General features: G+C 64.4%; 36 protein-coding genes (1 of these 36 cut by a window edge). 15 read left to right on the top strand and 21 right to left on the bottom strand.

The features are described 5' to 3' along the window. Positions 1 to 213: 213 nt before the first annotated feature. Both AC07VY_RS16910 and AC07VY_RS16905 read right to left on the bottom strand, forming a co-directional pair. On the bottom strand, positions 214 to 582 hold the full coding sequence (locus AC07VY_RS16910) for a phosphomannose isomerase type II C-terminal cupin domain (protein ID WP_495098451.1): 369 nt from the start codon (positions 580 to 582) through the stop codon (positions 214 to 216). Positions 583 to 824: 242 nt separating this feature from the next. Then, positions 825 to 1,556 (bottom strand): response regulator, encoded by a 732-nt coding sequence (locus AC07VY_RS16905; protein ID WP_495075972.1) that lies wholly within the window; start codon positions 1,554 to 1,556, stop codon positions 825 to 827. 72 nt (positions 1,557 to 1,628) lie between these two features. On the opposite strand from AC07VY_RS16905, the gene AC07VY_RS16900 reads away from it, so the two are divergent. Next, positions 1,629 to 3,698 carry an ATP-binding protein gene (locus AC07VY_RS16900; protein WP_495098450.1) on the top strand — a complete coding sequence of 690 codons (2,070 nt, stop codon included), beginning with the start codon at positions 1,629 to 1,631 and terminating at the stop codon, positions 3,696 to 3,698. Positions 3,699 to 3,774: 76 nt separating this feature from the next. Here the strand turns inward: AC07VY_RS16900 and AC07VY_RS16895 are convergent, their stop codons facing one another. Then, on the bottom strand, positions 3,775 to 4,095 hold the full coding sequence (locus tag AC07VY_RS16895; RefSeq protein WP_495075974.1) for a hypothetical protein: 321 nt from the start codon (positions 4,093 to 4,095) through the stop codon (positions 3,775 to 3,777). Between the two features lie 321 nt (positions 4,096 to 4,416). On the opposite strand from AC07VY_RS16895, the gene AC07VY_RS16890 reads away from it, so the two are divergent. The 3 genes from AC07VY_RS16890 (at position 4,417) to AC07VY_RS16880 (ending at position 5,837) form a co-directional block, all read left to right on the top strand. After that, positions 4,417 to 4,728 carry a BON domain-containing protein gene (locus tag AC07VY_RS16890; protein WP_495075975.1) on the top strand — a complete coding sequence of 104 codons (312 nt, stop codon included), beginning with the start codon at positions 4,417 to 4,419 and terminating at the stop codon, positions 4,726 to 4,728. A gap of 40 nt (positions 4,729 to 4,768) precedes the next feature. Further along, entirely contained in the window at positions 4,769 to 5,122 is a 354-nt protein-coding gene (locus tag AC07VY_RS16885) for a hypothetical protein (RefSeq protein ID WP_495098449.1), read from the top strand. 244 nt (positions 5,123 to 5,366) lie between these two features. Further along, complete coding sequence (locus tag AC07VY_RS16880; RefSeq protein ID WP_495075977.1) at positions 5,367 to 5,837, top strand: hypothetical protein; 471 nt, start codon at positions 5,367 to 5,369, stop codon at positions 5,835 to 5,837. Positions 5,838 to 5,934: 97 nt separating this feature from the next. On the opposite strand, the gene AC07VY_RS16875 is transcribed toward AC07VY_RS16880, so the two are convergent. The 4 genes from AC07VY_RS16875 to AC07VY_RS16860 all read right to left on the bottom strand — a co-directional run bounded on the left by AC07VY_RS16875 (position 5,935) and on the right by AC07VY_RS16860 (position 12,192). Beyond that, the gene (locus AC07VY_RS16875; RefSeq protein WP_495098448.1) at positions 5,935 to 7,158 is read right to left on the bottom strand and encodes a M20 aminoacylase family protein; all 1,224 of its coding nucleotides are present in this window, start codon (positions 7,156 to 7,158) and stop codon (positions 5,935 to 5,937) included. A gap of 77 nt (positions 7,159 to 7,235) precedes the next feature. Beyond that, the gene (locus AC07VY_RS16870; protein WP_495098447.1) at positions 7,236 to 10,118 is read right to left on the bottom strand and encodes a C1 family peptidase; all 2,883 of its coding nucleotides are present in this window, start codon (positions 10,116 to 10,118) and stop codon (positions 7,236 to 7,238) included. Positions 10,119 to 10,213: 95 nt separating this feature from the next. Beyond that, entirely contained in the window at positions 10,214 to 11,482 is a 1,269-nt protein-coding gene (locus tag AC07VY_RS16865; RefSeq protein WP_495098446.1) for a c-type cytochrome, read from the bottom strand. Beyond that, positions 11,479 to 12,192 carry a c-type cytochrome gene (locus AC07VY_RS16860; RefSeq protein WP_495098445.1) on the bottom strand — a complete coding sequence of 238 codons (714 nt, stop codon included), beginning with the start codon at positions 12,190 to 12,192 and terminating at the stop codon, positions 11,479 to 11,481. The genes AC07VY_RS16865 and AC07VY_RS16860 overlap by 4 nt, the downstream gene beginning before the upstream one ends. 110 nt (positions 12,193 to 12,302) lie before the next feature. Between AC07VY_RS16860 and AC07VY_RS16855 the strand changes: the two genes are divergently transcribed. Further along, complete coding sequence (locus AC07VY_RS16855) at positions 12,303 to 13,733, top strand: aminotransferase-like domain-containing protein (protein WP_495098444.1); 1,431 nt, start codon at positions 12,303 to 12,305, stop codon at positions 13,731 to 13,733. Positions 13,734 to 13,789: 56 nt separating this feature from the next. On the opposite strand, the gene yicI is transcribed toward AC07VY_RS16855, so the two are convergent. From yicI to AC07VY_RS16830, 5 genes are read right to left on the bottom strand one after another with little or no spacing between them, the layout of a single operon-like run. Then, positions 13,790 to 16,120, bottom strand: a complete 2,331-nt coding sequence (gene yicI / locus AC07VY_RS16850; RefSeq protein WP_495098443.1) for an alpha-xylosidase — start codon at positions 16,118 to 16,120, stop codon at positions 13,790 to 13,792. Positions 16,121 to 16,149: 29 nt separating this feature from the next. Then, complete coding sequence (locus AC07VY_RS16845; protein ID WP_495098442.1) at positions 16,150 to 17,211, bottom strand: ABC transporter ATP-binding protein; 1,062 nt, start codon at positions 17,209 to 17,211, stop codon at positions 16,150 to 16,152. A 7-nt stretch (positions 17,212 to 17,218) separates the two neighbouring features. Beyond that, positions 17,219 to 18,031, bottom strand: a complete 813-nt coding sequence (locus AC07VY_RS16840) for a carbohydrate ABC transporter permease (protein ID WP_495098441.1) — start codon at positions 18,029 to 18,031, stop codon at positions 17,219 to 17,221. A gap of 9 nt (positions 18,032 to 18,040) precedes the next feature. Continuing rightward, positions 18,041 to 18,988 carry a carbohydrate ABC transporter permease gene (locus AC07VY_RS16835; RefSeq protein ID WP_495098440.1) on the bottom strand — a complete coding sequence of 316 codons (948 nt, stop codon included), beginning with the start codon at positions 18,986 to 18,988 and terminating at the stop codon, positions 18,041 to 18,043. 7 nt (positions 18,989 to 18,995) lie between these two features. Beyond that, positions 18,996 to 20,216, bottom strand: coding sequence for an ABC transporter substrate-binding protein (locus AC07VY_RS16830; RefSeq protein WP_495098439.1), 1,221 nt, complete (start codon positions 20,214 to 20,216; stop codon positions 18,996 to 18,998). 326 nt (positions 20,217 to 20,542) lie between these two features. Between AC07VY_RS16830 and AC07VY_RS16825 the strand changes: the two genes are divergently transcribed. Together AC07VY_RS16825 and map are read left to right on the top strand one after the other, a co-directional pair. After that, positions 20,543 to 20,767, top strand: coding sequence for a ParD-like family protein (locus AC07VY_RS16825; RefSeq protein ID WP_495098438.1), 225 nt, complete (start codon positions 20,543 to 20,545; stop codon positions 20,765 to 20,767). After that, positions 20,764 to 21,558: a type I methionyl aminopeptidase gene (gene map / locus AC07VY_RS16820; protein ID WP_495098437.1), complete on the top strand. Its 795-nt coding sequence runs from the start codon at positions 20,764 to 20,766 to the stop codon at positions 21,556 to 21,558. The genes AC07VY_RS16825 and map overlap by 4 nt, the downstream gene beginning before the upstream one ends. Positions 21,559 to 21,567: 9 nt before the next feature. Here the strand turns inward: map and AC07VY_RS16815 are convergent, their stop codons facing one another. The 6 genes from AC07VY_RS16815 to pgeF form a co-directional block, all read right to left on the bottom strand. Further along, positions 21,568 to 22,596, bottom strand: coding sequence for a LacI family DNA-binding transcriptional regulator (locus AC07VY_RS16815; protein ID WP_495075990.1), 1,029 nt, complete (start codon positions 22,594 to 22,596; stop codon positions 21,568 to 21,570). A 174-nt stretch (positions 22,597 to 22,770) separates the two neighbouring features. Beyond that, a complete protein-coding gene (locus tag AC07VY_RS16810) occupies positions 22,771 to 24,972 on the bottom strand; it encodes a patatin-like phospholipase family protein (RefSeq protein WP_495119495.1) in 2,202 nt (733 codons plus the stop codon). 137 nt (positions 24,973 to 25,109) lie between these two features. Then, complete coding sequence (gene phbB, locus AC07VY_RS16805) at positions 25,110 to 25,847, bottom strand: acetoacetyl-CoA reductase (RefSeq protein WP_495098435.1); 738 nt, start codon at positions 25,845 to 25,847, stop codon at positions 25,110 to 25,112. 34 nt (positions 25,848 to 25,881) lie between these two features. Beyond that, positions 25,882 to 27,060, bottom strand: a complete 1,179-nt coding sequence (locus AC07VY_RS16800) for an acetyl-CoA C-acetyltransferase (protein WP_495075993.1) — start codon at positions 27,058 to 27,060, stop codon at positions 25,882 to 25,884. An 80-nt stretch (positions 27,061 to 27,140) separates the two neighbouring features. Continuing rightward, positions 27,141 to 28,859: a class I poly(R)-hydroxyalkanoic acid synthase gene (gene phaC / locus AC07VY_RS16795; protein ID WP_495098434.1), complete on the bottom strand. Its 1,719-nt coding sequence runs from the start codon at positions 28,857 to 28,859 to the stop codon at positions 27,141 to 27,143. Between the two features lie 306 nt (positions 28,860 to 29,165). Continuing rightward, complete coding sequence (gene pgeF / locus AC07VY_RS16790; protein ID WP_495098433.1) at positions 29,166 to 29,963, bottom strand: peptidoglycan editing factor PgeF; 798 nt, start codon at positions 29,961 to 29,963, stop codon at positions 29,166 to 29,168. Between the two features lie 142 nt (positions 29,964 to 30,105). Between pgeF and AC07VY_RS16785 the strand changes: the two genes are divergently transcribed. Beyond that, complete coding sequence (locus AC07VY_RS16785) at positions 30,106 to 31,236, top strand: Gfo/Idh/MocA family protein (RefSeq protein ID WP_495098432.1); 1,131 nt, start codon at positions 30,106 to 30,108, stop codon at positions 31,234 to 31,236. Here AC07VY_RS16785 and AC07VY_RS16780 read toward each other — a convergent pair. The 3 genes from AC07VY_RS16780 to AC07VY_RS16770 are packed head-to-tail and all read right to left on the bottom strand — an operon-like array spanning position 31,233 to position 33,798. After that, entirely contained in the window at positions 31,233 to 31,742 is a 510-nt protein-coding gene (locus AC07VY_RS16780; protein WP_495098431.1) for a flavin reductase family protein, read from the bottom strand. The two genes, AC07VY_RS16785 and AC07VY_RS16780, sit on opposite strands and share 4 nt — an antisense overlap. Then, a complete protein-coding gene (locus AC07VY_RS16775; protein WP_495098430.1) occupies positions 31,739 to 32,641 on the bottom strand; it encodes an aldo/keto reductase in 903 nt (300 codons plus the stop codon). The genes AC07VY_RS16780 and AC07VY_RS16775 overlap by 4 nt, the downstream gene beginning before the upstream one ends. Next, on the bottom strand, positions 32,641 to 33,798 hold the full coding sequence (locus tag AC07VY_RS16770) for an LLM class flavin-dependent oxidoreductase (protein WP_495119494.1): 1,158 nt from the start codon (positions 33,796 to 33,798) through the stop codon (positions 32,641 to 32,643). The genes AC07VY_RS16775 and AC07VY_RS16770 overlap by 1 nt, the downstream gene beginning before the upstream one ends. A 76-nt stretch (positions 33,799 to 33,874) precedes the next feature. On the opposite strand from AC07VY_RS16770, the gene AC07VY_RS16765 reads away from it, so the two are divergent. From AC07VY_RS16765 to AC07VY_RS16735, 7 genes are all read left to right on the top strand, one after another. Further along, positions 33,875 to 34,603, top strand: a complete 729-nt coding sequence (locus tag AC07VY_RS16765; RefSeq protein WP_495098429.1) for a GntR family transcriptional regulator — start codon at positions 33,875 to 33,877, stop codon at positions 34,601 to 34,603. Positions 34,604 to 34,793: 190 nt separating this feature from the next. Continuing rightward, positions 34,794 to 35,480, top strand: a complete 687-nt coding sequence (locus AC07VY_RS16760) for a response regulator transcription factor (RefSeq protein WP_495098428.1) — start codon at positions 34,794 to 34,796, stop codon at positions 35,478 to 35,480. After that, complete coding sequence (locus tag AC07VY_RS16755) at positions 35,477 to 36,514, top strand: sensor histidine kinase (RefSeq protein WP_495098427.1); 1,038 nt, start codon at positions 35,477 to 35,479, stop codon at positions 36,512 to 36,514. Before AC07VY_RS16760 ends, AC07VY_RS16755 begins: the two co-directional genes overlap by 4 nt. Then, on the top strand, positions 36,507 to 37,571 hold the full coding sequence (locus tag AC07VY_RS16750; RefSeq protein WP_495098426.1) for an ABC transporter ATP-binding protein: 1,065 nt from the start codon (positions 36,507 to 36,509) through the stop codon (positions 37,569 to 37,571). The genes AC07VY_RS16755 and AC07VY_RS16750 overlap by 8 nt, the downstream gene beginning before the upstream one ends. Before the next feature lie 82 nt (positions 37,572 to 37,653). After that, complete coding sequence (locus tag AC07VY_RS16745; protein ID WP_495098425.1) at positions 37,654 to 38,676, top strand: ABC transporter substrate-binding protein; 1,023 nt, start codon at positions 37,654 to 37,656, stop codon at positions 38,674 to 38,676. A 79-nt stretch (positions 38,677 to 38,755) separates the two neighbouring features. Continuing rightward, positions 38,756 to 40,960 carry an ABC transporter permease gene (locus tag AC07VY_RS16740; RefSeq protein ID WP_495098424.1) on the top strand — a complete coding sequence of 735 codons (2,205 nt, stop codon included), beginning with the start codon at positions 38,756 to 38,758 and terminating at the stop codon, positions 40,958 to 40,960. A gap of 56 nt (positions 40,961 to 41,016) precedes the next feature. Next, on the top strand, positions 41,017 to 41,498 hold the 5' end (the start) of the coding sequence (locus tag AC07VY_RS16735; RefSeq protein WP_495098423.1) for an ABC transporter ATP-binding protein. The gene runs 565 nt beyond the window's last position; the window shows 482 of its 1,047 coding nt (coding positions 1-482); its start codon is at positions 41,017 to 41,019; the stop codon falls past the right edge of the window.

Below are 41,498 nucleotides of genomic sequence, written 5' to 3'. Positions count from 1 at the left end.
GAACGCCCAAGTGGCCGAAATCGGACCCTGGTAGATGCATGGGCCTATTTTGAAGAGGCTTGTTCAGCGTTGCCTTAACCCTGCATTCTCAAGGCAAGCGCAGCGAAGCCCCCTCCAGAGAACCCGCGGAACCGGCTTCGCCGGGCCGCTGGGTTCGCCCCCTGCAAGGGGGTTGGCGTAGCGACACGAAGTGCGCGCAGCCTGGGGGTGAGCCTAGTCCCTTCCGTAATCGTCCTGCAAGCGCACGATGTCGTCCTCACCCAGGTAGCTGCCGTACTGCACTTCCATGATTTCCACCGGGCCTGTGGTCTTGTTGGCCAGGCGGTGTACTTCGCCGATGGCAATGTCCACATGCTGACCGGGGCTGAGTTCCAGCACCTTGTCGCCCACCGTGACGATGGCGGTGCCAATCACTACCACCCAGTGCTCGGCGCGCTGGTGGTGCTTCTGCAGGCTCAGCTGCTGACCGGGGTGCACGCCGATGCGCTTGACCTTGTGGCCAGGAGCCTCGTGCATGTTTTCATACCAGCCCCAGGGGCGCTCGGTACGTTCAATGGAAACGGTGCGTGTAGAAGTATTCATGGGTATGGCGATGCTCTCTGCACTGTGTAAAGTAAAGCTGGCAAGCACTAGATAGTAACCCGTAGTTGTCGCCTACCCCATCGCATCCGGCAGCCTGAAACACCAAGCACAAAAACAAGCGCTAACGCAATAAATTCCTGCACATACAGCTATCTATTCAATAGCAAATAGCACCAAGAATTACCCGCTACGGGTAGCAAACTAATACACCCTGTAACACCTTCCCCGGCAGCACAGCGGCTTCAGTACAGGGTCTCGACCTCGCTGGCCAGCAGATAGCCCGCACCCCGCTCCGTCACGATGAGCTGCGGGTTGGCGGCGTCCAGCTCCACCTTGATGCGCAGGCGGCGGATTTGCACATCGATGGTCCGGTCATACACCTCGGCCTCGTGCAGGCGCGACATGGACAGCAGCTGGTCGCGCGACAGCACACGTTGCGGTGCACGGCACAGCGCGGACAGTAGGCTGAATTCGCCATTCGACAGCTCCACCGAATCCCCGCCCGGTGCCACCAGGCGCCGGGTGCGCAGGTTCAGCTCCCAGCCGGCAAAGCGGAATGCGCGGCGGCTGTTGTCGCGTTCCGGCAGAGTGGCTTGCACCTGGTAACGGCGCAGCACCGCACGCACCCGCGCTAGTAGCTCGCGCGGGCTGAAGGGCTTGGTCACGTAGTCGTCGGCCCCCAGCTCCAGCCCCATGACGCGGTCGGCCTCCTCGGCGCGGCCGGTCAGCAGGATGATGGGAATGGTGGCGCGCTCGCGCAGGGTGCGGGCCAGCTGCATGCCGTCTTCGCCTGGCAGCTTCAGATCCAGCAGCACCAGGTCGATGGCCTCGCGGTCTACCATCTCGAACAGCTCTCGACCCGAGGCACCGGCACTGACACGCAAATCGTTGTCCCCCAGGTATTCCACCACCAGCTCACGGATGTTGGGATCGTCGTCGATCACTAGAATGTGCGGGGCAGTCGATGTTTGCATAAATCAGTAGATGGAAATCTTTACAGAGTATCCGGGATTATGGCCAGCACCGCCCACAGGAGTTTCCATCAGATGCAAGAGACCGACACCACCCGCAAAGCCATAGCGCCGCGTATCTGGGCCTGGGCACTGGGCCTGGGCTTGCCGCTACTACTGGTGGCGGGCGTCGCACTATGGCATTTGCGCAGCGAAACCATAGACAGCCAGACGCGGGAGTTGAACACCTTGTCGCTAGCCCTGAGCGACGAAATGCACCGCACACTGCAAGGCATCCAAAGCGGCATGCATGCCATGCAGGACGAATTGCGCTACAACCGCATACCGCTAACCGGCACCGATGCCGAAGAGGCGCTGCGCACCCGCACCGAGCTAATGACCATGGTGCGCTCGCTCTGGCTGGTCAGCCACGATGGACGGGTGCTGGCGGCGTCCACCGATATGCCGCTGCCGGAGCAGCCCGATTTTTCTCCGCCCTTGAACAAACTGGATACCGAGACGACCGCAATCGGCCGCTCTCATCCCGAGCAGAACCGCACCACCACGGCCGTCACGCTGGCCGCGCAGTTCACCACTCCGCAGCACCATGGCTGGATTTATGCAGCCCTGCCATCGAATGCCCTGCTGGGCGCTTTCACCGTGGCGTCCCAGGCGCCAGACGCACATATGTCCGTGTTCCGCCAGGATGGCGTGCTGCTGGCTGCATCCTATGTACGGCAATCGTCATTGAGTGAGCAAGAGATTGCCCAGCGCCTGGCCAACCACCAACGCACAGCCGTCCACGAATTCCCGGACGGGCGCAAGTATCTGGTGGCCTTGCGGCGCCTGCCCAACTATGGGCTGGACGTGGTTATCACCCGGGATCTGGACGTCATATTGGCCCCATGGCGCGACACCGTGAAAATCACCCTGGCCAGTATTGTGCTGCTGCTTGCCATCATGGGCATCGCGGTGTTTCTGGTGGAGCGCGCCGACCAACGCCGCATTGCCGCCCAGCAGGCTTTGCAGGCCCAGGTGTCGCGTGCCAGCAAGCTGGAGTCGCTAGGCGTGATGGCCGGCAGCGTAGCGCACGACTTCAACAATGCGCTGGCGGCCATTGTCGGCTTCGGCGAAATGGCGCAGGACGCGGCCGCGCCCGGCAGCGCCCAGGCCCGTCACATCGACAAGGTGTTGCAAGCCGCTTTGCGCGGCAAGTCGCTGGTAGAACGCATCCTGTCATTTGGTCGCGGGGGCGGCTGCACCTCCACCGTGTTCGAACTCGAACCCATCATTGAAGAAGTGCTGACCCTGCTGGCCGCTACGCTGCGCCCGGGCGTGGTGCTGCAGCGCGGCCTGGAAGCACATGGCGCCCTGCTGCGCGGCGACCCAACCCAGGCCTTCGAGGCCGTGATGAACCTGTGCACCAATGCCATCCAGGCCATGCCCCACGGCGGCATGGTCAGTGTGCAGCTGGTGCGCAAGACCGTCACCATGCCCCAGGTGCTGTCCCATACCCAGCTGCCTGCTGGCAACTACCTGGCTTTGACGGTGTCCGACCAGGGTAAGGGCATCAGCCCAGAGGTGATGGAGCGCCTGTTCGAACCCTTCTTCACCACCCGCAGCGCAGACTCCGGCACCGGCCTGGGGCTGGCCGTAGTACATGGCGTAGTGGCGGAATTCAACGGTGCTATCGACGTGAAAAGCAAACCCCTGCAGGGCGCCCGCTTCACGCTGTACCTTCCGGAATGCACCGATGTGCTGGCCAGCGCCACGCCCTTGCTGCCGTCCGCCCCCTGCGGTGCAGGGCAGACGCTGCTGGTGGTGGACGACGAGCCAGGCCTGGTTGCCATGGCCGAAGAAATACTCGGGAACCTGGGCTACCGCACGGTAGGGTTTACCGACCCGATGGCCGCGCTGCAAGCCCTGCGCGACGGGCCGGAACGTTTCTCGGCCGTGATGACCGACGAAGTCATGCCAACGCTGACCGGCATCCAGCTAACCGATGCTGTGCGCCAATTCGCGCCCCAGCTGCCCATCCTGATGGTCAGCGGCTACGGCGGTGCACTGCTGGCCCAGAGAGCCACCGAGGCCGGTGTATCCCGGTTGTTGACCAAACCGCTGCAACGCGCCGATCTGGCCCGCGCCTTGTCGGAGCTGGTGCGCTAACGAAAAAGGGCTTGTCGATCAGCCGGCATGGCTGATCGACAAGCCCTTTTGACGGGGACAATGTCGACGAGGTCGCTTAGTTCGAGTTCACATCGATATCGCGCTGGTCTACCGATGCGACCTTGCCGTCGGCGCTGAAGTCCACCTCAAACAGAGCAGGGTTGGAGCCCAAGACACGGTACTCCCACGTTGGACCCGGTTCATTGCCATAACGAACCACGCGTTCGGGTTGGCCCAGGGCCTGCTGCACCGACGCGGCGTCCATGCCGACCTTGATCTGGGTTTCGTCCTGCTGGCCAACCGTGAAACCCGTGGCGGCCTGAGCGGCTGCCACGCCGAACAGCAAACCTGCGGCCAAAAGTGTGCGGGATGTCCAGGAATTGAATGTGCGTTGCATGATGGTCTACCTCTTATACGGATGGGAAGCTATGCGGGTCTCACGCCATTCCAGCCCTGGAACAACGTGCCTGCAACGCCATGGTGCAAGCATGCTTTCGCACACGCATGACAGCACATCCATTTGCGCGTGACAGATGCAATCGCTTCTGTAAGTAGGTGTTAGCCCTGGGTTAAGCCCAGATAAACGCCAGATGAAGCACAGTGAAGATTACATCTGTCATAGAGCCAGCGGGTCACGTCATCAAGTCGTAGGGGCCTGGCGAGAAGATCATGGAACTGCAGAAGCACCTCAACCTGTGACTGCAGCCAAGGAACCACCATGACCGCCCTACTCCATCGCCGAATCGCAGTGCTCGCCCTCGTTGCGGGTCCGCTGCTCTTGATGACCAGCCTGCCTGCAGCCGCAGGCACCACCGACACAGCACTGGGCTGCGCCGTGGAGTCGGCCCTGTCCGCCAGGATGGGCAATGAAGCCAAGGATCTCAGCGCAACGGTGCACAACAGCGATGTCACGCTGCATGGTTGGACCCAACGCCCGCAGCAGGAGGCAAAGGCCCGTGCCATCGCCAGCCAGGTCGCGGGTGTGGGCAATGTGTATAGCCGCATCCGCGTCTTCTCGTCGCGCGACTAGCAACGCCCGCATCCCACGGACCACCTGAAAGCACAGCGCAATGCAGAACACCGAGCACCCCCTGGACACCCGCCCTGGCACCGATGCCCAATTGATCGTCTGTAACTCCGCAGCAGACAAGTACCAAAGTGCCTTGCAACGCCTGCGCGATTGGTGGCGCCTGCCGGGCACAGGCCATGCGCCAACCAAGCCGACGCTGCGGCTGCATGTAGACGACCTGCAAGGCAAGCGGGTGGCCACCGTGGCCGACGCCGGCCCGCAACTGGTGCTGGACCTTCCCGCCGGCACCTACCAGGTGACGGCCATCTTGGGTGAGGTCTGCCGCGGTTATACGCTGACGCTACGGCCAGGCGACGCATTCAACCTGCAGCTGTGCCACGCGCTGCGAAGCTGAATATCTACCGCCACCAGCATGGCGATGCACAACCCACAGGCTCATGCTGCAGTGCAAAAACAGGGTTAATTCGTAACAAATGGTTAAGTCGCCTTTACGCGCTCAACCCACCGGTTCATCATGCAGACATACCGCCCAATTACGATTTTCCATGTGATACAGCCACATGAATGTGCTGCTGGTGCTCTGCGTTAAAAGCGCGGCCCGCACCAGGAAAACAGTGACCAATATGGGGACAAACACCATGCATCCACAGACATCCGCTACAGAGCCTACCGCTCTGACCACTGCCGCCCAGCTTGCCGCTTCGGACGCCGTCATCGCCGAGCTCGTCGGCCAGGTATTCGAGGCTGCACCCACACCTGAAAAGCGCCGCTTGCTGGCACACCTGATACGCCCGCTGGGCTTGCTGTCATTGGTAGCAGTGGCCAATGGCATCTTCGCCAAGCTACGCTTTCGCGATGGTTGGCAAGACATACAGCCACGGCTGGAAGACGTACAACAAGTGCACACCAGTGATGTTGTCGCGCTGGTGGACCATGTGCAGCAAGTCAGCGTGGAGGCGGTGGACAGCCTGGCCCATCTGCTGAAAACTTCACCTGTCGTAACCGGCTCCGCCGCCGCAGCGGTGCTGATCACCATCTTGTTGCAAAGGGCCAATGCCCGGCGCAGCAAAACGGCGCAAACCGACATCGACGACCTCTACGCGGCTTGAGCCCGACGCCCAAAATACGCACAGAAAATGAGCCTCTAGAGTAGGTTGCGCCTGCGCAGGCAGCTATCCAATCCCTAGCGGAAAATGGGGGGGCAGATCAGGCCAGTGGCATGTACTGCTCGGCCAGGCTGGCGTACAAAGCGCCGCCCAACGGCAAGATGGCGTCGTTGAAGTCATAGCGGCTGTTATGCAGCGCGCAGCTACCCGGCCCGTTTTCCGTGCCCTGGCCTATGCGCATATAGGCACCGGGCTTGACCTGCAGCATGAACGAGAAATCCTCCGAACCCATGCTGGGGTCCAGATCGCGCACCAGTTGGGCAGCGCCCACCAAGTCCTCGGCAACCCGCATTGCAAACAACGCTTCACTGCGCGAATTCACCGTGGGCGGGTACAGCCGCTCATAGTGCACCGAGGCGGTTGCGCCAAAACCCAGAGCGACAGCGCTGCACAGCTCGGTGATACGCCGCTCTATCAGGTCCTGCACGGCTGGGTTGAAGGTGCGCACCGTCCCTACCAGCGTGGCCTTGCCGGGCACCACGCTCATGGCGCCCAGGTCGCCGGCCTGCACCGCACAGATGCTGACCACGCCACTGTCTATAGCCCGGATATTGCGCGATACCACGCTTTGCAGCGCGGTGATGGTGTGCGCAGCCACTAGCACCGGGTCGATATTCTGGTAGGGATGGGCGCCGTGACCGCCACGGCCGGTGATCTCAATGGTCACCCGGTCCGAGGCCGCCATCATCGGGCCCGGATTCAGGCCGATGGAGCCAGGTCGCATATGCGGCCAGTTGTGCATGCCAAATACCGCCTGGACCGGGAAGCGGTCGAACAAGCCATCCTGGATCATGGCCTTGGCGCCCGCGTAACCCTCTTCGCCAGGCTGGAAGATCAACGCCACCGTGCCATCGAAATTGCGCGTTTCCGCCAGGTAACGCGCCGCCCCCACCAGCATGGTGGTGTGGCCGTCATGGCCGCAACCATGCATCAGGCCGGTCTTGGCCGACTTCCAGGCCAGATCGCTCGTTTCGGTCATGGGCAGCGCATCCATGTCGGCTCGCAGGCCCACCATTTTGTCGCTGCCGGCCTTGCCGTTGCGCCCATGGATTACGCCCACCACACCGGTCTTGCCTATGCCGGTATGCACCTCGTCCACACCGCACAACTCCAAAGCCTGCTGGACCCGGGCCGCCGTGTAGACCTCTTCAAAACCCAGCTCGGGATGGGCATGCAGGTCGCGGCGCAAGGCCGTGAGCTCGGGGTGAAACTGGGTGATGTGCGCAAAAGCGCGGCCATTGGCTTGGAGCAAAGAGGTGGGCATATGCGGCGTGAAACAGTGTTCTGCAAGAACGTTCTTAGAACTGTACAAGCTTTACCCTAACCCTTCGCCCTTGTGTGTCAAAAGCCGCGCAGATCGTCCACTGCTTGCAACAGCGGGCCCTGCCGTATCAAACCCAAAGTTTGGCCAACGACGTCCACATCGTTGTCAAAGCCGCCATGGCTGGCCGGCACCTGCTGCAAAGGCGTCTTGCCGTCGGCTTGCAAAGCCGTGGTGACCTTGTCGCGGTCCAGTATCTGCAGGCGCCCATCCCGCTGCAGGCCCGCCTGCGCCACCGCACGCCGCCAGTCCTTGAGCGCATCGCCGGTGCTGGCGCTGCCATCCCAGCCGTTGTAGTCCTCCTGGTAGACGTTCTCCATGCCCAGGATGGGCGTGCGCAAATCCACCTCCAGCGCGTTAGACACAAAGTACAACAGGGACTTGCGATAGATGGACGCCACGTTGTCGTTGCGCTCCACCCGGTCGGACAACACGCTCAGGTGCAGCCGGGCCATCACCGCCGGGTCCATAGCGTAGTGCTTGTTGGCAAAGGCCACGGTGCACGCCGGGGCGTACAGATGGATGGAACTGATGGCGGGCGTGGGCACGCCCCGGCCGGCCAAGGCCGTGAGCATATGGCCCAGGATGATGGAGCCGGCTGAATGGCCCATGAGGTGGATCTCCAATTTGTCGCCCCAGGTGGCCATCAACTTCTGCAGCGCCTTGATCAGCAACTCGCCACCGCGCCCGGCGCCGAAAGCCAGCTCGGCGTTTTCTTTCATCTCGCTCCAGATGGGGCGGGCCAGCGATCGGCCTATGGTCTTCTCGATCGCCAGGTCGGTCTTGTCGGTAATCCAGTCGGCCAGACCACCGGCCAGCGTAGGTTGCTTGTGGAAGGCATCGCTAACGATGTCGCCGATCGACTCGCGCAACCCCGTCTTCCACACCAGAAACAGCGGGTAGCAACCATTGCCCACAAAGTGCCGCCCCATGGCGCGAGCGCGTTGAATAGCGTCGCCCTCGCTGTTCAGGCCGCCGTGGGCGTAGAGCACCAGGCGCTTGACATCGCCACTGGCCGGGCTGCGAAACCATTGGTCCGGCAGATCACACACCTGGTGGCCCAGGGTGCGGCTGAGCTCGTCTTCGGTCAGGTAGCGCTTGACGCGGCCATCGTTGCCCAGCACCACGCTGTGCTGGTAGGCCTGGTCCTCACTCCACCACTGGCTGGTATTGGCATCACCCACCGCGGCGTTGGCCTGCGAGGCCACCACGCTGACACGCCCCACCACCACACCCGGCACACCCATGGCCACCACCCAGGCATCCATGCCATTGGCCAGCCAGTCGGCATAGCCGATCACCCCGAAGCCGCCCATGCCCCAGCCCTTACCCCAGGAGTTCTGCACCACAAAACCCTGGTTGTTGAAGCCCACCAGCGCGAAGGCATGGCCGTTGTCTTCCGACGGCCGTCCGTTGAACGGAATCAGCGGAATATCGGCATGGCCCTTGGGGTTCTTCTTGCGTGCCGGCAGGCTGTGCCAGCCTTCGTGGGTGAAAGCCGATACATACACCGCCCCCACCGCCTGGATCGCCGCCTGCAAGTCGGTGATGGACTTCAGGTCGATGCGGTAGTACACGCCCAGCGTGGTCTGCACCGCCTTCTTCGCATAGCCGTAGCGCGGCTGCTCCTGCGTGTAGGGCCAGTCCTCGGCCATGCATACGCCGTGGTTGAACCAGCCCTTCAACGCGCCGCGGCAGCTGGAGCCGCTATAGTTTTCGCCAGCATATTCGTCGTATCGCCGCGCAAAGTTGTACAGCATGCGCGGGCTGACCGACGTCATCTGGGCCGGGCTATTGGCCTTGCGCCAGCGCAGGTAGTTGACCACGCAGGCCAGGCCGAAACCGGTGCAGGCGCCCTCGCCGCCCTGGTCCAGGATCAGGCCGGCCTGGGTGTAGGCAGGTAAAAAGCGGCGTATGGCGTCGTCGCTGGGGTACGCATCGTCCAAGCCCAGCGGCGGTGGCTGGTAAGGTCGGTCACACAGGTCCGGAGGGTCCTTGCGTACGGTCAGCTGACGCGACACCGGTGCTGCCTTGGCCTTGGTGCTCTTGCTCCGTTTAACCGGCGCGCCCGCCTTGGCCGCCACAGCCTCCACAGGCCAGACCTTGTCGGCCAGCACGAACACATCCTTGAACCGGTCCAGACCGTGCGCGCCGCCGTTGACCAGCTTGCGTGCCACCGCGTAACCACCCGTGGCCAGGGCCTGACGCATAGCATCGGCCTTGTCGGCAATGAAACGGGCCAGCAACAGGGCCGCCACCTCGGGCGCATTCGCCAGGTCCGGGTTGGCAGCCAGGTCAAAGCCCAGGGCCTTGCCATAGTTTTGGTAATTGCTGCGCCCAGTCAGCTGCACAAAACCGCGGCCCTTGAAGCGCGCGCCATCGCCGGGCTGGGTATTGCCCAGCGCCTTGCGTCCGTCGTACAGGCCAAACGGCATGCCGCCGGGCGCGGTATTGAACTGCGACACGAACTCGGAAATCGGCAGAAAGCCCTCGGTCTCTGCACGGATGGTGCCCAGTGCAGCGCAGATGATGGGCCGGTCCGTCAGGCCCAGCGCGCCCAAGGCCGCCACCACATAGGGCAGGTAGCGGGCGATATTGGCGGGCTTGGTCGCTGGAAAGAGCTGGCGTACGGCGTCCGGTGTCAGTGCCAACTCCATCGCCGGGGCCTTGGCCAGACCCAGCTGCAGCTGGCAGTACGGCCCCACCACACCATCGGCCACCAGGCCCACGCCCGACTGCCAGCGCCGGGCCGCAGCCTCCACGTCGGCATCCACCAAGTCGGACGGAGCCCCCTTGGCCAGACTGGGAAAAGCCAGCGCATCGCTGCCCAACACCGCAACCAGCGCCTTGCGCAAGGCTGGAATCTCCGGCCCCTGGTAACCCCGAACCCAAAGCATGCCCATGGTGTGCTCCTCTCGACAGAGGGTGTGTCGGGCATGCATTGTGAACCCGCCACAGCGCAAAGAACATCCCTTATTTGCGGGATGGACCCAGTGCTTCAATGCCCCGGGCTGGCGCGCATGCGGTTCACATCCAGTTCGGTCACGCCCTGCGCCTGGTTGCCCCAGGCGCTGCGGATATGCGTCAGCACAGCGGCAATGTCGCTATCGTCCAGCACCAGCACAAAGGGCGGCATGCCGAAGGGACGCGGGTTGCCGGCAGTAGCGGGGGCAAAGCCGCCGTTCAGCACGGTCTGCACCAGATTCGCCGTGCTGGCCATGGTGACAGCGCGGTTGCCCGCCAGTGCCGGATACGCGCCGGCCACACCCTGGCCTTGCGCACCATGGCATTGGGCGCAGTGCTTGTCGTACAGCTGCGCGCCGCGCTCCAGCATGCGGCCAGGGGTGGGCGACAGGTCGCGCACGGGTGGCGCGGCCGTGGTCTGCGGCAGGGCCTGCAAATAGGTGGCGACCGCACCCAGGTCGGCAGCCGACCAGTACTGCGTGCTCTGCAGCACCACCTCGGCCATGGGGCCTTGCACCAGTGCGCCCGGGACCGTGCCGGTCTGCAACAGGCGCACCACGTCTTCGCGCGGCCAGCCAGCCACGCCGGCCTCATGCGGCGAGGTCAGTGCGGGTGCGTACCAGTTCTGCATGGGGATCAAGCCGCCGGCCAGGTCCAGCTCGCCGCTGCTGGCGCCCAGCGCATTACGCGCCGTGTGGCAGGCGCCGCAATGGCCCAGGCCGCGCACCAGATAAGCACCCCGGTTCCATTCGGCCGACTGCTGCGGCTCGGGCTGCTGCACACCCGGCTGAAAGTACAGCGCCCGCCACACCGCCAGCGCTGGCTGGGTGCTGAAGGGCCAGCGCAGCGCATGCGGCGTGGTGGCCTGCGCGGTGGCCGGCAAACTCTGCAGATAGGCGTACAGCGCGTCGGAGTCGGCGCGTGTCACCGCCGTGTAGCTGGTGTATGGGAAGGCCGGGTACAGCAGCCGCCCGTCCTTGGATCGACCGTTGTGCAGCGAGCGCCAGAAGTCGCTGGCCGACCAGCGGCCTATGCCGGTTGCAGCATCCGGCGTGAGGTTGCTGCTGTAAACCGTGCCAAACGGCGTGTCTATGCCGCGCCCACCAGCATAGGGCGTGCCGCCACGCGTGGTGTGGCAGGCCGCGCAATTGCCCAGGCGCGCCAGGTAGGCACCGCGCTGCAGCAGCTCGGGCGTGACCGTGGGTGCGGCGGATGCATCGTCAGATTCATCGCGCACGTTCAAGGCCCACACCAGGGCGCACAGAGCCAGGGCAACCAGCAGTCCGAAGGTGATCTTCTTCATGGCGCGGGTGCACTTCCGCAAACGATGGTCTTGGCGCCTGGCAAGAGTGCAGGCAAAGCGGCCACCGCGTGGGTATTGGCGGGCAGCGGCTGCGCGGCCAGCCAGGCGGTGACGGCGGACACATCTTCCGGCGGCAGCTTGCGTGCCACATCGGCCATGCAGTCGGGCGCATGGGCGCGGCGCTGGCCGGTGCGCCAGGCGCCCAGCTGGGCATTCAGGTAGTCGCGCGGCAGACCCAGCAGACCGGGGATATTGGGCGCCACGCCGGTCAGCGCAGCGCCGTGGCATTGGGCGCAGGCGGGGACCTGCCGGGCGGTGTCGCCTTGACTGACTAGTTGTTGGCCTCGGCGCAGTTGCTCAACAGGTGCGCTGCTAGGCTGGGGCGCAGGGTATGGCAAGTCCAAGGCTGCAAAGTACTGGGCAATTTCCATCAGATAGGCATCGCTCAGCGGGTCCACCATCTGCGTCATCAGGCCGTAGTGGCGCCGGTTGTCGCGAAAGTTCAGCAGCTGGTGGTACAGATAGCCGGCCGGCTTGCCGGCGATGCGCGGGTAGTAGCCGTCGCTGGCCGCCCGGCCCTCTTTGCCATGGCAGGCCACGCAGGCCAGGGTGCGCTGGGCCATGCTGTCCTCAAACACGGGCGGCGCGGCCAGGCAGGTGCCAGCGGCCCACAGCAAGGGCAAGACAAGGGTGCGCAGAATAATTTTCACAGTGGCGGAATCATGCCGGACTTGCCGCGCCAGGGACAGCAGCAGTTGGCGTTTAAAAAACCATATCAGATGCCAAAAATGCAAAAATCTACGGATCAGTTGGAATCAACATGAAACGTTACGAACAGCTGGCCGAGCTGCTGGCCGCCGACATTCGCTCTGGCCTGCGCGCGCCGGGCAGCCGCATGCCGTCCATCCGCACACTCACTGCGCAGCAGGGCGTCAGCCCGTCCACCGCCTTCCAGGCCTATTACCGCCTGGAAGAAAAAGGCCTGGTGCGGGCGCGTGAGCGCTCCGGCTACTTTGTGACGGCCGCCACCAGCCTGCCGCCCGCACCCACGGCCCGCACCGCCCCGTCGCCCGCGCGGGTTGCCGCCAAGGTGGACATCAGCGAGCTGGTATTTGCGGTGCTGGACGCGGCGCAGCAGCGCGACATCGTGCCGCTGGGTTCGGCCTTCCCCTCGCCCGAGCTGTTTCCGCTCCAACGCCTGGCCCAGTCCTTGACCGCCGGCAACCGCCAGACGCAACCCTGGCAAACCGTGCAGCACCTGCCGCAGGGCAGCGCCCACCTGCGCCAGCAGATTGCGCAGCGCTACCTGGCCCTGGGCATGGTGCAGCCGGCCGAAGAGCTCATCGTGACCAGCGGCGCGCTGGAGGCGCTGAACCTGTGCCTGAGTGCCGTGGCCCAGCCCGGCGACCTGGTGGCGGTGGAGTCGCCCGGCTTCTACGCCAGCCTGCAGGCGCTGGAGCGGCTGAAAATGCGCGCGCTGGAAATCCCGGTGCAACCGCAGCACGGCCTGGACCTGGACGCGCTGGAGCAGGCCCTAAAGCGCCACCCGGTAAAGGCCTGCTGGTTCATGACCAGCTTCCAGAACCCCACCGGTGCCAGCCTGTCTGCGGCGAACAAGCAGCGCCTGGTGGCGCTGCTGGCCAGCCACCAAATTCCGCTGGTAGAAGACGATGTGTACGGCGAGCTGTACTTCGACAGCCGCGCGCCGCTGCCCGCCAAGGCCTATGACCAACACGGCCTGGTGATGCACTGCAGCTCGTTCAGCAAAACCCTGGCGCCCGGCTACCGCGTGGGCTGGGTGGCACCCGGCCGCTTCGGCCAGCGCATACAGCGCCTGAAGCTGATGACCACGCTGGGCGCCAGCCTGCCGGCCCAGGCCGCGCTAGCCGACTATCTGCAGCGCGGCGGCTACGACAAGCACCTGCGCCGGCTGCGCCACACGCTGGAGTCGCAGCACTCCAGCCTGGTCGCCGCCATCGCCCGCCACTTCCCCGCCGATGTGCAGCTATCGCAGCCGGGCGGCGGGTATTTTGTGTGGCTTTCCTTTGCGCCTGGCTTCGACACTCTGGCCCTGCACCAGCAGGCGCTGGCGCAAGGCATAGGCATCGCGCCGGGGCCGATCTTCTCCGCACGACAGGGCCTGCGCCACTGCATACGGCTGAACTACGGCCACCCCTGGGATGCGCGCATGGAAGCCGCCATGGCCACGCTGGGTGCGCTGGCACGCGCGCAAGACATTTATAAGAAATAGGCCGCCAGCGCAGGTAATACCTGCGCAAGCAGCTACTTATTTAATAGCAATCAGCGCTATGCCAGCCGCAGGTCCAGGGTCTGCCCGTCTTCCGGCAGATGCACCCGCAGACCTTGCGCGCTGGCCTCTGCCCGCAGATGCTCCGGCACCTGCTGCAAGGCATGCAGACCGCGCAGCACCAGCACGGCCGACCAGAGCTGGCCCTGCCAGCGCAGGTGCAGGTGCTGGCCGTCGCGGCGCACATACATCTGCAATGCGGCGTTGCCTTGGGCATCGGGCACCCGCACGCAGCTAGTCTGGCCATCGACCAGCTCGAACAGGTGCAACTCCAGGCCATCGCGGTAGTCGTAGTCGGGCCGGTCGTTGCGCGCACCCAGGGCCAGCAGGCTGCCGGGGCGTACGTACAGCGGCAGGCTCAGCATGCCGTGTTGCTCATGGCGCCAGCGGCCGCCGTCCACCACCTCGCCGGTGAACAAGTGGGTCCAGCGGCCCTCGGGCAGGTACACGTCCACCTCGGAATCGCTGCGCAGCACGGGCGCCACCAGCAGCTGGCTACCCAGCAGGTACTGGCGGTCCAGGCTGTGGGTGTTCAGGTCCTGCGGAAACTCCAGCAGCAGCGGCCGCACCATGGGCGTACCGTGGTCGCGGGCCTGCACGGCGGCGTCCCACAGATAGGGCATGAGGCGGCACTTCCACTGCGTGAAGTGGCGCAGCACGTCCACCGCCTCTTCGTCAAACAGCCATGGCACACGGTAGGACTTGCTGCCGTGCAACCGGCTGTGGCTGGACAGCAGGCCGAAGGCGCACCAGCGCTTGTACACGTCGGCCGGCGCGGTGTTCTCGAAGCCGCCGATGTCATGGCTCCAGTAGCCAAAGCCCGACAAGCCCAGCGACAGACCGCCACGCAAGCTCTCGGCCATGGACTCGTAGTTGGAGCTGCAGTCGCCACCCCAGTGCACCGGAAACTGCTGGCCGCCCACCGTAGCAGCGCGGGCAAACAGCACGGCCTCTGTCTCGCCCAGCTTCTCCTGCAGCACACGGTAGACCAGCTGGTTGTAGATGAAGCTGTAGTAGTTGCGCATGCCCTGCGGGTCGGAACCATCGTGGTAGACCACGTCGGTAGGGATGCGCTCGCCAAAGTCGGTCTTGAAGCAGTCCACACCCATGTCGATCAGGCGGCGCAGGTGGTCGGCATACCAGTCGCAGGCGGCGGGGTTGCTGAAGTCCACCAGGGCCTGGCCGGGCTGCCAGCGGTCCCACTGCCAGACGCTGCCATCCGGCCGTCGCAGCAAGTAGCCTTTGGCCATGCCCTCCTGGAACAGCGGCGAGGGCTGGGCGATGTAGGGGTTGATCCAGAGGCAGATCTTCAAACCGCGCTCCTTCAACCGGGCCAGCATGCCCACCGGATCGGGGAAGTTCTCGCGGTTCCATTCAAAGTCGCACCAATGGAAGGCCTTCATCCAGAAGCAGTCGAAATGGAACACATGCAGCGGCAGACCGCGCTCGGCCATGCCGTCGATGAAGTGGTTGACGGTCTCTTCGTTGTAGTCGGTGGTGAAGGATGTCGTCAGCCACAGGCCAAACGACCACTGCGGCGGCAGCGGCGGGCGGCCGGTGAGCTGGGTGTAGCGGTCCAGCACGTCCTTGGGGCCGGGGCCGTCGATGACGAAGTACTCCAGTGCTTCGCCCTCGGTGCTGAACTGCACCTTGGCCACCTTTTCCGAGCCCACCTCGAAGGACACCAGGCGCGGCGTGTTGACGAACACGCCGTAGCCGCGCGAGCTGAGGTAGAACGGAATGTTCTTGTACGACTGCTCGGAGCTGGTGCCGCCATCCTGGTTCCAGATATCCACCACCTGGCCGTTGCGCACAAAGGGTGTGAAGCGCTCGCCCAGGCCGTAGATGTTTTCGCCCACGCCCAGGTCCAGGCGTTCGAACATATACGCACGGCCCGTGGCCTCCTCCAGCGCCTGGCCGCCGCTGCGCAGGCCGCTGCCGGTCAGGCGCTGCGCGCCGTGGAAGAAGTCCAGCGCCCAGGGGCCGCTGCGCGGAATGCGGACCGACAACGTGCCGCTGCTGAGCGTGGCGTGTTCAGGCCCCATCTCCACCTTGGCCGCGCTGCCCTGATCGGCATACAGAGTGAATGCCGGCTTGGCCGGGCCTCCGCCCTGGAAGTGCTCCATGCGCACGCCGATGATGCCGGGGCGCGGCGCAAACAGGCGCAGGGTGAACAGCGCCGTGTCCAGCTGGTAGGCGCGCTGCGACACGTCCTTGGGCGCGGCGTGCACCAGCAGTTCATTGCCGCGCTGCTGCACCTCGTGCACATGCACCGGATACATCACTTGCAGGCCCTTGCGGATGAGCCAGTTACCGTCGTTGATCTTCATAAAGGTGGTTCAGAAATACGGCCTTGCAGTCACAGCGCGGCTTCGGTGGAGTGGTCAAAAACATGGACCTGGGCCGGGTCTATACCCAGCGGCACCCAGTCGCCCGGAACAAAAGAGACCCGGCCGGTCTGGGCCAGCGTGACGCTGCAACCCGCCAGGTCGAAAGTGATGAAGGTCATGCTGCCGGTGGACTCCACCGCATCCACCCGGCCCAGCAGGCTGCTGCCTTGCTGGATGCGCAGATGCTCGGGGCGCAGGCCCACCCACACCGCACGGCCTACGGGGCGTTTGCGGTCCAGCGCCAGCACACGGCCCGCAGCGCCGGTGATGGCCACCTGCAGCCCATCGCCACCCACCACACCCGCTACAAAGTTCATAGCCGGTGAGCCAATGAAGCCCGCCACGAAGCGGTTGCTGGGCTTGTCATACAACTCCAGCGGCGTGCCCACCTGCTCAATGCGGCCGGCACGCATCACCACCACCTGGTCGGCCATGGTCATGGCCTCGATCTGGTCGTGCGTCACATACACCGAGGTGGCTTGCAGGCGCTGGTGCAGCTTGCGGATCTCGCTGCGCATGTGCACGCGCAGGGCCGCGTCCAGGTTGGACAGAGGCTCGTCAAACAAAAACACCTTGGGCTGGCGCACGATGGCCCGGCCCATGGCCACGCGCTGGCGCTGGCCGCCCGACAGTTCACGTGGCATGCGCTGCAGCAGGGTCTGCAGACCCAGGGTGTTGGCCACGCCATCCAGGGCCTTGCCTATCGTCTCCGTCGTGGCCTTCTTCAGCCGCAGCGAATAGCTCATATTGCGCGCCACGTCCATATGCGGGTACAGCGCATACGACTGGAACACCATGGCCACATCGCGCTCGCGCGGCGGCTTGTGGTTGACCACCGCGCCATCGATGCGCAGCGTGCCGGCGGTAATGTCCTCCAGCCCGGCAATGGTGCGCAGCAGTGTGGACTTGCCGCAGCCCGAGGGCCCGACCAGCGCCACAAAGCTGCCGCGCGCAATGTTGAGGTCAATCTCGCGCAGGATGGCGGTGCTGCCAAAGGCCTTCACCAGGCCCTGGATTTCGATGGTATTCATGGAGAACCTACTTGAGTGCGCCAGCCGTCAGGCCGCTGACAATGCGCCGCTGCAGCAGCATGAAGGTGATGAGAATCGGCGTGGTGTAGATGGCCGCGTAGGTCATGATGCCGACCCAGTCGGTCTTGGTGTCGCCCACAAAAGCCGCCAGCGCCACGGTGGTGGTGGTGTACTTGTCGTCCAGGATCAGCGAGCGCGAGAACACGTACTCACCCAGGGTCTGCAGGAAGACCAGGATGCCGGTCACCAGCACGCTGTTGCGCACCAGCGGCAGCACCACGTGGATGAAAGCCTGGCACGGCGTGGCGCCGTCCACCAGGGCGGCTTCACGCAGCTCGCGTGGTACCTGTACAAAGGCCGAGCGCATCAGCACCATGTAGAAAGGCAGGGTCTTGCTGATCTGCGCCAGCGTGACCGACAGGCGCGGAAAGCCCAGCAGACCCAGCTCCTGGAAGGCCGCGAAGATGGGCGTCACCATCAGCGCCGGCGGCAGGGCCTGCAGCACCAGCACGGCGAACAGCGCCGTCTCTATCCAGCGGCTGCGCGCCTGGGCCAGCGCATAGGCCGCGCCGGTGCCCAGCAGCACCGTGGCCGCCGTCACGCCGCTGGCAATCACCAGCGAATTCCACAGATTGCGGCCCATGGCGTAGTCGTGGAATACGCGGGCAATATTCGACTGCGCGGCCTCCGGCCAGAAGGTCGGCGGCAGGCGGAACAGCTCGGGGTTGCTCTTGAACGCCGTGATGAACATCCAGTACAGCGGGAACAGGTACAGCGCGGTCAGTGCCAGCGCCAGGCAGAACAGCAGCTTGCGTCGCATCGCCACCTCTTACACCAGCCGCTCGCGGCGGGTGGCGCGCACATAGACCACCGCCGTGGCCACCACCACGACCAGCATCAGCGAAGCAATCGCACTGCCCGACGCCACCTCAAAGGTCTGGAACGACAGCTGCCACGACCAGTGCTGCGCCAGCTGCGACGCATTCGCCGGGCCACCCTGGGTCAACGCCGCCACCAGGTCGAACTGCTGGATGGTCATGATCACACCCAGCGCAATCACCGCGCCCAGTGTGGAGGCCATCATCGGCAAGGTGATGGAGGTAAAACGCTGCCAGGCATTCGCGCCGTCCAGCTCGGCGGCCTCGTACAGGTCGCGCGGAATCTGCGCCAGCCCGGCCGACAGCAGCAGCATATTGAAAGGCACGCCCAGCCACACATTGGCGATGATGATGGCGTACAGCGCGTAGCGCGCGTCCGACAGCCAGTAGATGGCTTCATGCACCAGGCCCAGCTGCAGCAGCACGTGGTTGAGCACGCCGTAGTCGCCCGCAAACAGCAGCTTCCAGACCACGCCGGCCACCAGGCCGGGCATGATCCAGCCGGCCAGGAACAGACCGCGCATCACCGTGGCGCCCAGAAACGCCTCCTGGAACAGCAGAGCCAGGCCAAAGCCCAGCACCACCTGGAACAGCAGCGACAGCGCGATAAACAGCCCGGTGTTCAGCCACACGCCACGCGCCTCGGGGCGCTGCAGGACGTCGATGTAGTTGTCCAGGCCCACCCAGGGCCGCGACCACCAAGCACCCGGCGCCATGGCATCCACCTCCTGGAAAGACATCAGCAGGTTGTAGAACAGTGGAATGCCGGCAAACACCAGCAGATAGGCCAGGCCCAGCACCAGCAGCCATTGCTCGAAGCTGCCGTAGCTGCGCGGGGGCCGGTGCAGGACGCCATCCCCGCGGCCAGGCCGCAGGAATGGCAGGGATGGCAGGGCCATCGCGCTCTTAGTTTTTGCTGACACGCTGCACCTGGGCCGCTGCGGCGGCCATGGCGGTTTTGGCGTCTGACTGGTGCGTCAACACCTGCTGCATGGCGCCCGAAATCGCCTTGGAAATCTGCGGCCACTCGGGGTTGGGGCCGCGCGGGCGGGCGTACTTCATCTGCTCGGCAAAAGCCTGGTAGGCCTGCGGCCATTTCGGGTCTTTGGACACCGCATCCGAGGTGGCGGGCAGGATGCCGAAGTCATTCCAGTTGCGCCCCTGCTGCGAGATCACGTATTCCAGAAAGCGGAAGGCCGCCTTGGGGTTGGCCGCCGTCTTGGGGATCACATAGCTTTGCTCGCCCAGGGCGGAGGTGCGTGGGCTGTCGGCCTTCTCGCCCGGCAGCAAGGCCACGCGCCACTTGAACTTGGCGTTCTTGTCGATGCCCGGAATCTCCCAGGGACCGGACACCACCATCGCCGCGTTGCCGTTGACAAAGGTGGCGGTGGAGTCAGACTGGCCGCGGTTCAGCGTATCGCGCGAGGCCAACTTTTCGTCCAGCAGCTTTTGCCAGAACTCTACCGCGCGGATGGCGCCGGGGCTGTTCAGCTTGTCCCAGTCGGCGCCGGTGCTCTGGATATAGGGCAGGAACTGGAAGGTGCCCTCCTCGTTGCCGCGCGCCGAGAAGGCAAAGCCGTAGATGTTTTTGGCCGGGTTGTTCAGCTTGGCTGCAGCGTCATGCAGCTCGGCCCAGGTGCGCGGTGGCTTGTCGGGGTCCAGGCCGGCTTCGCGGAACATATCGTCGTTGATGTACAGCGCAATGGTGTTGGCGCCGCGCGGTATGCCGACCAGCTTGCCCTTCCAGCTGGAGTTCAGCCGGGGGCCGGGGAAGATCTTGTCGGCGTTGATGACCTTGGACTGCTTGACCATGTCGTCCAGCTCCAGCAGCGCCTTCTTGGCTGCGAAGAAGGCGACGTTCGGGTTGTCTATGGGCATGATGTCCGGCCCGGTGCCGGAGCGGATGGCGCGCAAGGCCTCGTCGTTCACATCAGAGAACGCGACGCGGCGCACCTCGATGGTCAGGTCAGGGTTCTTGGCCTGGAACTCCTTCACCATGGCTTCGGTGTAGTTGTCCTGCTCGCCAAAGCTCCAGATCTTCAGGGTCTCGGCCTGGGCGGCGCTGATGCCGATGCTGAGTACGGCTATGGCAGCGGTAGCCCATTGCAGGGCAAATCGTCGATGCATGGTTTTGTCTCCTTGTAGTTGGCACATCCAGGCGGGTTGCCCGGCCTGCGGTGGCACAGCGGCTGGGCGCCCAGCGCCCGCGTCCTTGCACCACGTCGTTCTTATCACCCGTTGCTTCCTTCAATACTTTGACTTGCATCACCGGAAACGTTTACGGAAACATATTATTCAATGCTCGAACTAAGTACGTCAAGCTGGGAAATCCCATGAAAACCCTTGGTCTGCCATGCACGACACGCAAAGCAGCGCGGCGGCAAACCCCAGCACTACGCCAGGTTATCGAGATATACGTAACATAGTCGTTTCATATATCGGAGTACAGCAACGTGGGCCTCGTCAAAATCTCGGAACCTATGCACGACAACCTGCGGGTTGCCAGCGCCGCCTTGGGCCGTTCCATCAACGCGCAGGCGGAACACTGGATGCGCATCGGCATGATGGGCGAGCTGAACCCCGAGCTGAAATACGGCGAGCTGTGCCGGCTGCTGATACAAGACGAAATCCGCGCCGATGCGCAGGTGATGAAGCTCCCCCGAAAGGCCCAGGCATGAAGAGCGAAACCGTCACCATCCGCACGCCAGCGGAAGTCGCCCTCGCCCGCCGCGCTGGCCATCTGGCCGCCGAGGTGCTGCGCATGATTGGCGAGCACGTGCAGGCCGGCGTGACCACCGACGCGCTGGACAAGCTGTGCCATGACTACATCATCAATGTGCTGGAGGCCATACCCGCCAACATCGGCTACCACGGCTACCCCAAGACGCTATGCACCTCGGTCAACCACGTGATCTGCCACGGCATCCCTGGGCCCAAGGTGCTCAAGCGCGGTGACATCATCAATATCGACGTGGCCATCATCAAGGACGGCTGGTTTGGCGACTGCAGCCGCATGTACTTTGTAGGCGAACCCAGCCCGCTGGCGAAACGCCTGGTGGACACCACCTACGAGGCCATGCGCGCCGGCATTCTGCAGGTCAAACCCGGCGCCACCCTGGGCGATGTCGGCCATGCGATCCAGACCGTGGCGCACCGCGAGAACTTCAGCGTGGTGCGGGAATACTGCGGCCATGGCATAGGCCAGATCTACCACGACACGCCCCAGGTGCTGCACTACGGCCGGCGTGGCGAAGGGTTGAAACTGGAGGCCGGCATGATCTTCACCATCGAGCCCATGGTCAACGCCGGGCGGCGCGAAACCAAGGAGCTGGCCGACGGCTGGACGGTCGTGACCAAAGACCACTCGCTGTCTGCCCAGTGGGAGCACATGGTCGCGGTGACCGAAACCGGCTTCGAAGTTTTGACACCCTGGCCCGAGGGCTACGGCAGCTACCCTGCCATCGTCTAGACCACGGTACTAGCCAGCAACGTCGCTGCCACCCTGCAGGATGTTCAGCGGCCACAGCTGCTGGAAACCGGCCGCCGGCGTACCCGCATCGGCCGCCGCCATGCGTACCAGCAGCGCCTCGGCCAGGCGCGCACCCAACGGGCGCAGGTCTACCGAGAAGCCGCTGAGCCGGGGCGACAGGTACTGCGCCAGCTCACCCGTCAGCACACCGCCAAAAATCGCCATGTCCCGGCCCGGCTGCAAGCCGCGCTCGTGCAGGCCGCCGTAGGCACCTATGGCCATGCAGTCACTTTGCAGAATCACGGCGGTGGGCGGCTCGGGCAAAGCCAGCAGGCGGTGTATTTCGCGGTGGCCGCCGCGCTCGGAAAGCTCTTCACGGCCAACCAGGCCGTTGGCCACCACCAGGCCATGGCGGCGCATGGCGCTGCGGTAGCCCTTGCGCATCAAATGGCCTTGCATGGCATCGTCTTGCGGCGTGCATAGTGCGATGCGCTGGTGGCCACGCGCCACCAGGCTGCCCACCACCTGGGCCACGCCCAGTTCAAAGTCCAGATCCATCCAGGCATGTTCACCGCCCGAGTTGCTGCGGCCCAGCGCCACGTACGGGAAGCCTTGCGCAGCGATGTAATCCAGGCGCTCGTCCTTGCGGCGCGTGCCGGCCAGCACCAGGCCGTCCACCAGGCGCCGCTCGACCACGCGCTTGAGGCGCGCCAGCTCGTCGGCGTCGTCACGGTTCTGGAACAACACCAGCTCCAGGTCTTCGGAGGCAATGCGGGTTTGTATGCCTTCGGCCAGGGTCAGGAACAATGACCAGGTGTAGTTTTCATGGCTGCTTTTGGGCGGCAGCATCAGGCCGATGGTGTTGTGCCGACCCTTGCGCAGGCTACGGCCCGACTGGTTGGGCGCATAGGCGCGGGCCTGGGCGGCGACTTGCACGCGCAAGCGGGTCTGGGCGCTGACTTCGGGGTGGTTGTTCAGCGCCCGCGACACCGTGGCAATGGACAGGCCCAGGTCCTGGGCCAGGCTTTTGATACCCATGGCGGTGCTCAGGTGGAGTGCAGCGGCCCCAGCTGCGGCAATGCGCGCAAGCGGAAGGCGAAAGCAGATAGGGAGGGCATGATTTACTGTAGCACGGCTCCCATACCGGCTTACAGACAAAAAAGGCCGCCGGCGCAGATAGTACCTGCGCTAGCAGCTCTCAAATCAATAGCATCAGGGCACACCCAGGAACAGATACACATTGCTGCTGTGCCCGCTGGCCAGGCCGTAGCCGATGTAGACAGGGCCCAGCGGTGTCTCGCCGCCCAGGTAGACCGTGACCGACTCCAGCGTGCCGGTACGCTGCGTTTCGGTGTAACGCGTGCCCATGCGCGCGGCTTCCAGCGCCAGGCCGGCGCGCATATCGCCGCGCAGGCCCAGAGGCAGGCTGCCCAGAATGCGCTCCAAGCCGACACGCCCGTAGCGCATATCGTCGCCCAACAACTCGCCGCGCGCATAGCCCGACAGCTTGAGAAAGCCGCCCAGTGAGGCCGCGTCGAACACCGGCAGCGCGCCCCGGGTCGAACCGGTGTAGGCGAGCTGACTGGTAAAGACATAGCTGCCCAGCGAAAAGCTGCCCTGCAGCTGGGTGTCCAGCTTGTCGTAACGGCGCTCGGGAGAGGTGAAGTAGCGGCTGTGCAGCGCCCAGCCGTGGGTGGGAAAGTACAGCCGGTCCAGCTGGTCCAGGTCCAGGCTGGCAAAGCTGCCCTGCACTTGCTGCGACTGGTCGGTGAGCACGGCAACACCGGTCTGCAATGTCGCCCGCCCCAGGGTGTTGGACACGCCCAGGCGCATCTGCCCCAGGCTGCCCAGGTTGACGCCGCCGGCCAGCTCCAGGCGCACGGTGCTGACGTCGTATTCCGCCACCTTGCGGTTGTCCTGGTAGGCCGGGGCCGAACGCGAGGCGTAGTGCACGCTGGGCTCGATGAACCAGTTCTGCCGTGGGTCCAGCGGCTGGTAGTACTCGGCGTCCACGCCGGGTTCGCTGCCAATCTGCCCATTCACCAGCAGCTGCCCGCCCATCCGGTTCAGCGCCGTGCGCTGGTAGGCGGCGCGCAGGCTGAAGTCAGAGCCGTTCTTGCGGTCGCTCTCCAGCACCACGGCGAAGCGCAGATAGTCTGGGCCCCAGGGCTTCTCCACCGGCGTCACGCGCAGGATGTTGCGGCCACGCTCGCTCAGCAGGGTGTAGTCCACGCTCTGGTAGTAGCCGTCGCCGTAGACCCGCTCCAGGTCGCGGTACAGCGCATCCGCATCCAGCAAACTGCCGGTGCGCTGGCTGATGTGCTGGGCCACCATTTGCGGATCGGTCAGCTTGGGGCCCACGATGTCGATGGCATCGACGATGGCGGTTTTACGCTGCGCGCCGGCCAAGGCCTGGGCCCAGGCGGCGTAGGCATCCGGCTGCATGGACAGCGTCTGCAGCTGGGCCGTCAAAGCCGCAGCGGCCTGGTAGCCACGCTCCACCGCATCGGCATTGCGGTCGAAGTCGCCAGCGGTGATACCTTCTAGCGCAGGGCGGATGTAGATGTCGGCCGGTGTGAGTTCGGCCATGGACTGGCTGACGTTCTGCTCGGTCAGGATGTTGATCATCTGAGCCGACACGCTCAGCGCCGAGCCAATCTGCTCCGGCGCCAGCAGGGGCGAACCCACGTTCACGGCAATCACCACGTCGGGGTGGCACAGCGCGCGCACCTCGCGCACCGGCAGGTTGTCCACCAGGCCGCCATCCACCAGCTTGCGGTCGCGGTAGTCCACCGGCGCCATCAGGGCCGGTACCGACATGCTGGCGCGCATGGCCTGGGTCAGGCTGCCGTCGCGCAGCACCACGCGCTCGCCAGTTCCGATGTCGGTGGCGATGATGGATACCGGCAGCGGCAGGCTTTCGATCAGGCGCTCCGACAGGTCGGCGCGCACCAGTTGGTTGAAGAACAGCTTGATCTTCTGCCCCGCCAGAACACCCGGCGGAGCCACCACGCCAGACGCCCCCAAGCCCAGCTCCAGACCGGGCAGGTAGCGTTGCACCAGCATCTTGTTGCGGTAATTGGTTTCGGGGTAGGCCGTGTCGTCCTGGAACAGGTCGTTCCAGTCGGCCTTGGCCAGGGCGCGCCGCATCGCGTCGGGCGGCAGGCCAGCGGCGAAGGCGCCGGCCACCAGCGCACCCATGCTGGTGCCGGCTATGCAGTCCACCGGCACCCGCAGCTCGTTCAGCACCTCCAGCACGCCCACATGCGCCGCACCTCGGGCTCCGCCGCCGCCCAGCACCAGGCCCACACGCAAACGCTTGGCCAGGACCGGGCCGGCCGCGGGGCCAGCATCGGCTGCGCTTTGGGCCAGGCTGCTGCATGCGACAGCGGCCAAGGCCATGGCTAGAAACACGGAGAAAAGTAAGGGCGGGCGTAGAGCGGGTATCTGCATGCCCGGCATTGTCAACCGCCAGCACCCGGCATGAGGGCGCAAAAAAGCCCGCCGAAGCGGGCTTTTCTGGAGCACCCGGGTATTAGCCCACTAGCCCATTAACCCATGTGCAGGCCGCCGTTGACCGAGAAGTCGGCGCCGGTAGCGTAGCCACCTTCTTCCGATGCCAGCCAGGCGATGATGGAGGCGATTTCTGCCGGCTTGCCCAGACGCTTGACCGGCACGGTGGCCACGATCTTGGCCAGCACGTCTTCACGGATGGCGTTGACCATGTCGGTGCCGATGTAGCCAGGGCTGACGGTGTTAACCGTCACGCCCTTGGTGGCCAGCTCTTGCGCCAGCGCCATGGAGAAACCATGCATGCCGGCCTTGGCAGCCGAATAGTTGGTCTGACCGGCCTGGCCTTTTTCGCCGTTCACCGAAGAGATGTTGATGATGCGGCCCCAGCCCTTTTCCACCATGTCGGCCACCACTTGTTTGGTGACGTTGAACATGCTGTTCAGGTTGGTTTCGATCACCGAATCCCAGTCTTCACGCGACATCTTCAGGAACATGCGGTCCTTGGTGATGCCGGCGTTGTTCACCAGCACGTCGATGGTGCCGTGCTCGGCCTTGGTCTTGGTGAAGGCTTCGACCGTGGAATCCCACGAGCCCACATTGCCCACCGACGCGTAGAAGGTGAAGCCCAGTGCAGCCTGTTCGGCCAGCCATTTAGAGTGGTCGCGTGTGGGGCCGCAACCGGCGATGACCTTGAAGCCCTCGGTGTGCAGGCGTTGGCAGATGGCGGTCCCGATGCCACCCATGCCGCCGGTGACGTACGCTACTTTTTGACTCATTTTTATCTCCTGTTTGTTTTGAAAAATTCGGTGCTTAACGCTCAATCGTCAGAGCAACTCCCATGCCACCACCAATGCACAGCGATGCAATGCCCTTCTTCGCATCGCGGCGGGCCATCTCATGCAGCAGGGTCACCAGAATGCGGCAACCAGACGCGCCGATGGGGTGGCCGATGGCAATTGCGCCGCCGTTCACGTTGACCTTGCTGGTGTCCCAGCCCATTTCGTTGTTCACCGCGCAAGCTTGGGCAGCGAAGGCTTCGTTGATTTCCAACAGGTCCAGGTCCTGCGCTTTCCAGCCAGCGCGGGCCAGGGCTTTTTGCGATGCGGGCACTGGGCCCATGCCCATGTAGGCGGGGTCCAGGCCGCTGGTGGCGAAGCTGGCGATACGGCCCAGGGGCTTCAGGCCCAGGGCGGCAGCCTTCTTGGCCGTCATCACCATCACGGCAGCAGCGCCGTCGTTGATGCCGGAGGCATTGCCTGCGGTCACGCCGCCGGCCTTGTCGAAGGCGGGGCGCAAGCCGGCCAGGGCTTCGGCGTTGGTCTTCTTGTTGATGAATTCATCGTTGGCGAAGACGATGGGGTCACCCTTCTTTTGCGGAATGGTGAAAGGGGTGATTTCATCCTTGAACTTGCCGGCTTCCTGGGCGGCGGCAGCCTTTTGCTGGCTGGCCAGGGCCAGGGCATCCTGCATCTCGCGGCTGATGCCGTATTTCTTGGCCACGTTTTCGGCGGTGATGCCCATGTGGTACTGGTTGTACACGTCCCACAGGCCGTCGACGATCATGGTGTCGGTCATCTTCCAGTCACCCATGCGCTGGCCGTCGCGGCTGCCCAGCAGCACGTGGGGCGATGCGCTCATGTTTTCCTGGCCGCCGGCGATCACGATCTCGCTATCACCATAGGCCACGGCCTGGGCCGCCAGCATCACGGCCTTCAGGCCGGAGCCGCACACGGCGTTGATGGTCAGGCCGGGCGTGCCCTGGTTGAAGCCGCCCTTGATGACGGACTGGCGGGCCGGGTTCTGACCCGCACCTGCGGCCAGCACCTGGCCCATGATGACTTCGCCGACCTGCTCGGCGCTCAGGCCGCTGCGCGCCAGCACTTCCTTGATGACGTGCGCGCCCAGTTCGGTCGCAGGGATTTTGGCAAGGCTGCCGCCAAACTTGCCAACAGCCGTACGTGCGGCGGAAACGATGACGATGTCTTCCATTTTGAGCTCCTAGTTTATTGATCTGTTACGGGGTGAATGTCAGTGTAGAGGTTGCTTATGGCAGTTCCGCATACGCAAAACTACGAGGCGCGGGTTTTCACGTAGCGGCCTGGCGCCGGCTCGGTGGCCTTGTAGGCGCCCTTGCCAAAGGCCGTGGGTGCAGCCACCTGCTTGCCGGCATGGCCCTTGAGCCAGACCGACCAGTCGGTCCACCAGCTGCCTGGCTGCTCGGTGGCACCGGCGATCCAGTCCGCCGGCTTGGCCGGGAACTGGCTGGACTCGCTGGTCCAGTAGCTGCGCTTTTTCTTGGCCGGCGGGTTGATCACACCGGCGATGTGGCCGGAAGCCCCCATCACGAAGCGCTTCTTGCCCGGCAGTACCTGGGTGGACGCATAAGCCCCGCCAATCGGCACGATATGGTCTTCACGCGAGCCGTAGATGTAGGCCGGCATATCCAGCTTGCCCAGGTCGATCTTCTGGCCGCAGACCACGGCCTTGCCCGGCTTCACCAGCTTGTTTTCAAGATAGGTGTTGCGCAGATACCAGCAATAGAACGGGCCGGGCAGGTTGGTGGAGTCGCTGTTCCAGTACAGCAGGTCGAACGGCGGCGGGGTTTCACCCTTGAGGTAGTTGCCCACCACGTAGTTCCACACCAGGTCGTTCGGCCGCAGAAAGCTGAAGGTGCTGGACAGGTCGCCGCCCGGCAACAGTCCGCCCTTGCCCAGTTGCAATTCGCGGTACTTGACCATGGCCTCGTCCACGAAGATGTCGATGATGCCGGTGTCGGCAAAGTCCAGCAGCGTGGTCAGCAGGGTCAGGCTGGCCACCGGCTTTTCACCGCGCGCGGCCAGCACCGCCAGCGCCGTGCTGAGAATCGTGCCACCCACACAAAAGCCCAGGGCATTGATCTGCTTGGCGCCCGTGATCTCTTGGGTTACCGCTATGGCTTTAATAGCAGCTTCTTCGATGTAATCGTCCCAGGTCTTGTGGCCCAGGGACGCATCCGGGTTGCGCCAGCTGACCACAAAGGTGCGGTGGCCCTGCTCTACCGCGTAGCGGATCAGCGAGTTTTCGGGCTGCAGGTCCAGGATGTAGTACTTGTTGATGCAGGGCGGCACCAGCAGGAACGGGCGCTCGTAGACCTTGGCCGTCAGCGGCTTGTATTCGATCAGTTGGAACAGCTCGTTCTCGAACACCACCGCGCCTTCGGTGGTGGCCACGTTCTTGCCGACTTCGAACAGGCTCTCGTCGGTCATGGACACATGGCCCTGCTGCATGTCGTGCACCAGGTTCTTCAGGCCCTTGGCGATGCTTTCGCCCTGGGTTTCCAGCGCGCGCTTCTGGGCTTCGGCATTCAGTGCCAGGAAGTTGCTGGGCGCCGACGCGGCCATCCACTGCTCGACCGCGAAACGGATGCGGGCACGGGTTTTCTCGTCGGTCTCCACCGCGTCGGCCAGACCCATCAGGGTGCGGCTGGTCAGCAAATAGGCAGCGGCGGAATAGGTGGTGAAGGGGTTTTCGGTCCAGGCCTCGGAGGCAAAACGCCTGTCCTTGCGGATGGAGGCCGCGTCCAGGCTCTGGTTCCACAGGGCCGCGGCGTCTTGAAGATACTGCTGCTGCAACTCTTGCAGCTTATCGGGGGAAAACGCGATCTTGGGGGGGGTAGCGGCGCCGTTGACCTGGCCCATGTCCAGGCCTTGCAGTGGCTTGATCACATCGGCCCAGGCACGCGTCCAGCCGTCGCCCAGGGATTGCTGGAATTGCCGGGCGGCTTGCGCCCAGTCCGGTTCAGAATGCATAGTGCTTCCTCACAAAGCTTGTTATTGGATCAATAACAATTGGCTAAAACTCGCCCTCTACAGAGCACTATCTTTATGTACATCGTTCCGATTGGCTGGCTTTACGTGGCCCTCATGATGGCAGTGGCAGAGGCCACCAATACTAATGGCACTGTACTCGGCGCCGTGTTCACGTTTGTACTCTATGGAGCGGTACCGGTCGCCTTGGTGGTTTACCTAATGGGGGCTCCGGCCAGGCGCCGCGCCATCAAGGCGCAAGCCGCGTCGGAGCTGGCTGCGCAGCAGGCGGCAGCCTCTGCGCAGACGTCAATCGCCGAGCCAGATACTGGCAGCCATTCGTCCACAAATAGGACTACGCCGGTAGGAGAAAAATCGTAACGAATTGCTAACAGTGCACCACGCCGGGCTGCCGTCGTTGCCATATATGCCGCGCACACCCAGTGCCTGCAACCGCAAACGCGCCAGTCCAGGCAGATCTGCCAGCCATTTACCCGGCCCATGGGGCACAAAGCAGGCGGCCGCCTCGGGCTGGTGGGCCATGAAGGCGGCAGGCACCTCGGGCCCCACCTCAAACTTCTGCGGGCCAATGCACGGGCCCAGCCACGCTATTATTTCTGTAGCTTCTGGCGCAGATGCTGCCTGCGCCAGAGCATGTATTTCTTCATAAGCCGCCTCCAACACGCCCTGCCCGTCCTGGCCCAGCAAACCGCGCCAACCCGCATGGGCTGCGGCCACCGCCCGGCCCTGGGTGTCGGTGAACAGCACCGGCAGGCAGTCGGCCACCATTACCGTACAGGCCTGGCCGGGCTGGTTGCTCACGCTGGCGTCGGCCACGATGGGTGCTGGCTCCTTCGCAGGAAGCCGCACCACGGCCCGGCCATGCACCTGCTGCAAGAACGTGGGTTCGGCCTGTAGCCACTCACCCAACAAGGCCCGGTTGCGCTGCACGTCGGCCAGCACATCGCCCACGTGGTCGCCCAGATTCATGGCGTCGAAAGGCGCGGCCGACACACCGCCCGCGCGGCTGGTAAACACCGCGTGCACGGAACGGGGGGCGGGCCAGTCGGGCCGCAGCCAGTCGCTGGGAAGGGACTCAGGTTTCAAGATCGTGCGCTGTGAACTAAGTTGCTGGCAAGCATACATTGCAGCCGCCCTCAATCCAGCTTTCGCACTGTGCATTGCTATTTTTTCAATAGCTGCTAGCGCAGGTATCATTTGCGCCAGAGGCACTTTCTTCTTATTTTTTATGCACACACCTTTACGCTATGGTTTCCTGGGCTGCGGCATGATGGGCCAAGAGCATCTGCGCAATATCCAGCTGCTGCCCGACGCCGTGGTGACCGTCATTTTTGAGCCCGATGCCACCATGCGCGCGCGCAGCGCCGCCCTGGTGCCGCAGGCCCGGCAGGTGGATTCGCTGGACGCCCTGCTGGCGTCGGACGATCTGGACTGCCTGGTCATCACCAGCCCCAACTTCACCCATGCCGGCCAGCTGCAGACAATTGCCGCGCGCCGCCCCCTGCCCTTGCTGGTGGAAAAGCCCGTTTGTACCAACCTGGCCGATGTGGCCGCGCTGCACGCCCTGCGCCAGAGCTACCCCGCGCCGATCTGGGTGGCCATGGAATACCGCTATATGCCGCCCATCGCCACCACGCTGGCCCACACCCATGCGCAAACGCATACCGGCCCGGTGACCCTGTTCAGTCTGCGCGAGCACCGCTTCCCGTTTCTGGAAAAGGTGGGCGACTGGAACCGCTTCAACAAGAACACCGGCGGCACGCTGGTAGAAAAGTGCTGCCATTTCTTCGACCTGATGCGTCTGCTAACCCGCAGCGAGCCGGTGCGCATCTACGCCTCGGCCTCGCAGGCGCACAACCACCTGGATGAGGTGTATGCCGACGGCGTGCCCGACATCCTGGACAACGCCTTTGTGACAGTGGACTTTGCCAACGGCCAGCGCGGCCTGCTGGAGCTGTGCATGTTCGCCGAAGGCTCGCGCTACCAGGAGGAGCTATGCGTAGTCGGCCGCGACGGCAAGCTGGAATGTTTTGTGCCCGGCCCCACACGCTTCTGGCCCGCCGCGCTAGGCCCAGCGCCCACGCCCAAGGTGGTCATCAGCCCGCGCCATACGCCCGGCCCGCAGGAGCTGGACATCCCCATCGACCCACGCCTGCTGGAGGCCGGCGACCACAACGGATCGACCTTCTACCAGCACGAGAAGTTCTACCGCGCGGTACGCGGCCAAGGCCCGGTGGAAGTCGGCCTGGCCGATGGCCTGAAGGCCGTGGTGATGGGCCTGGCCGCGCAGGAATCGGCGCGCACCGGGCAGGCCATAGACCTGCGCAGCGGGCCTTACGCCATCAGCGCTCTGGATTAAAAAGGCGAGGTGGAGGCCGCGCCGGTCTCCAGCGTGTCCACCGCGAACTGGCCGCGCTCAAACACCAGGCCCTTGCCAGGCCGCGAGCCGTAGTGCTCGATCTGGCCCAGCAGGATGTCGTGGTCACCGGCCTGCACCGTCTGGTACAGCTTGCAGTCGAACCAGGCCAGGGCCGGCACCAGCTTCAGGCGCTGGCTGTCCAGCCGCACAAACTCACCCGCCGCAAAACGCTCGGCCTGGGTACCACGCGCAAAGGCCTGGGCCAATTCCTGGTGCTCGCTGCCCAGCACGCTGACGGTGTAGCCGCTGCTGCGCACAAAAGCCTCGTGGCTGGCGGCGTTGTGCCGGATATTCCACAGCACCAGGGCCGGGTCCAGCGAGACCGCGTTGAACGAGCTGCAGGTCATGCCCCAGTCCTGCCCGTTCCAGTGGGTGGTGACCAGGGTCACACCGGTGGCAAAGCAGCCAAATGCGTCGCGCAATGCGCGGTCGGTCGCGGTCTTCATGGCACCTCCACACCGGCGGCCAGGCTGTACAACTGGTACCAAGTCTCGCGGTCCATGGCGACCTTGAAGGCATCGCCCAGGGCCTGCACGCGGCCCAGGTCGTTGGTGCCCAGTACCGGCACGATGCGCGCGGGGTGGGCCAGCAGCCAGGCCACGGCCACCGCGTCCAGGCCTACGCCGTACTGGCTGGCCAGGCTTTGCAGCAGCGGGCGCACGCACTGGGCGGCCGCACCGTAGCCAAACAGGGCACCACCCGCCAGCGGCGACCAGGCCATGACCGGCTGCTGCCTTTGCTGGTGGTAGGCCAACTGGCCGTTGGTAAACGGGCTTTGCGCCAACAGGCTGAGTTCGATCTGGTTCGTGGCCAGCGGGGTCTGCATGGCCGACTGCAGCAGCTCGCAGTCCCAGGGCTGAAAGTTGGACACGCCCACCGCGCGCACCTTGCCGGACTGCACCAGCTGGTCCAGGCAGGCGCCGGTTTCAGCCGCGTCCATGAAGGGGTCGGGGCGGTGCAGCAACAGCAGGTCGATCACGTCCACGCCAATGTGGCTCAGGGACGCTTCAACCGAAGCGCGGATGTGCGCGGCCGATGTGTCGTAGTGCTTCACCCGGCGCTGCGGGTACTTGGCGGATGTCAGCATGATGCCGCACTTGGTGACGGTCTGCAGCCGGGCCTTCAGCTCGGGCGCGGTCTTCAGCGCGGCGCCAAACAGGGCTTCACACTGGTAGTCGCCATAGATGTCGGCGTGGTCAAAGCTGGTAATGCCCTGGTCCAGGCAGGCGTGGACCTTGCGCAAGGTGGCCTGCACCGAGGTATCGGCGCTGTCGGCCAGGCGCCATACGCCATAGACCAAGCGACTAAGTTCGAGGCCCGAAGCCCCCAAGGCAATGCGTTGCATTAACGACGTTCTCCGAGCCCCAGGGGCGTGTTCGGTGTGGATGGTGGAATGCGTCCGTAGTGTTGCGGCAGCGAAAGCGTTTTCAGGTGGGGCAAGACCTTCTGGCCGAAGATTTCGCATTCGTCCTGGTGCGGGTAGCCCGAGAAAATAAACGCCCGGATACCCATCTTGCGGTAACGCTCTAGTTTACTGAGAACCTGATCCACACTGCCGACCACCGCCGCGCCGCAGCCGGAGCGGGCCCGGCCAATGCCGGTCCACAGCTGCGGCTCGACAAAACCCTCGGCGTCTGACTTCTCGCGATTCTGCGCCTGCAGCGACACGCCAAAGCTCTTCGCGTCCAGCGCGCGGGCGCGGATCTCTGCGCCTTTTTCATCGTCCAGGCGGGACACCAGCTCTTGCGCGTATTCGCGCGCCTCCTGCTCGGTATCGCGCACCACCATGTGCACGCGCAGGCCGTAGTCAATCACGCGGCCGTAGTGCTGGGCGCGCTCGTGCACGGCGCGCATGCGCTGGGCCAGCATTTCTTCAGGCTCGGGCCACATCAGGTACACGTCGCAATGCGCGGCGCACAGCTCCACCGCCAGCGGGCTGTAGCCGCCGAAATACAGCAGCGGGCCGCCGTTTTGCTGGTACGGCCGCACCGGGTCGCAGGACAGGCCTTTGAGCTGGTAGATCTGGCCCTCGTAGTTGATCTCGTCCTGCGTCCAGGCCTGCTTCAAAATCTCGACAACCTCCCACGAGCGCTGGTAGCGGTATTCATTGCTGGCGTCCTCGCCGGGAAAGTTGGAGGAGATCACATTCAGCGTCAACCGGCCCTGCAGCATGTGGTCCAGCGTGGCCACAGTGCGCGCCAGCATGGCCGGGTGCAGCTCGCCGCAGCGTATGGCGGCCAGCAGGTTGATGTTGCGCGTCATCGGCGCCACAGCCGAGGCAAAGGTCAGCGTGTCCTGCCCCACCTGGTAGGACGAGGGGCAGAGGATGTTGCGGTAGCCCAGGCGATCCGCCGTCAGCAGGATGTCGCGGGTATGTTCCCAGCTGCTGCGCAGGCTGCCATCGGGTACGCCCAGGTAGCGATAGTCGTCCGAACACAGTGGCGCGAACCACGATACCTCGGCTGCGTCCACAGCCTCACTTTTCACCGGCACTACCGCCATACGAACCTCCATGTATTGCGCTTCATCAAATGGACTGCATAATGAATGAATAGTATATGACTTTAGTCTTTTCCACGTGAGCACCAGCAGCCCGGAAACCCTTTTGCCCACGTCCCAGCCGCTGCCGCGCTATCTGCAGGTCAGCGAGATGCTGGGCCGCGAAATCCTGGCCGGCCACTGGCGCGCGGGCGAGCGCATCCCCACCGAGCCGGTGCTGGCCGCATCGCTGGGCGTGGCGGTGGGCACGCTGCGCAAGGCCGTGGCCGAGCTGGAGCAGCGCGGCATGCTGGAGCGGCGCCAAGGCTCGGGCACCTATGTGCGGACACGGGCCGGCCGGGTGAAGAACATCTATGAATTCTTCCGGCTGGAGCTGCTGCAAGGCGGCGGCCTGCCTACGGCGCAGATACTGGCTGTGGACGCTGCCCCGCTGCCCACGGCGCTCATCGCACGCGAGCAACCTGCCTGGCGCAACGGCTGGCGCATACGCCGCCTGCGCGCGCTGAACGGCACGCCGGTGGCGCTGGAAGAAATCTGGATAGACCAGCGCCACGCACTCAGCCCCGCATTGAGCGACGCGCTGTACCAGTTCTACAAAGAGCAACTCGGCTTCTGGATCGCCCGGGTGCAAGACCAACTCTCGGTGGACGCCCTGCCCGCCTGGGCCCCCGCCGCCCTAGGCCTGGAAGCCGGCGCGCCCTGCACTTACATTGAACGCCAAGCCTGGTCGAACAGCCAGGTGGTGGAAGAGGTGTCGCGCACCTGGGTACACCCGCAGCGGGCACGTTACTGCGCACGCTGGCCCTGACACCTTGCTACTGAATCAATAGCTGCCTGTGCAGGCATTACCTGCGCCAGAGGCCGGTTTGGCTTAAATCCACGTCGCAAGGGACAGCCATCGGCCTGACACAGCGCCGGCCAAGCTTTCAGCTAGCTATCACCAAGTGTCGGCGTTTTCTCTGTAACAAAGCCCAGGTGCTGGCAGGCATCATCCACCCATGAATATTTTGTTGGTGGAAGACGACTTGAACCTGGTGGATGCCCTCAGCCGCATGTTGGTGGCGCGCGGCTTTCAGGTCGTTTGCTGTGCCGATGGCCTGGAGGCCTTGGTGATGCTGCGGCAGCGGCAGTTTGATGCGGCCCTGCTGGATTTGACCTTGCCCGGCCTGGATGGCCTGGAGGTGCTGCAGCGCCTGCGCGACGAAGGCTCGCGCCTGCCGGTGCTGGTGATGACCGCCCGCACCGCGGTGGAAGACCGGGTGCTGGGCCTGAACTCGGGTGCCGACGACTACCTGAGCAAACCCTTCGACGTGGAAGAGCTGGTGGCCCGGCTCAAGGCCCTGGTGCGCCGCAGCCTGGGCGTGGAAGATTTTCGCTGCGGTGCGCTGCGCCTGGACCTGGACAAAGGCCGGGTCTTCCGCGGCGCGCTACCGCTAGAGATGCCGGGGCGCGAGCTGGCCCTGCTCAAGGCCTTGATGCTGCACCCCGGCCAGGCCGTGGCCAAGGAGGACTTGCACCAGACCGTGTTCGGCGACGAAGGCCAGGCCGGCTCGGACGCCATCGAGGTGCTGGTGCACCGCCTGCGCAAGCGCATCCAGGGCTCGGGCGCCAGCCTGGTCACCTTGCGCGGCGTGGGCTACTACCTGATGGACGACGCGCTTGCCGACAAGCAGGACGTGCCATGAATGCCGGCCCATCCGCTTTCTGGCGGCGCCTGGCAGCCTGGCGGCCCTGGCTGGTAGGCCGCTCCATCCGATGGTTTGTATTTGTCTGGGCCGTTGGCCTGCTGCTGGCCCTGGATGCTGCCAGCAGCCTATGGCCGCTGGGGCTGTCTGCCGGGGAATGGTGGGCGTTGAAAACCGGCTTGTTTGCCGCTGCACTGTGGTGGGTGCTGGGCAAGGCCTTCCGACCGGCTGTGCTGCTGGGGCAAGACCTGGCCCATCGCCGCGCCGATGACCTGCGCCAGGTGTCCGGCACGCAGCCCATGGAGCTGGAACAGCTGGCCGCCGCCGTCAATGGACTGATGCAACAGCAGCAAGCCTCGCTGGACCAGCAAAAGAAGTTTCTGGCCGACGCCTCGCACCAGCTGCGTACGCCGTTTGCGGTACTGCGTACCCAGCTGCAGGGCGTGATGTCCGGACAACTGGAAACCCGCGAGACCCTGCCCAAAATGCTGGCTACCGTGGACCGGTCCAGCGCATTGGTACGCCAGTTGCTGGCCATGGCCAAGGTGGAGCAACTGGTGCGCCGCGCCCACTGGACCGAAGTCGACCTGATGGCCGTGGCCCGCGACGTGGTGCTGGAGTTCGCCCCGCTGCTGGCCCGCAAGAAGCTGGACTTCGCGCTGCAGGCGATTCCCGTGCGCCTGCTGACCGACCCCTGGTTACTGGGCGAAATGGTGCGCAACCTGCTGTCGAATGCCATCCACCACACCCCCAAGGGTGGTGCACTGGGGCTGGTAATACGCGTGCTGCCCAGCGGCACCGAGCTGCTGGTGTGGGACAACGGTGGCGGCATGGACGAGGCTGTGCAATCCCGCCTGTTCGAGCCCTTCCAATCCTCGTCCGGCGCCACAGGCGTGGGTTTGGGCTTGTCGATCTGCCGGCAGATCGCGGTGTCCATGGACGCCACGGTGGACTTGTTCAACCGCGTGCAAGGCGACCACATCGTGGGGGTGGACGCCGTGGTGCGCTGGCCGCAGGAGCTGTCGCATGGCTAGCGCGGTGCAGTTCCAGGCGGTGGACAAGGTGTTTCCGAACGGCGTGCGGGCACTGAACAATGTGCAACTGCGCATCCCACCGCGCCAGCTGACCACATTGCTCGGCCCATCCGGCTGCGGCAAAACCACCTTGCTGCGCATGGTGGCGGGGCTGGAGCGGCCCACCACGGGCCGGATACACATAGGCGATGTAGACGTGACCGAACTGGACTCGGCACAGCGCCCGATCAGCATGGTGTTTCAAAGCTACGCCTTGTTCCCCCACCTGAATGTGCTGGACAACGTGGGCTATGGGCTGCGCATGCAAAACCTGCCCACGCAGGAATGCGACCACCATGCCATGGAGGCGCTGGAGGCGGTCGGCTTGCAAGCCATTGCTGGTAGCAACACCAGCCTGCTGTCCGGCGGCCAGCAACAACGCGTGGCCTTGGCCAGAGCCCTGGCCCTGCCCCCCCAGGTGCTATTGCTGGATGAGCCGCTGTCCAACCTGGATGCGGGCTTGCGGCGCCACATCCGCGAGGACATCCGGGCGCTGCAGCAGCGCCTGGGGCTGACGGTGGTCTACGTCACCCACGACCACAACGAAGCCATGGCGGTCAGCGATACGGTGGTCGTCATGCGCGACGGCCAGATCATGCAGATAGGCACGCCACAGCAGGTGTACGAGACACCGCACTGCGAATTCGTGGCGGGCTTCATGGGCGATGCCGTGCTGTTCGATGCCGAGGCCGACGCCATCGGCACGGTGCATCTGGGCCCGTTGCGCGTGGGCTCGGGCCTGACGCGGCGCCAAGGCAAGGTGCGCCTGGTCGTGCGGCCACACGCCTGGCGGCTGGAGCCCGCCAGCGGCACCGGCCTGGCCGGCAGGGTGCTGTCGCGCGCCTTTCTGGGCCGCAATACCGAATACCAGGTACTCACCGCCTTGGGCACGTTGCTGGTGCTGGTGCAGGGCGAGGTACAGCCGCGCCAGGTGGACTCGCCCGTCAGCGTGCGTCTGGACACCCAAGGCGTCAGTGTGGTCATGCCCTCGGGCCAGGATGCCACCAACGATCCCTGACGTGGGGGCCATGGGCCCCGCCGTCTTGGCTATTTCAATGTTTTCAATCGGACCCAGGAGGTCCACATACCAGGAGATCCACATGAAAAAAAACAAGTTCTTGATTGCCCCCTTGCTGCTGGCCTTGGGCATGCCAGCCTTTGCCGATGGTGGTGAAGTCAATGTCATTTGCTCGGCCCAGGCAGATTGGTGCAATCTGATCCAGATCACCTTCGGCAAAACCAGCGGTATCAAGGTCAATATGACGCTCAAGGGCTCGGGTGAGGCTCTGGCCCAGATCACGGCAGAACGCGCCAACCCGAAAACCGATCTGTGGTTTGGCGGCACCGGCGACCCGCATTTGCTGGCCGCAGAGCAGAACCTCACCCTGGAATACAAATCCGCCTCCCTGCCCCAGCTCCATACCTGGGCGCAAAAGCAGGCTGAGCAGGCCGGCTACAAGACCGTGGGCGTGTATTCCGGCCCCTTGGGCTTTGCCTACAACACCGAGCTGCTGGCCAAGAAAAAACTGCCCATACCCAAGGTGTGGGCCGATCTGCTGAAGCCCGAGTACAAGGGTGAAATCCAGGTGTCCGACCCGCGCGCCAGTGGCACGGCCTACACAATGATTGCCACCCTGGTGCAGCTCATGGGCGAAGACAAGGCTTTTGAATACCTGGCGGCGCTGCACAAGAACGTCAGCACCTACCCACGCTCGGGCGTCGGGCCGATCAAGGCTGTTGCGCGTGGCGAGGCCGCCGTATCCATCAGCTTTGTGCACGATGCCCCTGGCGAAAAAGCCCAGGGCTTCCCGGTCGAGGCCATCACACCTGCGGATGGCACGGGGGCCGAGATCGGCTCCATGTCCTTGATCAAAGGCGCGCGCAATCTGGACAATGCCAAGAAACTCTACGAGTGGGCCTTGACGCCGGGCGCGCAGCAATTCGGCGTGGCTTCCAAGCAGTTCCAGCTGCCGTCCAACAAGAGCACAGCACCCGACCCGCGCATCCCTGATTTCAAGAAGATCAAGCTGATTGACTACGACTACGCCAAGTACGGCCAGGCGGCAGTGCGGCGCCAGTTGATCCTGAACTGGGAGCGCAAGGTCTTCAACCAGGCCAAGTAAGCCCGTATCGGCGAGCCCCACCCGGGGCCGCCGATACCGCCCTGCAGCGCAGCCCATCCATCTCCACAGATCTCCCTCTATGCCAGTCCAATTTACAGAACGAACCCAGCGTGCGATATACGCCTGGGTGCTCATAGGCCTTGCCGCCTACCTAGTCTTGCCGTGGTACTTCTTGCAAAGCGGATCACTGCTCTCGGCCCTGCCCAGGCTCTTCTCCGAACAGGTCAGCGCCAACGGTGTGACGCAGGCCGCCATCCATGGCCGCGCTTGGCTCTGGACCGGCTTTGTCGGCCTGCTGATCGCCGGCATCGGCGCCGTGCTGCCCGCAAGCCGGCGCCAGGGTGGCGTACTGATTGCCGGAGCCCTGGTCGGCCTGCTGGGGCTGGGGATCAGCGGCTTCACCATCGGTGCCGTGGGCTGGTCGTTTGAGTGGCTGAATGCTGCGCTGGGAAGCTTGCCGCAAGGGCAGTTTGGCATGGGCTGGGGCGCGTTCCTGGTCTTGGTCTGCCTGGTGATGCTGCTGGGCTCGGGGATTGCACGCCTGGGCTATTTCCGTGGCGATGTGTTTGTAGCTGCCACGGTGGTGGGCTGCACCGCACTGCTGTGCTTGTTCGTGGTGTTTCCTGTAGCCAAGTCGCTGGCCGCGGCCTTTTATACCGAAGAGGGCAACTTTGCCTTGGCGGCCGTATGGGACCGCATCGGCACCGAACGCGTATGGGGCCTGGCCTGCCTGCACAGCAGCAGCCATTGCGGCGTGGCCTGGAACACCTTGTATCTGGCTTTGCTGACGGCAGCCGGCACTACGGCGCTGGGCACCATGATTGCGCTGATCTCCGAGCGCGGCACCGACAAGCGCATCCAGAAACCGCTAGGCGCTCTGGCCATGCTGCCCATCATCACGCCTCCCTTTGTGGTGGGGCTGGGTTTAATACTGCTGTTTGGCCGTGCGGGCATCGTCAACCAGTTGCTGGAATGGTCGATGGGCGTCGTGCCTTCGCGCTGGTTCTACGGTGTGTTTGGCGTGTGGCTGGCCCAGTTGTTCGCCTTCACCCCGATTGCCTACATGATCATGCGCGGCGTGGTGCAAGGCATCAGCCCGTCGCTGGAAGAAGCCGCGCAAACACTGCGCGCCAGCCGCATGAAGACCTTCACCACCGTGACCCTGCCGCTGCTGGCGCCGGGCCTGGCCAATGCCTTTCTGGTGGGCTTCATCGAAAGCATTGCCGACTTCGGCAACCCCATCCTGCTGGGTGGCGACTATGCGGTGCTGTCCACCGACATCTTCTTTGCCATCGTCGGCGCCTCGCTGGACCAGGGCATGGCGGCCGCACTGGCACTGGTGCTGACGGTGTTTGCATTGACCGTGTTCTTCGTCCAGCGGCGCATTCTGGGCAGCACCAGCTTCACCACGGTGTCTGGCAAGGGCGATGCGGGCGTGCCCATGGAGTTGCCCACCCTGGTGCGCCGCGTCTGCACCTGGGTGGCCGGCCCCTGGCTGGCCTTCACGGTGGTGGTGTATCTGTTCGCCTTTGCGGGCGGCTTCGTCAAGATCTGGGGGCGCGACTACAGCCTGACCCTGATGCATTTCAAGACCGCATTCGATGTGCAGATGGGCGAACATGGCCTGGTCTGGGCCGGCACGGCCTGGAGTTCGCTGTTCACCACCATCACGCTGGCGGCCATCGCGGCGCCGATCTGCGCCAGCATTGGCTTGCTGATTGCCTGGCTGCTGGCCCGCACCGAGTTCCGGGGCAAGGGATTGTTTGAGTTCTCTGCACTGCTGACCTTTGCGATCCCCGGCACGGTGCTGGGCGTCAGCTACATCCTGGCCTTCAACGTGCCACCGGTCGAGCTCACCGGCACCGGCCTGGTGATCGTACTGTGCTTTGTGTTCCGCAACCTGCCGGTGGGCGTGCGGGCCGGCACCGCGTCCTTCAAGCAGCTGGACAAGTCACTGGACGAAGCCTCGGTGATGCTGCGCGCCAGCAGCATGACCACGCTGCGCCGGGTAGTGCTGCCGCTGCTGAAGCCGGCCCTGGTGGCCGCGCTGGTCTACAGCTTTGTGCGCTCCATGACCACCGTGTCGGCGGTGATCTTCCTGGTCACAGCCGAGTACGAACTGGCCACCACCTACATCATCGGCCGGGTCGGCAACGGCGACTACGGGGTCGCGCTGGCCTACTGCACGGTGCTGATTCTGCTGATGTCCCTGGTCACGGCCTTGATCCAGTTTTTTGTCGGTGAACGCAAGCTCGGCCGCCGCACCGTCGGCGCCAACAAGTAGTCCATCGGCACCGCCCTCCCATCCCATTGACACATCCGAATCCAGGAAATTTACCCATGACCCAAGCAGGCATTGAATTCAAGAACGTAGGCAAACGCTATGGCGGCGAACGCTCGCCACTGGTCGTCAAAGGCATCAGCTTCACGGTACCCAAGGGCAGCCTGACCACGATCCTCGGCCCCTCCGGCTGCGGAAAAACCACCACGCTGCGCATGATCGCCGGCCTGGAAACGCCCAGCTCCGGCCAGATCTTCATCGACGGCCGCGACGTGACCCATCTCGGCCCGGCCGAGCGCAACGTCAGCATGGTATTCCAGAGCTATGCGCTGTTCCCGCACATGAGCGTGCTGGAGAACGTGGGCTACGGCCTGAGCGTGAGCGGCATCGAACCCGCCGAGATTCTGGAGCGCGCCCACGCAGCCATGTCCGCCGTGGGGCTCAATGGCTACGACGACCGCCTGCCCAGCGAGCTGTCGGGTGGGCAACAGCAACGGGTGGCGGTAGCCCGGGCCCTGGTGCTGGAGCCCTCGGTGCTGCT

Source organism: Rhodoferax sp. GW821-FHT02C08 (assembly GCF_059421805.1).
Note: the sequence above shows the minus strand (reverse complement) of the source record. Positions and strands in the feature narration are given on the sequence as shown.

Bases quoted from the DNA above. Each gene is read 5' to 3' on its own strand.
- AC07VY_RS16745 (WP_495098425.1), top strand. From the start codon at position 37,654: ATGAAAAAAAACAAGTTCTTGATTGCCCCCTTGCTGCTGGCCTTGGGC.
- AC07VY_RS16750 (WP_495098426.1), top strand. From the start codon at position 36,507: ATGGCTAGCGCGGTGCAGTTCCAGGCGGTGGACAAGGTGTTTCCGAAC.
- AC07VY_RS16910 (WP_495098451.1), bottom strand. From the start codon at position 582: ATGAATACTTCTACACGCACCGTTTCCATTGAACGTACCGAGCGCCCC.
- AC07VY_RS16890 (WP_495075975.1), top strand. From the start codon at position 4,417: ATGACCGCCCTACTCCATCGCCGAATCGCAGTGCTCGCCCTCGTTGCG.
- yicI (WP_495098443.1), bottom strand. From the start codon at position 16,120: ATGAAGATCAACGACGGTAACTGGCTCATCCGCAAGGGCCTGCAAGTG.
- AC07VY_RS16830 (WP_495098439.1), bottom strand. From the start codon at position 20,216: ATGCATCGACGATTTGCCCTGCAATGGGCTACCGCTGCCATAGCCGTA.
- AC07VY_RS16800 (WP_495075993.1), bottom strand. From the start codon at position 27,060: ATGGAAGACATCGTCATCGTTTCCGCCGCACGTACGGCTGTTGGCAAG.
- phbB (WP_495098435.1), bottom strand. From the start codon at position 25,847: ATGAGTCAAAAAGTAGCGTACGTCACCGGCGGCATGGGTGGCATCGGG.
- phaC (WP_495098434.1), bottom strand. From the start codon at position 28,859: ATGCATTCTGAACCGGACTGGGCGCAAGCCGCCCGGCAATTCCAGCAA.
- AC07VY_RS16835 (WP_495098440.1), bottom strand. From the start codon at position 18,988: ATGGCCCTGCCATCCCTGCCATTCCTGCGGCCTGGCCGCGGGGATGGC.
- AC07VY_RS16885 (WP_495098449.1), top strand. From the start codon at position 4,769: ATGCAGAACACCGAGCACCCCCTGGACACCCGCCCTGGCACCGATGCC.
- AC07VY_RS16740 (WP_495098424.1), top strand. From the start codon at position 38,756: ATGCCAGTCCAATTTACAGAACGAACCCAGCGTGCGATATACGCCTGG.
- AC07VY_RS16785 (WP_495098432.1), top strand. From the start codon at position 30,106: ATGCACACACCTTTACGCTATGGTTTCCTGGGCTGCGGCATGATGGGC.
- AC07VY_RS16900 (WP_495098450.1), top strand. From the start codon at position 1,629: ATGCAAGAGACCGACACCACCCGCAAAGCCATAGCGCCGCGTATCTGG.
- AC07VY_RS16880 (WP_495075977.1), top strand. From the start codon at position 5,367: ATGCATCCACAGACATCCGCTACAGAGCCTACCGCTCTGACCACTGCC.
- AC07VY_RS16770 (WP_495119494.1), bottom strand. From the start codon at position 33,798: ATGGCGGTAGTGCCGGTGAAAAGTGAGGCTGTGGACGCAGCCGAGGTA.
- AC07VY_RS16755 (WP_495098427.1), top strand. From the start codon at position 35,477: ATGAATGCCGGCCCATCCGCTTTCTGGCGGCGCCTGGCAGCCTGGCGG.
- AC07VY_RS16775 (WP_495098430.1), bottom strand. From the start codon at position 32,641: ATGCAACGCATTGCCTTGGGGGCTTCGGGCCTCGAACTTAGTCGCTTG.
- AC07VY_RS16760 (WP_495098428.1), top strand. From the start codon at position 34,794: ATGAATATTTTGTTGGTGGAAGACGACTTGAACCTGGTGGATGCCCTC.
- AC07VY_RS16865 (WP_495098446.1), bottom strand. From the start codon at position 11,482: ATGAAGAAGATCACCTTCGGACTGCTGGTTGCCCTGGCTCTGTGCGCC.
- AC07VY_RS16905 (WP_495075972.1), bottom strand. From the start codon at position 1,556: ATGCAAACATCGACTGCCCCGCACATTCTAGTGATCGACGACGATCCC.
- AC07VY_RS16855 (WP_495098444.1), top strand. From the start codon at position 12,303: ATGAAACGTTACGAACAGCTGGCCGAGCTGCTGGCCGCCGACATTCGC.
- AC07VY_RS16780 (WP_495098431.1), bottom strand. From the start codon at position 31,742: ATGAAGACCGCGACCGACCGCGCATTGCGCGACGCATTTGGCTGCTTT.
- AC07VY_RS16840 (WP_495098441.1), bottom strand. From the start codon at position 18,031: ATGCGACGCAAGCTGCTGTTCTGCCTGGCGCTGGCACTGACCGCGCTG.
- AC07VY_RS16875 (WP_495098448.1), bottom strand. From the start codon at position 7,158: ATGCCCACCTCTTTGCTCCAAGCCAATGGCCGCGCTTTTGCGCACATC.
- map (WP_495098437.1), top strand. From the start codon at position 20,764: ATGAAGAGCGAAACCGTCACCATCCGCACGCCAGCGGAAGTCGCCCTC.
- AC07VY_RS16815 (WP_495075990.1), bottom strand. From the start codon at position 22,596: ATGGGTATCAAAAGCCTGGCCCAGGACCTGGGCCTGTCCATTGCCACG.
- AC07VY_RS16870 (WP_495098447.1), bottom strand. From the start codon at position 10,118: ATGGGCATGCTTTGGGTTCGGGGTTACCAGGGGCCGGAGATTCCAGCC.
- AC07VY_RS16845 (WP_495098442.1), bottom strand. From the start codon at position 17,211: ATGAATACCATCGAAATCCAGGGCCTGGTGAAGGCCTTTGGCAGCACC.
- AC07VY_RS16895 (WP_495075974.1), bottom strand. From the start codon at position 4,095: ATGCAACGCACATTCAATTCCTGGACATCCCGCACACTTTTGGCCGCA.